Source organism: Magnetovibrio sp. (assembly GCF_036568125.1).
In the GTDB taxonomy this organism is placed as follows: domain Bacteria; phylum Pseudomonadota; class Alphaproteobacteria; order Rhodospirillales; family Magnetovibrionaceae; genus Magnetovibrio.
The window spans coordinates 55,312-112,982 of record NZ_DATCTF010000004.1 but is presented as its reverse complement, the minus strand read 5'-3'; the positions used below and the strand labels follow the sequence as shown (position 1 = coordinate 112,982).

Sequence of the window (57,671 nt, the reverse complement as noted above, 5' to 3'; positions counted from 1 at the left end):
GGATCTTTGGTCAGACCGACGATCAATGGTCGACTGGCGCGTAGCGCCTCGTCGGGAAGCGCCATACCCGGCACAATCGGCACATTCGCCGCTTTGATACCGCGATTGGCGAGATAAATACACGTCGGCGTTTTGGTGGTGCGCGACACGCCCATCAACACAACATCGGCATCGTCGATATCGTGCATGGACTGACCGTCATCGTGAGCCAAAACGAAGTGCAGAGCGGCTATCTTGGAAAAATAATCCGCATCCATGACATGCTGGCTGCCGGGACGGTGTTCACGTTCGACACCCAAGTAGTTTCCGAGTTGACCTAGCACCGGATTGAGCAAATCGATACACGGGACTTTGAATTTCTTACATCCATGCACCAGCTTTTCCGTCAAGTCGTCATCGACCAAAGTGAAGATGACAAAGCCCGGGTTGGCCTCGATTTCACTCAGGATTTCATTCACTTGAGCTTGATTGCGGACCATGGTCCAACGTTTTTCGATCACTTTGACGTCGGGAAACTGAACCAAACATGCACGCGCGACCACATCCAGCGTTTCACCGGTGCTGTCGGAAATTTTATGTAAGATCAATGACGTCATGTGAGCCCAAGGCCTTTAAGTCTATCGTGTCGAACGCAGGGCTTTTTCAGCCGGGAAAACATGTGGACAAAATCGCATCGAATGCGAGATTGGCATTTATGCTTGTATAACTTGGTTCTTTTTAGCCTCTTGGCCCTCAGTGTACAACATTCTCCACGACGGCTGGACATCTCATCGTTTGGCACCGGATGCTCAAACCGATCCCCATAATTCACAACTTTCATTTTATCCGTTTTTAGCGCTGTTTTCATGGTTAACAAAATCTTATGCAGAGGCTTTTCACCATCATCGAGATCGGTTGAAAAGGGGCTGTGCATGAAAGCCGGGAAAACTCCGGGGCAAAAAGAAATCCCCGATATCCACGTCACTACAACAACAACATCCTTTTTATTTATCTAAATATATTGTTTGTTAGGGGCACTCGAAAACGGGATAACTCTTCGAAAATCAGGATTGATCAAACGTGACCAAACGCTTCCTTCAGGCTCTTCAAGGCGAAACGCTCAACCCTCCGCCCATGTGGCTCATGCGACAGGCGGGGCGTTATCTGCCCGAATATCGCGAGATCCGCAGCCAAGCGACCAACTTCCTGCATTTTTGTTATACCCCAGATTTGGCCGTTGAAGTGACGTTGCAGCCGTTGCGGCGCTATGCCTTTGACGCAGCGATTTTGTTTTCCGACATTTTGGTGATTCCCGACGCTTTGGGCCAAAAGGTCGAATTTGTGTCCGGACAGGGCCCCCAGCTTGAGCCGATTAAAAACGAAGCTCAGTTGGAAGCGACGCTTGATCTTAGCAATTTACACCAGCATTTGGCGCCGGTTTACGAAACCGTGCGTCGCCTTTCGCAGGAAATTCCCGACACCACCGCCTTGATCGGTTTCGCTGGGGCGCCGTGGACGGTCGCGACTTACATGGTCGAAGGCAAGGGAAGTAAAAATTACGAAGACGTTCGGTCGGTTGCGTACTCCGATCCGGCGTTTTTCCAGCGCTTGATCGACATGTTGGTCGAAAGCACATCGATGTATTTAATCGAACAGGTGCACCGTGGCGCCGAATGTCTGCAGGTGTTTGACAGCTGGGCCGGTGTGTTGTCGGAACAACAGTTTTACAAATGGTCGATCGAACCGATGGCGCGCATCGTCGAGCGGGTCAAAGCCGTGCACCCGAACGTGCCGATCATTGGGTTTCCCCGTGGTGCGGGACCGCTTTACGAAGCCTACATCCGCGAAACCAAGGTCGATGGCATCGGTCTCGATCACACCGTGCCGCTGGAATGGGCGCGCGACGTGCTACAACCTTTGGCGACGGTTCAGGGCACGCTGGACAATCTGTTGTTGGTTGCGGGTGGCGAGCAGATGGAGCGCGAGGTTGCGCGCATCCTTGAAATTTTGGGTCAAGGTCCCTTTATCTTCAATCTCGGCCACGGAATCGTGCCGCAAACCCCGCCGGAACACGTCGAGCGTTTGTGTGCTTTGGTGCGCGGCGAAGCCTAATCAGATTTGGGGATATCCATGAAACGTTTGGCGATCGTTCTCTACAATCTGGGCGGCCCGGATCGGTTGGAGGCGGTGGAACCGTTTCTTTTCAATTTGTTCATGGATCCGGCGATTATCACCGTCCCGCAGCCGTTTCGCTGGATGTTGGCCAAATTGATTTCCAAGCGCCGCGCGCCCCTGGCTCAAGACATCTATAAACACATCGGCGGAAAATCACCGCTGTTGGATTTGACCAATGAACAGGCCCGCGCGTTGGAAACGGCACTTCGCCGTGATTTTTCCGATGTCGACGTTCAGGCTTTCGTGTGCATGCGCTATTGGCATCCGATGAGCGATGCCGTTGCCCAAGAGGTTAAGGCGTTCAATCCCGATCACATCGTAATGCTGCCGCTCTATCCCCAGTATTCCACCACCACCAGTGAAAGCTCGTTTTTGGATTGGGATCGGGCGGCGTCCGCAGTGGGCCTGCGCGTACCCAATCAACGAATTTGCTGTTATCCGACGGAACCTGGTTTGGTCGCGGCACAGACGGAATTGCTGAAGGTAGCGTTGGATAAAGCCCGCGCACTTGCTGGCCAAGGCCCAGTACGGATTTTATTTTCAGCTCACGGATTGCCGAAAAAAATTGTCGACCGAAAGGGCGATCCCTATCCCCAACATGTGCAACAAGGGGCGGAGGCCATTGTTGCAGAGCTGCAAACCCAAGGTGTTGAATTGGATGAGTGGTTGGTCAGTTATCAAAGCCGGGTCGGACCATTGGAATGGATCGGACCTTCGACCGATGACGAAATTCGTCGCGCTGGTCGCGATGGCGTGGCGCTGGTGGTATTGCCGATTGCATTTGTGTCCGAGCATTCCGAAACTCTTGTAGAATTAGATATAGAATACAAACACTTAGCTGATGAAGTGGGTGTGAAGACTTATGTCCGCGTTCCGGCGGTTGCAACCCATGAGGCTTTTATAAAGGGTTTGTCCAACTTAGTTCAAAGCACGCTCGATCAACAGCTGAGCTTGTGTCCCGGCGGATCGACGGCACGGATCTGCGCCAAGGATGCAAAAGCTTGTCCCATGGGCTTGCTCTAAACGCTGGAACGGGTAAACTCCTGGCCAGTGCAAAACAAAGATCAATAAACGACGGCTCAAAGGGTCCATCCATGCTTGAAAACCTGCTGCTTGAAGGTGATGCCTACAACTGGGTCAAGGCGTTGCACGTCATTTCGGTGATTGCCTGGATGGCTGGGTTGCTCTATTTGCCGCGGTTGTACGTATATCACTGCCAGTCGCAAGTGGGATCCAACCAGTCGGAAACGTTCAAAATCATGGAACGGCGCTTGTTGCGCGCAATCATGAACCCGGCAATGATCTGCACGTGGATTTTCGGATTGTGGATGATGTACAGTCTCGACGCCTGGACTGAGGCTTGGGTTCACGCCAAATTGACCTTGGTCGTGTTGATGACCGTCTTTCATATGTTTTTGGCCAAATGGCGTAAAACCTTCGAGCGTGACGACAACCAAAAGCCGGAAAGCTTTTATCGGATTTCCAACGAAGTTCCGACCGTGTTGATGATTGCAATTGTGATTATTGTCATCGTTAAACCGTTTTGAGGCTCTTCAACACCTTTATTGCTCACAACAAATCGGCTTTGACTTCAATTCCAGCTTCGGGTATTGATGTTCGTGTATTTCAAGCGGCTCGCACTTTTGATTCACTGTAAGTGGACTTAAGTTTTTATAAGTAGCCGCCACCCCGTCTGAATACACCATCCCACCTCCACCAGACGTCTTTCCAATTTTTTCCTTTTTGCCGCGTGGCTCTCCGCCAACTTTATCCGGCCTCATCTTTCCCTTTCACGATCCAAAGACAGGTTCAGACATGAATCTCAAAGAACTCAAACAGAAATCACCCGCAGACCTGCTCGCTTTCGCCGAAAAGCTGGAAATTGAAAATGCCAGTTCGTTGCGCAAGCAAGACATCATGTTCGCCATTCTCAAGCGACTGGCTGAACAAGGCACATCCATTTACGGCGAAGGTGTGTTGGAAGTCTTGCAGGACGGTTTTGGATTTCTGCGTAGCCCCGAAGCCAACTATCTGCCGGGCCCCGACGACATTTACGTTTCGCCCAGCCAGGTGCGGCGTTTCGGGTTGCGCACCGGCGACACCGTGGAAGGCGAAATTCGCAGCCCCAAGGATGGCGAGCGGTATTTTGCGCTGTTGAAAGTCAACACCATCAACTTCGAAGATCCCGGCGCGGTGCGCCATCGCATCAATTTCGACAACCTCACGCCGCTCTATCCCGACGAGCGCCTGACCATGGAAGTCGAAAACCCCGAAAGCAAAGACTACACCGGGCGTATCATGGATTTGATCACGCCGATCGGTAAGGGTCAGCGCGCCCTGGTGGTGGCCCCGCCGCGCACCGGTAAGACGGTGATGCTGCAAAACATCGCTCATGCGCTTGCGGCCAACCATCCCGAAAGCTATCTAATCGTTCTGTTGATTGACGAACGCCCCGAAGAAGTCACCGACATGGCTCGTTCGGTCAAAGGCGAAGTCATCAGCTCGACCTTCGACGAGCCCGCCGCACGTCACGTGCAGGTCGCGGAAATGGTCATTCAAAAGGCCAAGCGTCTGGTCGAACACAAACGCGACGTGATCATCTTGTTGGATTCCATCACCCGTCTGGCGCGTGCCTACAACACCGTGGTGCCAAGCTCCGGCAAAGTGTTGACCGGTGGTGTCGACGCGAACGCGCTGCAACGTCCCAAGCGTTTCTTCGGTGCGGCGCGTAACGTCGAAGAGGGCGGCTCGATGACCATCATCGCCACCGCGTTGATCGATACCGGCTCGCGCATGGACGAAGTGATTTTCGAAGAGTTCAAGGGTACGGGTAACTCGGAAATCATTTTGGACCGCAAAGTCAGCGACAAGCGCATCTTCCCAGCGATCGACATCACCAAGTCGGGCACGCGTAAGGAAGAGTTGCTGGTCGACAAGGGCACGCTGTCGAAAATGTGGGTGTTGCGTCGCATCCTCATGCCGATGGGTGTCACCGACGCGATGGAATTCCTCATGGGCAAGATGCGCGAAACCAAAAACAACAATGATTTCTTCGACACCATGAACACCTAAACTTGGTTTCATCCGAAAAAAGCCCCGGCTCTCGATGAAGAGGGCCGGGGCTTTTTCGTCGGTGATGACGTTATGGGATCAAAACCGTGGAACCTGTGGTTTTACGCGCTTCCAAATCCGTGTGCGCCTGGGCCACGTCGGCGAGCGGATATTCCTGATTGATCTCGATTTTGACGATGCCCGATGTCACAACGTCGAAAAGTTCATCGGCCATGGCGACCAGGTTTTCGCGTTCGGCAATGTAATCGAACAACGTCGGCCGGGTTACGTAGAGCGAACCCATTTTGCCGAGCAACGCCGGCTGGAACGGTTCCACCGGACCGGACGCGTTGCCATACGTCACCATGGTGCCGCGTTTTTTCAAGCAGCCCAGGCTGTCCATGAAGGTGTCTTTGCCGATGGAATCGTAAACCACGTTGACGCCGCGCCCGTCGGTGAGATCCATAAGCCGGTCTTTGAAGCTTTCTTCACGGTACAAAATGGTGTGGTCGCAACCATGCGCCTTGGCCAAATCGGCTTTGGCTGCGCTGCCGACGGTGCCGATCACGGTGGCGCCCAAATGTTTGGCCCACTGACAAACGATCAAGCCAACGCCGCCCGCCGCGGCGTGCATCAAAATGGTGTCTCCAGCCTCGACCCGATACGTCTGGCGCAACAGATACTGTGCGGTCAGGCCCTGCAACATCATCGCCGCAGCGGTTTTGTCGCCGATGGCGTCGGGTAGCTTGACCACGCGGTTGGCCGCGATGGTGCGCATCTGGGCATAAGATCCCGGCGGTTGTGCCGCATAGGCGACGCGATCACCGACTTGCAGATCCGCGACGCCGTCGCCGATGGCGTCGACCACGCCCGCGCCCTCCATGCCGATGGTGACGGGGAAATCGGCCAAGGGGTAAAGTCCGGTGCGCATATAGACGTCGATGAAGTTCAAACCGATGGCGGTATGGCGGATGCGGATTTCACCGGCTGCCGGATCGTTGACCGTGATGTCTTCGTACTTCAGCACGTCGGGTCCGCCGTAAGCGTGCAGACGAACGGCTTTGCATGTGGTGGCCGAGCTCATGTGGGAGGTCTCCTAAAGGTAGCCTTCAAGGCGCAACAGTTGGGTTTTGGTATCCAGTCCGCCGTCACCGGTGTAACCGCCGAGCGTGCTTTGCCCGACCACGCGGTGACAGGGAATGAGAATGGGTATGGGGTTGGCGCCGCAGGCATTGCCCACCGCGCGTGGCGATGAATTCAAGGATTTGGCGATCTCGCCGTAGGTTTTCACCTTGCCGGGTTTGATCTTTTGCATCTCTTTCCACACTCGGCGTTGAAATTCGGTGCCGCCGGGATCAAGCGGCAGTGTTTTGAAGTTCTCATCGCCGCTGCGAAAGTAGTCCCGCAGGGCTTCGGCCGCCTGGCTGAGCACGGGATTTTTGCTGGTGCGTGGGGTATCGAGCCCTTGACCCCAATCGAGCGCGACGATTTGCCCGCCGTCCTCGAACAAGGTGAGCTCACCGACCGGTGTCTTGATGCAAAGCGTTTCCATGGCGTGGACTTTACAGCCCCTTGAGCTGGGCGATCAAGGCATGCTCGTCGATGACCGGGGCAGAGCACGTTCCCGCCCGGCATACATAGGCGGCGGCCCTGCCGTCGACAGGTGTTTTTCCATGCGCGGGATGTCCCGGGGCATAGGTATTGTCCGGATCGGTGCGAATCAGCACGTGCAGGGTGCTGGGTGCGCCGAACGCAGCCTCGATCAACGCAGTGGCGTTGCCGTTGATTCCGGCGACGACGACTTGAGCGCCTTCGCTGAGCAGTTCGAAGGCGTTCAACAAAGTTGGCATGTTGGCGACCGCGTTGGCGTTTTCAGCCGGGAAGGCATGGATTACGTTTTCGGCGCGCACGCGATAATCGTTTTCACCTGTTATCAGATAAAGCCGCGCCAAAACATCGGCCATGGTTCCGTTGCCGCTGGGAACGGCGTTGTCGGCGCACAACCGTGTGCGGGTGATGACATCGGTGACGTCACGCGCGCTCAAACAAAAGCCGCCATCGTCAGCGCACCAGAACAGTGTGTTGGCTTGGTGAACCCAGGCCTCGCATTGCGCAAGGTATGTATCTTCGCCGGTGGCTTCATAAAGATGTAGTGCGGCGCGGCTCATGTGCGCGACGTCGTCTAGCACGGCATTGTGGCGCGCCGCGCCTTGTGCCCAACTGCGCCTCAGGCGTCCATCTTGAACCATGTGTTTGGAGACGAAGGCGAAGGCGGTCTTCGCCACGTCGATCCAATCGGCACGTTTGAACACAGAGCCGGCTTTGGTCAGCGCCTGGATCATCAAACCGTTGAGATCTGCGAGCACCTTGTCGTCACGCCCGGGCCTGGGGCGTTGATTGCGGACGTCGAACAAAAGTGTGCGAGCCGATCCCAGCATGTCTTCGATCGCCGGATCGGCGGGGTAGGGTTTTAGGCGTGCGATCACGTTTGCGCCGGGGCCGCCTTCGGACCAATTGCCGCGCTGCGTGATGGAATAGGTCTGTTTGAACAGCGGCGCCATATCGGTGAGCAGGCGGTCGATTTCGTCTTGGGTCCAGACATAAAAGCGCCCTTCTTCGTTATGCCCATCGTCGTTGAGCGTGTCGGCGTCGAGCGCGGAGGCGAAACCGAACAGACCCCCGCCGTCTTCGACTTTCATCTCGCGCAGAACCCAGTCGATGGTTTCGCGAATGCGGGTTTCGTACAGCGGTGAACGAGTTTCTTTCCACACGTCGGCCATCAGACTGATCAGCTGGGCATTGTCGTAAAGCATCTTTTCAAAATGCGGCACCAGCCATTTTTCGTCGGTGGAGTAGCGGGCGAAGCCGCCGCCGATGTGATCGAAAATGCCGCCCTGGCACATGTGGTCGAGGCTGTTGGTCACCGCGTCGCGATAGAGTTCCAGACCGGTGCGGCGCCACGCCCGCCACAGCAGATGTAACATCGGCGCCTGGGGGAACTTCGGCGCGCCGCGAAAGCCGCCCAAGGCCGGATCGATCATGCGCAAGGCGCCGTCGGCGACCTCGTCGACCGTTGCCATATCCAGCTCTTTGCCTGTGCGTGAGGTCGACAGTGCTTCGAGCGCCTCGCGGATGACGGCGACGTTGCTGATCACTTGTTTCGAATTGTCGTTCCAGGCCCCGGCGATGCCTTCTAGCACCTGCATAAATCCAGGCCGTCCATACCGTTCTTCGGGGGGGAAGTAGGTGCCGCCCCAAAACGGGTCGCCGTCGGGGGTCAAAAACATCGTCAAGGGCCACCCGCCCGGCTGGCGCATGAGATTGAGCGCGGACTGATAAATGACGTCCAGGTCGGGGCGTTCTTCCCGATCGACCTTGACGTTGATGAACAGATCGTTCATGCGCTTGGCGATTTCGGGATTTTCAAAGCTCTCGTGAGCCATGACGTGGCACCAATGGCACGACGAATACCCAATCGACAGCAAGATCGGTTTGCCGGTGGCGAGCGCTGCCTGTAATGCCTCTTCGCCCCAAGGGTACCAGTCGACGGGATTGTCCTGATGTTGCAGCAGGTAGGGGCTGGACTCGTTGGCCAGTCTATTCTTGGGCATGATTGATCGCCTTATGTATTGCGAATTTGAATATGAATTCACCATGCAATCGTGGCACCGTTGCACAACGGTACCTGCTTGCTTACTTTGTGTGAGCAAAGCCATGTTACAACCCTTAAAACGCGGGATAACTTTCCTCCGCCACCATCGAGAACCGATTTATGACCGATCCACGCCCTTACTATCGTCTGCATATTTTTTGCTGCACCAATGAGCGGCCTGCAAAACATCCGCGCGGATCGTGCGCGGCGTTGGGCTCGGTAAAGCTGCGCGATTATATGAAAGCGCGCGCCAAAGAGCTTGGTCTTGAAGGTGTGCGTGTCAATTCCGCGGGCTGCTTGGACCGGTGCGAACTGGGTCCGGCGGTCGTGGTGTACCCGGAAGGGATCTGGTATTCGATCAAGACATTCGAAGATGTCGACGAAATCCTTATCGACCACATCGAAAAGGGTGGCCGTGTGGATCGCCTGATGCTTCAGCCCGATCAATAAACATAGCAGACAATCTATTTTAACCGCTTGGGATGTCTACGATGACAGGTGACACCATTTACGCACTGGCCAGCGGTACCGGCCGTTCCGGCGTTGCGGTGATCCGCATTTCCGGTGCCGATGCCGGTGCGGCTTTGTGTGCGTTGAGCGGCCGCGACCTGCCTCAGCCGCGTCTGGCCAAACTGGTTCGGCTGCGCGATCCTGGTGATGGGGCGGTGCTGGACGATGCGTTGGTGTTGTGGTTTGCCGCACCAGGCAGCTTCACCGGCGAAGACGTGGTCGAGCTGCACGTGCATGGCGGCCCTGCGGTGGTCGACGGTGTGTTGGCGGCGCTGTCAAGGGTTCAAGGTTTGCGCCTGGCGGAGGCCGGCGAGTTTACCCGCCGCGCGTTTGAAAATGCCAAACTCGATCTCACCCAAGTCGAAGGTCTGGCTGATTTGATCGAGGCCGAAACCGAGGCTCAGAAGAAGCAGGCCCTGCGCCAGTCCGAAGGAGAACTGGGCCGCCTATACGACGGCTGGCGCAATGAATTGGTGCGTGCCTTGGCGCACTTTGAGGCCGAGCTTGATTTTAGCGACGAAGAACTACCCGAGCATTTGCACGCGGCGGTTATGGATCGCGTGCGCGAACTTCACACTCAGTTGTTGGCTCACTTACGCGATGGTCGCAAAGGGGAGCGATTGCGCGAAGGGGTGCGGTTGGCAATCATCGGCCCCCCCAACGCCGGCAAGTCGTCGCTGATGAACGCACTGGCCCGGCGTGATGCGGCGATCGTTTCTGATATTGCCGGGACCACCCGTGATGTGGTTGAGGTCCATTTGAACCTATCAGGCTATCCGCTGCTGGTCGCCGATACGGCGGGGCTCCGTGAAACGGGCGACGCGATCGAACAAGAAGGCGTGCGCCGCGCGCGTTTGTGGGCGGAGGGCGCTGATATTAAATTGGCGGTTTTCGATGCCTTGACCTTGCCGGCCCTCGATCCCACCACGCGTGATCTGTTGGAGAGCGATACGTTGGTTGCGATCAACAAGGCCGAGGTCGCCGCCGTGCCTATCCCCGATACCATCGATGGCCATCCCGTTTGGCCGCTGTCGGTTAAGACAGGGCAGGGGCTTGATGAATTATTGACGCGCCTGGCTGAACTGGTCTCGGTACGATGTCGCGTAAGCACCGATGGTCCCGCGCCGACGCGGGCGCGGCATCGTGAAGCCCTAGTACGTACGGCTGATGCGCTGGAGCGGTTTTTGGTTCGCGACAATGCCCAGCACATTGGGGCTGAATTGGAAGCAGAGGACTTGCGCCTAGCAGCACGTGAGCTGGGGCGCATTACGGGTCGGGTTGATGTGGAAGATTTGCTCGATGTTATTTTTCGCGATTTTTGCATCGGTAAGTGAGTTCCGGTCATACGCTTGAGCGCTGCTTTTATCAGTGCTGTTTCTATGCCGCAATGTTTCACGTGAAACATTCCGCACGCGTGGTTTCACTGCGGGTTTGACTTGACCACCGCGCGCACCTAAGTTCCGCCCCATGAGTGATCGAGATGACATGACCTTTGACGTCGCCGTAATCGGTGGCGGGCACGCCGGCGCGGAAGCGGCGGCGGCTTCTGCGCGCATGGGTGCAAAAACCGTTTTGATCACCCACCGCCTCGACACCATCGGTGAAATGTCGTGCAACCCGGCCATTGGCGGATTGGCGAAAGGTCAGTTGGTCAAGGAGGTCGATGCGCTGGACGGCATCATGGGTCGTGCGGCGGACCGCGGCGGCATTCAGTTTCGCATGCTCAATCGCTCCAAGGGTCCGGCGGTGCGCGGACCGCGCGCCCAGGCCGACCGCAAACTGTATCGTCAGGCCGTTCAGGACTTGTTGAACGAACAAGATAACCTCACCGTGCGTGAGGCCTCGGTCGAAGACATCCTATTGGACGCCGCACACGCGGTGCGCGGGGTCAAGCTGGCGGATGGAGAGACCCTTATCGCCGGTGCGGTGGTTTTGACCACGGGAACTTTTTTGCGCGGCTTGATCCATCTTGGTCCAGAAACTTTTCCCGCTGGCCGTGTCGGTGATCCGCGCGCGGTGGGGCTGGCATATACATTGCGGCGCCTGGGCTTCGCCATGGGCCGGTTGAAGACCGGCACGCCGCCGCGCTTGGATGGCAACACCATCGATTGGTCGAGCCTGCAACCCCAGCCCGGTGATCCGGATCCCGAACCGTTTTCGTTTATGACAAAGGCGATCACCCAGCGCCAAATTGATTGCTACATCACCAACACGACATCGCAGGGTCATGCTCTCATTCGGGCCAATCTGGACCGCAGTCCGATGTATTCGGGTCAGATTGAAAGCACGGGGCCGCGCTACTGTCCCTCGATTGAGGACAAGGTCGTTCGGTTTTCTGATCGCGACAGTCATCAGATCTTTCTTGAACCGGAAGGTTATGACGATCCGACGGTGTATCCCAATGGCATTTCAACCTCGTTGCCGCGGGACGTTCAGTTGGCACTGCTCAAAACCATACCGGGTTTGGAAAACACCCGCATGCTTCAGCCAGGCTATGCGATCGAATACGATTTTGTCGATCCGCGTGAATTGAACCCGTCGCTAGAAACACGCCGGGCACCGGGACTTTTCTTGGCCGGTCAAATCAATGGCACCACGGGTTATGAAGAAGCGGCCGCACAAGGCCTGATGGCTGGCATCAACGCGGCACTCAAAGTCGGGCAGGGGGGTGAGCACTTTGTCCTTGATCGATCAGAAGCATACATCGGCGTGATGATCGACGATCTGGTGACGCTGGGCACCCAAGAGCCTTATCGCATGTTCACGTCGCGCGCCGAGTATCGACTGCGCCTGCGTGCAGACAACGCGGATCGACGGCTGACCGAGCGCGGTATAGCAGTGGGATGTGTGGGTTCACCTCGATCTCAAGCATTTAAGGAAAAGGATCAGCAAATTCGTTCGGCGCTGGACCTGATCGAAATGCTCTCCGCAACCCCGGTCGAGCTTGCCAAGTTTGGCCTAAAGGTCAATCAAGATGGCCAGCGGCGTAGCGCCAAGCAGATGCTGTCCTATCCTGAGGTCACCTGGGATCAGCTTGAACACATTTGGCCCCAAATGGCTGAAGTTGAGGCAAAAGCCAAGGAACAAGCTGAGATCGAGGCTCAATACAGCGTTTATTTAGATCGGCAAGACGCAGATGTGTTGGCCTTTCGTAAAGATGAGGCCTTGGCGCTTCCTTCAGATCTGGATTATGACGCGATCAGCGGTCTGTCCAACGAGGTCCGTGCCAAACTCAAAATTGTTCGACCGGCAACTTTGGGTCAGGCGTCACGCATTTCCGGCGTCACACCGTCAGCGCTGACATTGTTATTATCGTTCGTCCGCCGCACCAAACAACGTAAATCCGCTTAAGTATTTATTTGGGAAAAAGCGGCACAATGTTTCACGTGAAACATTGCCCCATCGAAAGGTCTTCACATGAATGAGGTCGGCAACCCCGCGGTCAGAAGCGCAGCGGAGTTTCAGGCTGCAATAGGAGCATCGGACGATGCGCTGGCGCGGCTGAAAATTTACGCCGAGTTGTTGGTGAAGTGGCAGGCCAAAATCAATCTGGTTGGGCCTGACACGCTGCCCGATTTGTGGCAACGACACATGTTGGACAGCGCACAAATCGCTGTTTTGGTACCGCAGGGTAAAAAAGTTGTGGATTTCGGTAGTGGGGCGGGATTTCCCGGTTTGGTGCTAGCGTGTTTGGATCCGACCCTGGATGTTCATTTGGTCGAAAGTGACCAGCGCAAATGTGCGTTTCTGCGCGAGGTCAACCGGGCTGCGGGCTGCGGGGCTACGGTGCACAACGATCGCATTGAAAATCTCGCTCCCCTGAATGCCGACGTGGTGACGTCGCGCGCTTTGGCTTCGTTGGATAAACTTTTGGCGTTCGCCGAGATGCACAGTTTATCCACAGGGATATACCTGTTTCTCAAGGGTAAACGCTGGTCCGAGGAATTGACCGAGGCTGAAAAAACCTGGAAGATGCGCGTCATTCATCACCCCAGTCGGACCGATCCGGCGGGCATGATCCTTGAGATGAAAGAGTGCATCCGACGTCATGAGCATCTGGAATAAAATGCCCAAGAAAAACATGGGCGGCACCATAGGGGATATCATCAACATGCCCGAGCCGGAAAAAGGCCCACGCATCATCGCTGTCGCCAATCAGAAGGGCGGAGTGGGGAAAACCACCACGGCCATCAATTTGGCCACCGCATTGGCGGCGGTAAAGCAACGCGTGCTGATCATCGATCTCGACCCGCAAGGCAACGCCTCGACCGGTTTGGGCGTTGACCGCAAAAACCGTCGCCTGGATACGTATCGCATGTTGATCGGCGGGGTGCGTCTGAGCGATGCGGTCCAGCATTCCAGTGTGCCGGGGCTCGATATCGTGCCGGCGGGCATGGATTTGTCCGGTGCGGAGCTGGAATTGGTTGGCATGGATGACCGCGAGCACCAGCTGCAAAAGGCCATTGGCGATGGCGCGCAAGACTATGATTATGTCTTGATCGACTGCCCGCCCGCTTTGGGTCTACTGACCTTGAATGCGATGGTCGCATCACAGGCGATTTTGGTCCCGCTGCAATGCGAGTTTTTCGCGCTTGAAGGTTTGAGCCATTTGCTCAAAACCGTCGAACGGGTGAAAAACGTGTTCAATCCGGACCTGGAAATCCAGGGTATCGTACTGACCATGTTTGACAAGCGAAACAAACTATCCGATCAGGTTGCAGCGGACGTGCGCGAGTATTTCGGCGACAAGGTCTATAAAACGGTCATCCCCCGCAACGTACGCGTTTCCGAAGCGCCGTCGCACGGTCGTCCGGTGCTGATGTACGACATGAAATGCGCGGGATCTCAGGCTTACCTGCACTTGGCGGGCGAGGTTCTGCGCCGCGAAGGTCACGTCCGCGTTTAACGCAATATTTAATACAAGACGATCACATTGCGCATGCTTAAGGAAGAGAAGATGGCTGAGAAAAAATTAGGCATGGGCCTGTCCGCCTTGCTGGGACAAGATGAAGCCGATTTTTCGGAAATTCACAGCGGCGAGGGCGCCAAACATATTGCGGTGTCGCATTTGCATCCGGGCAAATATCAGCCGCGCCACAATTTCGGTGATGATCAGCTGCGCGATCTGTCGGAATCCATCCGCGAAAAGGGTGTGTTGCAACCGCTGCTGGTTCGCCCCCATCCTCAGCACGTTGGCGAGTTTGAAATCATCGCCGGCGAACGCCGTTGGCGTGCGGCGCAAATGGCCCAGGTACACGAAGTCCCGGTTATCATCCGCGATTTCGATGACAAAGAAACCCTGGAAGTCGCCTTGGTGGAAAACTTGCAACGCCAAGATCTGTCTGCGCTGGAAGAGGCCGACGGCTATCACCGTTTGATGCATGAATTCAACCACACCCAAGAACAATTGGCGCGCGCCTTGGGCAAAAGCCGCTCGCACGTAGCCAACACTTTGCGTCTGTTGACGTTACCGGGCGAGGTGAAAGATCTGCTTGAAGCTGGGGATCTTTCGGCCGGCCATGCGCGCTGTCTGGTTGGCGTTTCCGGCGCGGCGGATCTCGCCAAAGAGGTGGTGCGCAAGGGCCTCAATGTGCGTCAGACCGAACATCTGGTCAAGGCAGGCGGTGCCGTCGGCGCCAAACCGAAGGCGGCCAAGCCCAGCAAAGACAGCGACACCATTGCCCTGGAACACGACCTCGCCAACCTGCTCGGCCTTAAGGTCGATATCCAAGACAAGGGTGGCCGAGGACAGGTAGTCATCCACTACGAAAGCCTTGAACAGCTGGATGGTATTTTGGCACGCTTGACCCATGGCGGTGGTTCCGACGACGCGTAGAACTGCTAATTTCTTGCCAATCCGAAACATAAAGCACAAAAAATAATCTACATAAGCGGTTGATGGTGACTATCTCTTTGATATTACGCGATGATATCGCCTGGCATTTTTGTGCAATTCATATATCGTAGTGAGACATTGAGGCCGATTGATGTCTCATTATGAATTGTAGTTTGCACAATTAATCTATAGATAGGCTATCTTATTGTTTTTCAATTTTTTTATGAAGTCGGTGGATTCAGGAACGGCGTTGGCCGGCTTTCGCCGCCTGCGCTATCGTCAACATGGCACGTCCGCAAATCGCATCCGCCGGTAAGCCGGTCGTTTTGCAATCAATTTCCGCTTGAGTGAGAATCTCGAAGGCGCGCGATAATTTTTGTTCTGGCCATAGGCCCAATTGCGCGCGAAATGCATCGGCAAGTTTAAAAATGATCGGCGGGCGAAGGGATTTCGTCGCTTGATCGGCAGTGTGTCCCCGCGCCATATGGCCTCGGGCCATATGAAGGCGCTGAAAGTGACGTTCGGCCGCACGCACGAGCTGAACCGCATTGACGCCTTCCGACAACACGCGATTCAGGGATGATTCCAACTTTGCGGTATCGCCACTTGCGGCGCTGTAGATGACGTCGTCAATGCCGCTGGCCGCCGTGTCGCCGATGGCGGCGCGCACATCGTCTTCATGGATCTGACCGGGTCCGCCCATGTAAAGCGCCAGTTTTTCCAGCTCACCGCGCGTGACCGAGCGGTCGGAACCGAGATTTTGAACCAATAAAGACATGGCGTTGCGATCGGCAGTGAGTTCAAAACGATTGAGCGTTTCACGTATCACATCAGGCAGAGAGCGCAGGTCGTCGGCATAACAGGGAATACAGGCGGCGTTTTTTGCGCTCTCGAAGAGTTTTCGTAAAGTGGAGCGTGGATTTAAATCGCCAGCGTCAATCACCACCAGGGCCTCGACTGGGGTGTCGAGCTGCAGAAATGATTTGCATGCCGCCGTGCAGGAATCAGCCGCCTGACGAACGCGAACGATACGTGATCCGCCACCAAACGACATGGATGCGGCCTCATCGGGCAAACGTGCGGGATCGTTTTTGAGATCAGCGCCGTTCAGTTCGACCACGCGAAACGGATCGTTGAGGTCGTCGACTACGGTTTTGGCCAAACGCTGAGCGCGCTCGCGAACCAAACCTTCATCGGGACCAAAAACCAAGATCGCGCGCGCCGTAGGATCGGGAGTGCGCAGAAAACCTTCGATCTTAGCCCCGGAAATTTTCACGGACGAACGGTTCCCGACTTCAATGGCGGCTGATTTTGCCCAGGGCCTTGGAAATAAATGGCCAAACGGGTGCGCAAAGTGTCGGCGACATCCTGAATGGCGCGGTTGCGCGAATCATCCTTAGCCGCCTTGGTGGCGAAGTCGGATGCCAGAATGTTGTAACTGGCGACGGATTTGACGGAACCGGAAGTAAGCGTGGCATGATCAGCGCGGCGCGTGAGAAGATAGTTGGCGGACAAGGTCAAATTTGCGCGGGTGGCGAAGGCATTGCGCTCGACCGCTAACGTAGTGACGGATTCATCAAGTGTGATGACGACGTCATAGGCATGGCTCGACTTGGCACCACGTGGGCTGAGCCGACGCGTCAGTGCCGTGCGCATCATCTGACCTACACGATCAGGGATCGGTTTGACATTGACGCTTTCTAAATGCTGTTGCGCCGCCGGTGCCGAGGTGTTTTGGCCGTAAAGGGGGCGATAACCGCATGCGCTCAGCGCAAGTCCAGCAACAAGCAAGATTGCTGGAGTCGATGTGCGAAATATCTGAGGGTTAAACAACAATGTTCACAATCCTGTTAGGGACGACGATCACTTTTCGTGGTGATTTACCGTCCATGGCGGCGAGGGCCGTGTCTAAGGTCAGGGCAGCGGCTTCGGCATCTGCACTGGGACAATCCTTGGCCAACTCGATGGTGCCGCGCATTTTGCCGTTGACCTGAACCGCGACGGTCACGGTGTCGTCAACCAGAAGGGACTGATCGACGACCGGCCATTCTTCATTGGCGATGAGGTCGGAAAAGCCCAGTCGTTTCCATAATTCTTCGGCTAGGTGCGGCATCATTGGATTGATCAATTTGGCGATGAATTCGAACGCCTCGCGCCGTACCCAGTTCGCTGCGGGGGTATCATTATCAAAGCCTTCGAGCGTATTGGTTAATTCACGAATGCGCGCAACGGCTTTGTTAAAATGGAAATTGTTGAGATCCTGGCTTACGGCGTGGGCGGTTTTGTGCACCAGGCTACGTATCGTAAGCGCAGGACCATCAAGTTCTGCAGGACACACAGTGCCAATATCTGCGATCTTGCTGGCGCCGCCGTCAACCAAACGCCATACGCGGCCGACATATCGCCAAGCACCCTCGACTCCGGCATCGGTCCAGTCCAGGTCGCGGTCTGGCGGGCTGTCGGACAGCATGAACAGCCGCGCGGTGTCCGCGCCGTACGTGCCAATAATCAATTCCGGATCGACAACGTTTTTCTTGGACTTGGACATCTTTTCAGATCGACCCACAGTCACAGTGCTTGAGTCGAGTGCTTGCGCTTCTTCGGGTGTCAACCATTGACCGGTTTGATCTTTATAGGTTTCGTGGCAAATCATGCCTTGTGTCATCAAGCCGGCGAACGGTTCCTTGATATCAAGATATCCGCAGTCCTTGAGCGCACGGGTGAAAAAACGTGAATACAACAGATGGAGTACGGCATGCTCGACACCGCCGATGTATTGGTCCACGGGCAGCCAGTATTCGACGGCACTTTTGCTAAAAGCTTGATCCGATTTCGGGTCGGTGAAACGGGCGTAATACCAAGACGATTCAAAAAAAGTATCGAACGTATCGGTTTCACGAACCGCAGGCTTGCCGCAACTGGGGCAATCAACGTGCTTCCAGGTCGGATGGTGATCGAGCGGGTTGCCGGCATCACCCAGGGTTACGTCATCTGGCAACTCGACCGGTAACTGATCTTCGGGCACGGGAACGGTGCCGCAATCGGCGCAATGAATCACGGGGATCGGGCAACCCCAATAGCGTTGGCGTGAAATGCCCCAATCGCGTAAACGGAATTGAACCGTGCCTTTACCCCGGCCCATATCCTCGAGTTTACGAATGACTGTCGATTTGGCCGTGTTGACATCGAGACCATTGAGAAAATCGGAATTCACCGCAACGCCATCATCGGTGACGGCATCGGTAGAATTGGCGGCAAAATCGGCAAGCCAGTCGGCCTCTTGGTCCGTACCGGCAATGTCCTTGGGTGCCACCACGGGGATCACCGGCAAACCGTATTTTCGGGCAAAGTCCATATCGCGCTGATCATGAGCGGGACAGGCAAAAATCGCCCCGGTGCCATATTCCATGAGGACGAAGTTGGCCACGTAGATGGGCAGGGTATGGCCGTCGATAAATGGATGTTTGACGCTTAGGGGTGTTTTGAAACCCTTTTTCTCGGCACTTTCGATCGCCGCTTCCGAGGTGCCGAGCGCGTTGCAGTCTTTAATAAAGGCATCCAATTCGGGATCGGTTTGCGCCAATTTAAGCGCAACAGGATGATTTGCGGCGATAGCCATGAACGATGCACCGAACAGGGTGTCGGGCCGGGTGGTGTAGATTTCGAGGGTTTCGTCACAATCGGTGCGTTCGAAAAAGACCCGTGCACCCTCGGATCGGCCGATCCAATTTTCCTGCATGATGCGGACCTTTTCAGGCCAGCGATCAAGGGTTTTGAGCTCTTGCAACAGATCGTCGCCGTACTGGGTGACTTTGAGGAACCATTGCGACAGCTGTTTTTTGACCACAGGCGCGCCGGAGCGCCATCCCTTGCCGTCGATGACCTGCTCGTTGGCCAGCACGGTATTTTCAACCGGGTCCCAGTTGACCCAGGATTCCTTCTTATAAGCCAGGCCGGCCTTGAGGAAATCCAAGAACATTTTTTGTTCGTGTTTGTAATATTCCGGCGTGCACGTGGCGATCTCGCGGTCCCAATCATAGGACAAGCCCATGGTTTTGAGCTGCGCCTTCATGGTCGCGATGTTGTGATGGGTCCACTTAGCGGGGTGAGTTTTGTTTTGGATCGCGGCGTTTTCAGCTGGCAACCCAAATGCATCCCAGCCCATGGGGTGCAAGACATTAAAGCCTTGCGCGCGCTTAAACCGCGCCACAACGTCGCCCAGCGTATAGTTACGCACATGGCCCATGTGAATTCGACCCGAAGGATAAGGAAACATTTCGAGGACATAGTACTTTTCGCGGGTGGGGTCTTCGATGACCTTGAATGTACCCTGGTCTTCCCAGGCCTTTTGCCACTTGGCTTCGGTTTCTTTGAAGTTGTAGCGCGACATGGGCGTACGGAGTCCTACTTAACGTGTTGTCGAGTTGATGAGATAAACTGAGACGACAGCCGCTCGATCAGTTTTGCTGAAGGCGTGTTTCGTTGCGCAATTGCCGCGCACGCGTGAGGATGGCATCTTCCAATTTACGGTCAGCGCCTTCTTCCACGGCAGCATCCCGCCAATTGCCTGCGCCATCGTCGACCTGGCGGAAAACGGAAACACGAATGCCATCGGCGCGCAAAGCGCGGCCCAGCACATAGACATTTAGTTTAAAACGTTCCATGGGTGTTTCGACCGGGGCGTACCAATCTGTAATGATCACACCGCCAAAGGGATCGGCGCTGGTCACGGGCATAAAGGCGATGGTGTCCAAACTGGCCCGCCAGAGATAGGAGTTGACGCCGATGCCGCCGCTGCCTGCCGTGCCGGGTTTCTTGGCGTCGTTGCCGAATTGAATACCGCCTTCGCCGAACAGGGTATTGCGCGGGTTGGTTTCTTCATATTGTTTGCCGATTTCACCGACCTGTTTTTTGCGTGGGGTCAAGACTTTACCGCCCTCACATGCACTCAGCGCAATTGAAAGCAGGGCCGTTGAGATGACCGCTAAATGAAAGGTGGTCTTTTTCATATTGTCCATATTCTCCGCAGGCAAAAATATACATGGGCAGTAGCCAAGGGCAACTATACTAACAGTCGTCGCCGCTACGTATCCCATGCACTGTGCATCATCAAGAGGCGAAACAGTCGCCCAATAATACGCGGCTTAGCGTTTGGAGCAACGGGCGAAGTGCGCATCGGTATAGATTTCGCACTCAATTGCAAACATCAGCATAAGACACATGATAATATCGGGCGCGCGCAGGGTTTATATGATGTGTGGCGCAAGGTGTAGCGTGCATGTCACAGAACTGATATAGAATATGGGCCAGTCAAATGGAATTTTAGGTCAGATATTCGAGCGCACAGCTCGTTCTGTTGCATAATTGTCACGCCGACAAACATTTGAAGACATAATGGGTTAGAGTTTCTTGATTTTATGTTCGTAGCAGTACAGCATGCATCATCCATTTGGGGTAAAACGTCTATCGCGACGTGGTGTTTCATGGTTTGTGAACGACCAACACACGAAATAAACGCGATAGGGGAAAAAATCGTATAGGAGAAACCATGAAAAAGATTCTGCTCGGTACCACGGCCGTTATCGCCCTGGGCGCCATGTCCAGCGAAGCTTTCGCTGCTGATAAAATCAAACTGGAACTCGGCGGCTTCATGCGTCACTACGTTGGTCTCACCAACTCTGACGAAGTTGCTTCCACGCGTTCCGACACCTCGCGTGACAAAGACATTTCTCAGTGGTCCAACACCGAGATCTACTTCACCGGCAACACCACCCTCGACAACGGCATCAAAGTTGCCGCTCGCGTCGAAATGGAAGCCGACGGCGCCGTCAGCAAGAACGTTGACCGTTCCTGGTTGACCATCAGCTCCGACGCCATGGGTGCCCTGAGCATCGGTCACCACCCGCACTTCGGTGACGACAACATGGTTCGCGTTCCGAACGCCGGTAACTTCGACTGGGGTGACACGGATCCCTGGGCCGGTGTTGCTACCTCTGCTACCGCTCCGACCGCCGCTTTCGCAACGGTTGCTCCGGACATCTCCGACGCCGGTGGCGACTCCGCTAAGTTGAAGTACACCTCGCCGAACTTCTCCGGCATCACGGTTGGCTTCTCCTACTCGGCTGCTGAAGCTGCTGACGCCTCCAACGCACGTCGCGTTCAAGGTAACACGGCACAAGACGGTTCCACGCTGGGTATCGCTTACTCCGGCGACCTGGGCGGCGCAGCGGTTTCCGCTGACTTGACGCGCATGAACTTCGGTGCAAACGACCAGGACGTGACCCACTTTGGTTTGAACGTCGGCATGGCTGGCTTCACCGTTGGTGGTGGCTACTCCGACTTCAACGACACCCGCACGGGCTCCAACCTGGCTGACGGCGACGCTTGGGAACTCGGCGTTTCCTACGCCACCGGTCCTTACAGCGTTTCCGCTGGCTACATGTCTGCTAAAGACAAAGGCACGGCCGCTGCTGGTAGCGACAAAGACACCAAGTGGAACATCGCTGCGACCTACGACATGGGCGCTGGTGTTGCATTGGCTGCCAACTACTTCCACGCCAAGGCTGACCCGGAAGGCACCGGCACGACCATCGCCACCGGTAAGTCCACGAGCATCAGCGGCTTGATCGCTGGTATCGAAGTCGGCTTCTAATTTGAAGTGACTTGTGGATAGACTACGGAAAGGGCGGCTTCGGCCGCCCTTTCTTTTTGTCTTAACGACATCTAATACAAAGGCTTGGAAATGGGAGTTTGCTTAGTGTCGCATGCTAACGCTCAGTTCTTCCAGGCATCGATGGCGGCAAATCCATAACCTGGACCAAATCGTAGACGTCGAGCATTTAAGAGCGATACACCGCCTAAGGGCACCACGGGTATGGCACTCATTCGGGCCAAAACGGCAAAGCGCAAAATACCTAAAAATTTTGCATTGGGATGACTTCGGGTCGCAAAAACGGGCGAGAGCAAAGCGATATCAGCCCCAGCACGTGCTGCGCGCCACAACGCAAGCCGATTATGTGCGGCTGCGCTCACGATGAATGACGGTTTGCGAAAAACCAAACGCGACTGTCCGCGTCGCGCCACACGTTCGGAGTAATGAACGCCATCAGCTTTGCAGCGGAGCGCAAGCCGCAGATCGTTGGCTATGAGGACCTTAATGCCGCGGATGCGTGCGCGTGGTATGATCCGATATGCAAGGTTTGCCAAAGCATCGTTGTCGTCATGGCGTAAAATGACGCAAGCTCCACGCGGCAGGCGCGCCAGCAGTATCCCTGGATCCGGCAGGCGTTGTATATCGCTCAGCACATAACATAGGGGCAGGGATTTTATGGTTTGTCCGGGGCGCACACAATTGTACCGCGCGCCGAGCTTTGCTAATTTTGCCATAGCGATGTTTGTATCACTCGTTTGCCCGCCAGCCTAGCCGGAGGCTTCTATTAATGTCTTTACCAGCCACAACATTTGATCCCACAACACGCGTAGCTGAAGTTCGGGCGTCTATTGCTGCCGCAGAACGCGCTGCAAACCGTTCGGAAGGTTCAGTACAATTGGTTGCGGTGTCGAAAAATCACGATGAAACACGCATCCGCCCCGTCCTCGAAGCCGGTCAACGTTTGTTTGGGGAAAATCGCGTTCAGGAAGCCGAGGGCAAATGGCCGGCTTTGCGTCAGGACTTTCCGGATGTTGTGTTGCATCTAATAGGTCCGCTGCAAACCAACAAGGTCAAGCATGCCGTGGCAACCTTTGATGTGATTGAAAGCGTTGATCGTGAAAAACTGGCCCGTGCCCTCGCGACAGAATTGAGCCGCGTGGGCAAACACATGGCGGTGTTGGTGCAAATCAATACGGGAGAGGAACCGCAAAAGGCCGGTGTTTTGCCGCAGGATGCAGATGCATTCATACGGTTATGCCGTGAAGAGCTTGGTCTCGATGTGCAGGGATTGATGTGTATTCCGCCGGCGAACGAAGAACCATCTTTACATTTTGCTTTGTTGGGAAAAATCGCGATGCGCAATAACCTGTCTTTATTGAGTATGGGCATGAGTGGCGATTTTGAAACGGCGATCGCTTTCGGCGCCACCCATGTGCGTGTGGGAACGGCCATTTTTGGCGAAAGACCAAAGGCTAACGCAGCTTAGGGCGATTGCGGTGCGGGAATGGTGACGTTGTCGCCTTCATTGCACATCTGTAATAGATCTAAAAGATCTTCGAATTTCAGGGCGATGCAGCCTTCGGTCGGCGCATAGTCCGGTTTGGCAACGTGGATGAATATGGCGCTGCCGCGACCTGCTATTACGGGCTCCGTATTGTAACCAAGCTCAACGACCACATCGTAAACATGATCGTCCCGCCACAATTTTTCGTGGCGCGCCGGGTGGGGTAAGGTGATGAGTCGGTTATAGTCAGGATGGTCCGGATCATCGCACCAGCCCATATCGGGTGAGATTGGATGGCAGGGCAAACCAGATAACGGTCGTGTGGTTCGGTCGGCGCGATAAAAGATACGCCCCATCGTAAACGTGCCGACAGGGGTAGCGCCATCACCCTCACGTTTGTCGCGTTGTAATCCACCCTTTCCAAGCGCGCAGGGGGAATTGTGTCCCAAATAACGTATAAAACCAACGGGGTCGACGATGATTTGCATCTGATACATTACTTTAAGTTTGGCTATGCAATGGCCTCATTGTGACGCTTGGTTTGTTCGCCAAGGTTCTGGCTATTGTCATAGATTCCTGTGGCTTCCTTCAAAGCCTTGTCGGTCCATATGTTTTCCGCCCATCCAACAGCAGTGGCTGTAGCGCCTATGCCCAGTTGTTGCGCGTCTTTGGCGGTGGCGAATGCCTGATAATTTTCAAGGCTTAGAGATGTGCCATAAGGTTTAATGAGAGATTCCGTATCCTGAGCAGCAGCCGTTTCCAGATTTTGAATGCCTGACGGTGCGCTATCACCTTCAAAAAAGGCCATGGCATGGCCGAGTAGATCTTTACCGGTGAGCATTTCAAAAAAAGAGCTCGCCGCACCTGCAGCCAAGCCGACGGGACCGCCAAACAGAAAACCGCCCGCCATGTTTGCGAGTGCACTACTTTCATCGCCGCTCACCGCCCTATAGGCCTGAGAAACACCGGGGATGTGCTGTAACGGATTGACGGTATCAAGCAAGGTATCGAATAGGCTGGTGCCATTCTCGGCAGATAATTGGGGTCTATCGTCACCAATGGCCTTGACGGGTGAGATAGGTGCCTTGGCTAGCTCGCGCGTTGGTTCGCGTAGTGCCAACAGGCTTTCGGTACGATATTGGGATATATCCATATCTTTAGTCCACATTTGTTCACCGCGGACGCACTCTACGTACGACTACATCTAGGCGATGCAAAGTGGATGCCAAGGTAATAATGATTTTATATCAATAGGATATATATTCTTGCGTTGACGAAACTATCACATAGACCGGCAACATCTGCCGTTCGGATTGGTCGTGTGGACGTATTTGCCGGGACCGTTAGAACAGGTGGCCGCCTTTGGCTTTTTTGGTGTGTAGATATTGTTCGTTATGCTTGTTCGAGGGAAACGCATGTGCGACGCGCTCACTCACGGTGATGCCGCATCCCGACAGTGCCGCGACCTTGTCGGGATTGTTGGTCAGCAGTCGAACCTGATTAAGTCCCAGATCCTGAAGCATTTGCGCAGCCGGCAGGTAAACACGTTCGTCGGCATCATAGCCGAGCATTTCGTTAGCATCCAAAGTATCAAGACCGCGATCTTGCAGCGTATAAGCGCGCAATTTGTTGACCAGACCGATGCCGCGCCCTTCTTGAGCTAGATAAAGCAATACGCCCGATCCGCTGGCGCCAATGGCTTGAATCGCGCCGCGCAGTTGATCGCCGCAATCGCAGCGCAACGAACCCAGAAGATCGCCGGTAAAACACTCACTGTGAATACGAACCAAAGCCGGTTCGCCTGGCTGGGGCTCACCGATAACGATGGCGAGATGTTCAAGACCACCATCTTGCGGTCGATAGGCGATGATACGGGTGTGTTCGGCGTCTTCAAGCGGCACCCGTGCCTCAGAAACCCGCGTGAGCGTGCGCGCAGCCGTACGCTCGTATTGAAAAATGTCGCCGGCATCGACCAGAGCCAAATTGCGCCGCGCAGCCCATCCCGCTAGGTCCTTGCTGTCGGGATCTTCGATGGTGGCGACCAGAGCGGCGGGTAACAGGCGCGCGATCTTAGCCAGACCCACGGCCGCGGTGTGCGGGCCGTGTTTGTCAACGTCATGGACAGTTGTGCGCTCGAGCTCAGCAGTGGGCGCTTCGGTGAGCGGGTCGGCCAAGCGTAAAACCGCCTCGGCATCCAAACCGCCGGATAAGCTGAGCGCTAGAACGGTACCTGCATCGGCATCAGATTTATCAGTCAAACCGAGGACTTCCGCGCGTCGTCGCGTGATGCTTAGATCAGGAAGGCTTGCAGCGAGATTGGTTAAGTCCGTGAGACTTTGCGGGCTTGCCCCTTCGGCGGCCATGACCAGCGCACGCGCGCCGTTTGCCGCTGCGATGACGACAACGCGGCCACGGCGCAGTTCGAACACAGCGCGATCGACACTCAGCAGCGACGCGGGCTGCCGCGTGGCTGGCATGGTCAAAAGGTGTTGGCGATGGGGCATTGGAAAGTCAGGACCTCATTGGGGCGGTATTATGTTTGTGCCATACTATTGCACAGGTCTGAGCTGGACATTACCCCAAGGCGTAGAGGTAAGAAAAGAGCGAATGCGGCAAAGTGCGTTATTGTCGGGCCCCCTCAAGCACCCGATATACTATCTAAGATCATTGACATGCAGTGTAAGCGAGATACCGACATGACAGACGGCAAGCGCATCCTGATTATCGACGATGATGAAATTCTGACCGAGATGCTTTGCGAGCAACTGGTACAGATGGAGGGGTTTAAATGCGTATGCGTGCACAGCGGTAAAGATGGTTTGGAAGCAGCGAAAAACGCGTACTTCGATCTGGTGGTGCTCGATGTCGAACTCCCCGATATCAGTGGTCGTGAAACATGTCGGCAATTGCGGGCCCAAGGTATGATGGCGCCGATCATTATGCTCACCGCTTCCGCCAGTGACAGCGATACCATTCGTGGCCTCGATGCAGGGGCCACCGATTATGTTACCAAGCCGTTCAAGCTGGGCGTTTTGCTTGCGCGTATGCGTGCTCATATTCGTCAGTTCGAACAGAGCGATGATGCGGTGTTGAGCATCGGACCGTTTGCGTTTTGTCCGGGAAGCAAATTGCTTAAGGTTGACGGTGAAGGGGGTTCACAAGCCGTGGCTCACCCCATTCGTCTAACGGATAAAGAGGCTCAAATATTGAAATTTCTTTATCTTCACGGTGAGCGGGTGGTTGGCCGGGATGAGCTATTGGATGAGGTTTGGGGTTATAACGAGGGCGTAACGACCCACACGCTGGAGACGCACGTCTACCGGTTGCGTCAGAAAATGGAGGCAGACCCCTCTCACGCGGAAATTCTGGTGACAGAGCCGGGTGGGTATCGATTGATACCGTGATTAGATTAGGGCTCCTGCACTCAACTCTGAAACACCAAAGCGCACAAACACAAAAGCCCGGCCAGGGGGGCGACCGGGCTTTTGCTCTTTTAAAGAGCCGTTGTGGACTTAAGGGGGAATCACACAACGACGCGTCGATGCCTTGCGCATCGGCCTTAAGTTAAATATGGGAACGAGAAGGCGGTTTTGCCAGGGTTGCGCAGGTCAATCTTGTTTGCGCGGCAAGATGCGATTTTCGACCTTGAACAACTCTTCGTTCAGGGCTTCGCCGAAGGTCGGGCCTAACAACGAAACTGTGGTGGTGATTCCCTGGGCATCGACCACCGACCATTTTTTTAACGCCAGCGGTGCGGTGGCGAACACCAATGTCAGGCTGCCTTCCATCGGGTCTTCACTGCGCTGCAACGTAAGGCGCAGCGCACCTTTTTCATGCTCGAAATTGGTGATCAACAGATCGTCGCCAAAAAAATTCACGGTTTCGCCGATGAACATCGAGGCAGGCAAGGTCGATAAAGGCACGTAGCTGATTTGATCGAGCTCTTCATCTTTGTACATGACCAAATTGCCATCGGACACGATCAACACCGGTACCGGCGGATCATAGTCGATACGCATGCGCCCTGGGCGGGACAACATAAATTCGCCCTGTGCGAAATTTCCTTGATTTGTGACCTGCATGAATCGCGCGCGTAGCGTCGAAATAGCGTTTAGGTAAGTTTGTACCTGCTCGACCGAATCGATTTGGCTATCGTTTAAGCCGATGGCGTCCTTAGCATTGGCAGATTTTGGCAACACCAGTGCCGCCGCGGCAAATGCGACGGCTACAGCCAAAAGGGCGCCGACAACGCGCTTGAGCGGGAACGGCCGATTGGGGATTCCAGGTATTTCCGGTTTGGTATCGTGTGGTGACGCTTTAGGCTGCGCTGACATCGCCGATAAGGACCTCTCGCCGTCCGACGCGATTGGCCTTGCTAACCACGCCTTCGGCTTCCATGCGTTCAATGATGCGCGCGGCGCGATTGTATCCGATCTGCAAGTGGCGTTGGACGAAGCTGGTTGAAGCCTTGCCTTCTCTTGCGACCAGCGCGACGGCTTGATCGTACAGGGCATCATCCTGCGTGCCGCCACCGGCGATCGGCAGGTCGCCGGGGCCGCTGATTTGTTCTTCAGTCACGGATTCAATGTATTCAGGCGCGCCTTGATCTTTGAGGTGCAGCACCACGTCTTCCACTTCTTCATCGGATACGAACGGCGCATGCACGCGCGTGATGCGTCCGCCGCCCGCCATATACAGCATATCGCCTTGGCCGAGAAGCTGTTCCGCGCCTTGTTCGCCCAAAATGGTGCGGGAATCGATCTTCGACGTTACCTGGAAACTGATGCGGGTCGGGAAATTGGCCTTGATGGTGCCTGTGATGACGTCGACCGACGGACGCTGAGTGGCCATAATCAGGTGGATACCCGCGGCGCGCGCCATTTGCGCCAGACGTTGGATGGCCGCTTCGACATCTTTGCCCGCGACCAGCATCAAATCAGCCATTTCATCGACGATTACGACAATGTAAGGCAGTGGATCCATGGACAGCGGCTGATCTTCGTTCACAGGTTTGCCATCGGCGTCGAAACCGGTCTGCACGGTGCGCATGATGACTTCGCCGCGTTTGTTGGCTTCGGCCAGGCGTTGGTTGTAACCGGTGATGTTGCGCACGCCCATCTGGCTCATTAGGCGGTAGCGGTCTTCCATTTCGCGTACCGCCCATTTCAGCGCCACCACCGCTTTACCGGGTTCGGTGACCACCGGGCTGAGTAAATGGGGTATGCCGTCGTAAACGCTGAGTTCCAGCATCTTCGGATCAATCATGATGAAGCGGCATTGATCGGGCGAATATTGATACAACAACGAGCAAATCATCGCGTTGATACCCACCGATTTACCGGACCCGGTGGTGCCTGCGACCAAAAGATGGGGCATGCGCGCCAGATCAACGGTTACCGGGTGACCGCCAATGTCTTTGCCCAGCGCGAGATTGAGTGCACCCTTGGCCTTTTCGAAGTCTTGGGAGGCGATCAATTCGCGCAAGTGAACCATTTCGCGGCTTTGGTTCGGCATTTCGATGCCGATGACGTTTCGTCCTGGCACCGTTGCGACACGCACCGATACGGCGCTCATGGAACGCGCAATATCGTCGGAAAGACCAATGACCCGCGAGGTTTTAGTGCCTGGCGCGGGTTCCAATTCGTACAGCGTGACCACCGGACCGGGACGGACCTTTACGATTTCGCCTTTGACGCCAAAATCTTCCAACACGCTGGACAGCATGATGGCGTTTTGTTCCAACGCTTCCTTGCTGTGTTGGTGGCTGTTGTTGCTGGGTTCGGGCGCGTCCAAAATATCCAGTGGCGGTAGCTGGTAATCGCTGTTGAGGCCCAGATCCAAGGTTCGCTGGCGTTCAGCCTGGGCTTTACGCCCCGGTTTCACCCGTCCCGCGTTGCTTTCGACCAAGCCTTTAACGTTGGGTTTGGCTTTGGATTTTTGCGTTGTGCCAGAAGCGCGACGCGTGCGGGCTTTTGCGACACTTTGCTCACCCGCAGCGCTCAGCTCCAAGTCGTCGAGACCATCATCGTCAATGGCGTTGCGTGACCAAGGCATACGCCCAACCGTATGGCGGACCGCTTTAAGCAAAAGTGCGCCGACTTTATGATTTGCCCGCGCAAGCAAGCGGCCCATGGCTTTCCAGTCCGATGCCGGCAGCGCCAGAGACCAGATGAAAGCCGCAATCGCGGGTACCGCCGACACCGCAGCGACGAGAACGGCGTTCAAGCCCGTGCGCGGTGAACCGAGCGTGTGCAACAAATCGGCGAGACGCTCTAAAAGCACCGCGCCGCTAACGCCGCCAAGCCCGGTGGCCAGCGGCCAACTGGCGAAAGGATAAAGAATGGCGAATGATATGGCCGCCAGAACCGTAGCCGTAAGCGCACACGTAACGCGCAGCCACAACTGACTGATGCCGATTTTGCGTACCAGCAAAATACCCCAGGCCAATACGGCCAACGCTGGCGCAACGGCGGCAAGGCCAAAGGTCTGCATTGACAGGTCGGCAATCATCGCACCCGAAGCGCCCAACAAATTTTGAACAGGACCGTCTGCGGCGGCATTCAACGAGGGGTCCGTTGGTGCGTATGAAATCAATGCAGTGAAATAGCCTGCGGCCAAGACAACAAGAAACACGCCGGCGAGCTCACTCACCCGGCGGGCAAAAAAGGCCGAACTTCCTTCCGGCAGAAGGGGTCCGGACCCCATTTTGTCGGTCAACCAAGCCATAGCTTTTTGTACACCGTGAGGCTTTATAAGACCTTAACAACGAACCCTCATGGTGGGGGTTAAATGCGTCGAGCATAAGGCAGAAAAAAGGGCCGACAACCATGGTCATCGGCCCTTTGGTCTATTTGTTGAGGAATATTGGGGTGTTAGGCATGCGTGTCCTCTTCGGGATAAGCGCTGATATGGTGCAGGCTCAAATCCGCGCCGCGGAATTCATCTTCGGGATCCAAGCGTATGCCGATAGCGGCTTTGAGCGCACCGTAGACCAGAAATCCGCCCGCCAATGCGAAGGCAACACCACTCAACGAGCCGATCAACTGGCCCAGGAACGTCACGCCGCCAAGGCCACCCAAGGCTTCGAGACCGAAAATTCCGGTCGCAAGGCCACCCCACAAACCGCACATGCCATGTAATGGCCACACACCGAGCACGTCGTCGATCTTCCATTTTTCTTGGCATTGGTTGAAGCCCCATACGAATAGGGCGCCAGCCGCAGAGCCGACCACCAATGCGCCCAGCGGGTGCATAATGTCGGAGCCTGCGCACACCGCGACCAAACCGGCCAGAGCACCGTTGTGAATGAAACCAGGATCGTTTTTGCCCGCAATCACTGCGGCCAGGGTACCGCCAACCATCGCCATCAGTGAATTGATGGCCACCAGACCGGTAACACCCTCGACCGATTGGGCGCTCATGACGTTGAAACCGAACCAACCGACCACCAAAATCCAAGAGCCCAAGGCCAGAAACGGAATATTCGACGGCGGGATGCCGACCAAACGTCCATCTTTTTTATAACGACCCTGACGGGCGCCGAGCATCACCACAGCGCCCAGGGCAAGCCAGCCGCCGACCGCATGAACGACAATGGAGCCGGCGAAGTCATGGAACGGCGCACCGGCGATACTTTCCACCAAGTCTTGAAAGCCGAGGCGCGAGCCCCACACCATGCCTTCGAATGCAGGATAAACGAACGCCACCAGCATCGCGGTGGCGATCAGTTGCGGCCAAAAGCGCGCGCGCTCGGCGATCCCGCCGGAAATGATCGCCGGGATGGCAGCGGCGAAGGTCAACAGAAAGAAGAACTTAACCAAATCGTAGCCGTTGGCGGCGAAGCTGACACCGTCACCGGGAACGCTGCCGGTCAATACGGCCGCGGAAGAGAAAAAATTCACCCCGTATGCAACCGAATACCCAATAAAAAAATATGCGATGGTCGACATCGCGAAATCGGTGATGATTTTGACCAGCGCATTGACTTGGTTTTTGCGCCGCACGGTTCCCACTTCAAGAAAAGCAAAACCGGCGTGCATGGCCAGCACCATGGCCGCGCCCATAAGCACGAAAAAGACGTCCATACCCACTTGCATGGCGATAAATCCCCAACAATTGTTGTCACAGCATCGAAAAGGCCCCCCAATCGGGCCTGCCCGCGTCTCTCAAGTTTCGTGCCAATTTGTCGTAAACGTGACAACGCCTTGATATGTCGACACGAAGAACCGGTCTGCCACAATATTGTGCAGATCGGTTTCACACGATTTCTGTGCACGAAAGGTGCACTTGCCTAATTTTCACGCAAAAGAAAGGGCCGGAGACTTGCGTCTCCGGCCCTGCTTGGACGGGGTGGTTGGGGAATCAGATGCTGTGGGCGCCCCGTCCAAACTCCGGATAGGCTTCGAGGCCGAGTTCGACTTTGTCGAGACCCATAACTTCTGCTTCCTCGTCAGCCCGAATGCCGATGGTGAATTTCAAAGCCAGCCACACGATGGTGGAGGTGACGATAACGAAGGCGCCGATACCGACCACACCGATCAACTGGGTGACAAAGCTGGCGTCGCCGTTGGTCAGCGGAACCGCCATGGTGCCCCAGATGCCGCACATCAAGTGAGCGGGGATGGCGCCGACCACGTCGTCGATTTTCAGTTTATCGAGCAGCGGTACCGCGAACACCACGATCGCACCGCCGACCGCACCGATCAGGATGGCGGAGCCGAGCGTGGGCGTGTCCGGACCGGCGGTGATCGAAACCAGGCCACCGATGGCACCGTTGAGCGCCATGGACAGATCGACTTTCTTGTAGACCAACTGCGTGAGGATCACTGCGGCGACCACGCCACCGGCAGCTGCCATGTTGGTGTTGGCGAAGACGTTGGACATCGCGATGGCGTCGCCAGCCGAACCCAGAGCCAGAACCGAACCGCCGTTGAAGCCGAACCAGCCGAGCCACAGGATAAAGGTACCGACCGTGGCGAGCGGCAGGTTTGCGCCCGGGATCGGGTGCACGGAACCATCCGTGCCGTATTTGCCTTTGCGTGCGCCGAGGATGATGGCACCGGTGAGTGCCGCCCAGCCGCCGACGGAGTGAACGATCGAAGAACCGGCGAAATCGGCAAAGCCCATTTCGGTCAGCCAGCCGCCGCCCCACGTCCAGGAACCCTGGATCGGGTAGATGATGGCGGTCAAAACGACCGTGAAGATCAGGAACGGCCACAGCTTGATGCGCTCGGCAACGGTGCCGGACACGATCGAAGCGGCAGTGGCGACGAACACCATCTGGAAGAACCAGTCGGAAGAGGCCGAATAGCCGGCTTCGAAGTTCGCACCGGTTTCCGCCATGGCGGCGGCGTCATCGGCAGCCCACGGCATGAAAGAGCCGATGTAGCCGGTAACGTCCATGTACATCAAGTTATAGCCGACGGCGTAGAACATGATGCCGGCGATGGCGTACAGGGTGATGTTCTTCAGGCAGATGGTGGCGGTGTTTTTGGACCGCACCAAACCCGATTCCAGCATGGCGAAACCCGCGGCCATGAACATGACCAGCGCGCCGTTCACCAAGAATGAAAAGCTGTTGAGAATATACGCGGTTTCCGCGTCCACAGCGTAGGCCGGAGCTGCCATCAAAGAGACGGCGGCAGCAAGGCCCGGAATGATCAGACGATTTTTCATGGAATTAATCTCCTTACAGGGCCTGGTCATCGGTCTCGCCGGTGCGGATGCGCACGGCTTTTTCGAGATCGAGAACAAAGATTTTTCCGTCGCCAATCTTGCCGGTACCGGCGGCGCCGCTGATTGCTTCAACGGTGCGTTCGGCTTGATCGTTCGCAACAGCGACTTCGACCTTGACCTTGGGAAGGAAGTGAATTTCGTATTCGGCGCCACGGTAGATTTCCGTTTGACCTTTTTGGCGGCCGTAGCCTTTAACTTCGGTGACGGTCATACCCTCGACACCAAGTCCGGTGAGGGCTTCGCGCACGTCATCGAGCTTGAAGGGCTTGATGATGGCCATGATAAGTTTCATCGCTCTAATTCCCCGTGTTATGACGCACACAGCGCCTCGGATGGATTTCGTACCTGAACCCTGGCCTGAACCAGTGGTCCGGTGATCCCTCTATTTCAAGGGCCGTGCCAGACTCGGGCAGAGCGAATTTTTTATTACTATATTCAATTAGTTATGGAATTTGCGGCCAATATGTTGGGTCGCCACGCACACACATTTTTGCCTTTTATATGAGCAATTTGCATGGTGTGCACATTTTTTATGCACATTTGGTCATATCGATCAGCGCACTGGACAAAAGCAATCATGCGGTGGATTCTAAGTCACAAAGTGAAACCGCCGCAGGCCAAGCGGCTCGACCAGGACAGGCCCCATGAGCACTTCCGCACACACGCGACAAAAAACATCAAAAACGGTTAATGCAGACATCTTGGTGATTGGCGGCGGACTTGCGGGTGGAACGTTGTCGTTGGCGCTGGCGCAACACGGTTTTGCGGTGGCGACGGTGGATAAAGAGGATATGGCGGGCTGGACCGATCAGGGCTTCGATGGTCGCGCCTCGGCGATCGCCTTGTCGTCGCAACGCGTGCTTGAGGGTGTGGGGCTTTGGGACGTGATCAAAGATGAAACCGCGCCGATCCACGACATCCGTGTTGCCGACGGTGCTTCACCGTTGTTTTTGCATTACGATCATGAAGAGCTCGGCGACGAGCCGTTCGGCTATATGGTCGAAAACCGGTCGATCCGCAAAGGTCTCAACGTCTTGGTGCCGAAAACCGAGGGTTTGACCTATTTTGCACCCAATGAAGTGGTGGGTTTGCAGCGTGGCAAGGACGGCGTACACGCAACTTTAAAAGACGGCACGGTCATTCACGCCGATCTGGTGGTGGCGTGCGAAGGCCGCGGTTCGCCGACGCGCGACGCGGCGGGTATCAAGTTGACCAAGTGGGACTACAAACAAGCAGGTATCGTGTGCACGGTCGAACACGAGCGTCCGCATGATTTTTGCGCTCAAGAACATTTTCTGCCGTCCGGCCCGTTCGCCATCTTGCCGTTACCGGGCACCAAGGATAAGCCCGCGTGCCGCTCGTCGATCGTATGGACCGAACGCGCCGATTTATGGCCGATCATGATGGAATTGGACGACGACGACTTCAAAGAAGAACTTGAACTGCGTTTTGGTGATTTTCTGGGCGAAATCGAGGTGGTGGGGCCGCGTTTCGCGTACCCCCTGTCGTTGCAATACGCCGAAACGTATATCGCCGAGCGCTTGGCGCTGGTGGCCGACAGCGCCCACGGCATGCATCCGATCGCGGGCCAGGGCTTGAACATGGGTCTGCGCGATGTGGCTGCGTTGGCCGAAGTTTTGGTCGAGGCGCGCCGTCTGGGTCAAGACATCGGTTCGCTGGCGGTGTTGGAAAAGTACGAACGCTGGCGCCGGTTCGACAATGATCTCATGCTCGGGGTTACCGACGCGCTGGTGAGACTGTTCTCAAATGACATCGAACCGATCAAGCTCGCCCGCGATCTCGGCATGGCCGCGGTCAATCAACTTCCGGACATGAAACGATTTTTCATGCGCCACGCCATGGGTACAGTGGGCGAACTACCGCGCCTGATGCGGGGTGAGGCTCTCTAATGGCAAGGTACGACAGTAAGACAAAAAATCATTATTTTATAATGGCATAATGCATATGCATTAATTGTGCATTTCATATGCCTTTATAGAACACATTGAATTTGTGACGTTGTATTTAGAAATAATATTTGCACTAATATGACATCTTGAATATTTATATGTATTTTCAATAAGTTATAATGCGATCTCCACGCCTTACATACAGCGCACTTTACATTTCTATATCGTAATGTTTTATAGGTGCTTGCTGCTCTCATTCATGCAGCGGCACAAAAAAACCGCCAGGTTTTCACCGGGCGGTTTTCTGTTCGAAACGAATAGGGTTTAGGAGGGATCGCGGCTCATGCCTGCGGCTTCCAGTTCCTTGAGGTAGTTTTCCCAAATGGCGTCTTGGTTCTGACCCATGTTGTAAAAATAATCCCATGTGTAGATGCCGCTGTCGTGCAAATCATCAAATTTCAACGCCACGGCGTAATTGCCGACCGGGGTGATTTCCATGATGTTGACGTGACGGCGTCCACCCACGAGCTTTTTTTGATCGGGGCTGTGACCTTGAACTTCGGCGGAGGGGCTTTCAACGCGCAGCAGTTCGGCGGGGATGGAAAAGCTCTGACCGTCGTCGAACTGGATTTCGAGGCGCTTTTCTTCGCGGTTGAGACGAATTTCAGTCGGGGTATGGGTCTGGCCAAATTGACGGGTGGCAGCGATCATCGGTTTATCCTTTGCGCAGTGAGCGCCTGAGCAAGGAATACATACCGCAGGGTTCGCGGTGACTTGCCGTCAGGCGGCTGGACGGGGCCAGCGTATATTAGCGTTCGCTCAGATTTAGAGTTCCCGGGCTTCACTTTCAAGCATGATCGGGATTCCATCACGAATTGGATAGGCAAGGCCGGCCTGTTTGCTGATCAGTTCCTGGGCTTCGGCGTCATATTCCAGAGTACTTTTGGTCAGCGGACAAACCAAAATTTCCAGCAATTTGCGATCAACGTCGTGTGGGGTGTCGTTCATGACAAAGGGATCCTCAGTGTTTGAGCTTGCCTGAATTGTGGCCGTCATCGCCACTCATTTCAAACAGAGCGATCAACATGTGCGCACGGTCTTTGTGGCTGTCGCATTGCAACAGCGCTTGCTTTTCCTCGGGCGCGAACGGGCAACTCATCGCCAGCGAGGCGACCAGAGCTTCATAAGGCGCGTTTTTGACGGCATCCCAGTCTGCATCGATGCTTTGCTCGGCAAAATAAATTTTCATGAGTTCGACGATACGATCACGGCTGGGTTTGTCGTCGTGTTTGCCGGAATCGAGATCGCCGAGAAAGGGACTGTAATCTGCCTCAAGTGTACGATAACCACGCTCGGACGTAACAACGCTCGCCGGTACGGTGCGAAAACGCATCAGACCTTCCAAAGTGATCAAATACCGCCCATCGCCCGGATCGCTAAATTGAATGATACGCCCTACAGTGCCGACGTCGTAAAGTTCGGCATCGTTCGCAACCAGACCGCTCTCCGGTATGCGCGGTTGAATCATGGCGATCAAGCGCGACGCGCCCAACGCATCGTCGACCATATGGATATAGCGCGGCTCAAAAATGTTCAGCGGCAGATGTCCGAACGGCAACAGCACAGCGCCCGTCAACGGGAACACCGGAAGACGGGTGGGCAGTGCGAGTGGGGGGCGTTCGCCAAGCATATGAGCCTTTGGTTTGATTGGTAGGGCGCGATTGTCTAAGAGAACAAAATCGCCGACAAACGCTTGCGCGCATCGACCGTAAGCGGGTCCGTCGGGCCGAGAGTGTCAAAAATCTTGATAAGCTGTTTGCGACCTGCTTGGTCGTTCCAATTGCGGTCGATGCGCACCAGTTCAAGCAAGTTGTTGATGGCGTCGTCATGTTGACCATGCGTGAACAAGGCTTGGGCAAGAGCGAAACGCGCCTCAAGATCCTTGGGTTTGCGATCGACCGCCGCCTGAAGTTCGCCAACTTGGGATTGGTCGGCATGCGCGCCTTCCTCGGCAAGCTCAAGCGCGGAAATAGCCTGTTGCACGTCGGAACTGGACAGGGTCTTGGCGTCCAAGCTGTTCAACATTTCGCGGGCGCGTTCGAACGAGCCTTGCGCGGCGATCGCGCGGATAATTCCAGCAAAAGCCGGCACGAACGTCGGATCTTGGGCTAGGACGGATGTGTAAAGCTGTTCGGCAGCCACGGCATCACCAGTCTTAAGCGCCGCCAGGGCTTGTTCCATGGCAGCTTCGATGGGGGGCTTGGCGTCACCGATGAGCTTATCGATGAAGGACTGGATTTGACTTTCCGGCAACGCCCCGGCGAACGCGTCGACAGGACGACCATCCTTGAAAGCGAACACGGTGGGCACGGATTGAACACGCAGTTGACCGGCAAGCCCTTGATTGTCGTCAACGTTGATCTTGACCATCTTGACCAAGCCACCTGCACGTTTGACCAGCTTTTCCAGCATCGGCCCCAAGGTCTTGCACGGACCGCACCACGGTGCCCAAAAATCGACAATCACCGGAGTTTGCATGGAGACATCGATAACGTCTTGAACGAAATGCTTGGTATCTGAATCCTTAATCGGGCTTTCCATCGAGGAAGGTGCGCCAGTTTGATGCGCAGGCGCAGGTCCCAAGTCGAGTTTGGGCTTGTCCTGAGAAGTTCTGGGGCTGTGATTGGGATCGAGGATGATATCGTTCATCGTGCGGTCTCGCCTTCAGTGTTCGGCTTGTAAACGGGCTGACCAATAAATGGCGGGAAAACAACCATGCTGCAAGGGCTGAGTGGGCAGTATTATTCGATTTACGGCGTTGTCGAGAAATCGATCACGATGGGCGCATGATTGGTGGCGTGCAGGAATGTTCCCAGATCGTGTCCCGAAATGGTCGTGGTTTGCGTGTTGACGAGTGGGTGAAAGCTGACGCGATCGGCCTCCAAAAGGGCCTGATCAACAACCACGGTCACGTGTCCAGCAACATCATTGATCACCGCAAACGGCGTGACAGAACCAGGCGTGACGCCCAGCGTTTCGAACAACAATTCAGGTTTGCCGAACGATAAATTTGCCACCCCAAGGCGCTTGCGCATTTGCTTGAGGTCAATGGTTTGATGTTCGTCGGTGACCACCAACCACAACGCACCTTTCTTGTCCTTGAGAAACAAGTTTTTGCAATGTCGTCCGGGAATGTCGCCACGAAACGCGCGGCTGTCTTCAACCGTTTTGGCTGCTGCGTGACTGACGGTAACACATGGAATGGCTAACTTTTTGAGCGCCTCGAACAGTTGGTGTGGCGTTTTGGGCGAGCATGTGGTCATGGGAATCCTTGGTCGAACGCACATCAAAGCGGGCGGCATGAAAATAAATGACGAATTCGGTAAAAAAAGTGCAAAAGAGGGCTTGCATTGCTTGGGCGGGTGGGTATTATCCGCCTCGCCTTTTGGAAGGCGGTTTGCGGGCGTAGCTCAGGGGTAGAGCGCAACCTTGCCAAGGTTGAAGTCGTGAGTTCGAATCTCATCGCCCGCTCCATCTTCCAAGTTCAGGCAAAAAAACACCGGGCTTAGGCCCGGCTTTTTTTTGCCGAATCTGCGGCCATTTCTATACGTCATGCGATCTCGGTTCAGTATTCGATGATGGCACTGCGTGCGATCAAAATCGCCAGCCCCACCATTGTAAACAAAGTGGTCACACCTAAGACGAAGAATGCGTTTCCGACCGTTAAGATCGGAAAGTCCTTACGCTCCGCTTTGCGACGATGGGCCGGACGGCGTTCGCGCCCGGCAACGATGGTGAAATAAAATCTCGTGTGCAAAAACGGCACCGAAATGCGGATATCGATAGGATGACTGACCCAACTGGTCGGATCGTCTTTTCCTGTCAGCAACCGATCATGTGTTTCGGTGGTGATGTCACCGTTCATTTGCGCCGATCTCCTGTGTGGTACGGAACACGCTAATAGGGGGGGTGCAATACGTACCATCAGTCATAAGCGTCTCATAGCGATCACGTGCGGTCAAGAATCCACGCCTTAAGACATTGGATAAATAAGACGTTAGCTGCGAATTCTTTTGTGTTTTGCAATGGATGTACTAGCTTTTAGTGGGGAGCTAATGAATTCAGCTGCGGGAGATTATTCAGATGCCGCTCGATGCAGATCATGGTCGTCGGACGAAGATCGTCAAATCCATTCTCGATGTGGCGCTCAAGCGCGTCAAAAAGAGTGAGCGTTCTCTCCTTCCGCAATTTATTGGACAGTACTTCAGCCAAGTCGCCATTGACGATCTTGCCGCCTTAGAGCCCGCAGTTCTCGCCGGTCTCGCGCTTCATCATTTGGAGGCGGCTAGCAAACACAAATCGGGCGCGCCGATTGTCACCATCTACAATCCCAGCGTCAAAAAAGTCGGCTGGGATCTCGATCACACGGTTGTGGAAATCGTCACCACAGATAAGCCCTTTTTGATCGACAGCGTTACAGCCGAAATGAATCGTCACGGTTTTGGCGTGCACCTGTCGATTCATCCGGTGATGCGCGTGCGCCGGACCGGGGCCGGTAAGTTGACAGAGGTGATGGACACCGCCGTGCTCGGCGTCGATAAGGGCGTCGGCGCCGAAAGCCTCATCCACATTCAAATCGATGAACAACCGGAAATCGTTCACGACGAAATCCGTACCGGCTTGCTTGAAGTGCTGAGCGATGTGGAACTGGCGGTGCGCGATTGGCGCACCATGCGCGCCACCCTTGCCGATTTGGTCGATGAATTGGAAACCTTGACAGCGAACGTGCCGTTGGAAGAAGTCAGCGAGGTTCGCGATTTTCTACGCTGGCTGCACGACGACAATTTTACCTTTTTGGGTTACCGCGAATATGAATTCGCCGGCACGGGCACCAGCGCGCGGGTAACCATCTCCAAGAACAGTAGCTTAGGTGTGTTGAGCGATCCGTCGCGGGTGGTGTTTCAGGAATTGCGGGATTTGGCCAAGATGCCGCCCGAAGTGCGCAGTTTCGTCAATCGCCCTGACCTGCTGCAGGTGACCAAAACAGATATGCGTTCACGGGTTCACCGCCCGGTACAAATGGATTCGATCGGCATCAAGCGGCTCGACGCCAAGGGGCGCGTGATCGGACAGCGTATATACGTCGGTCTGTTCACGGCCGGAGCCTATAACAGAAGCGCCCGCGACATTCCGCTGTTGCGGCGCAAGATCCAACGCACATTCGACTATGCCGGCTTGCCGTCGAACAGTCACAACGGCAAAACGTTGCTGAATATCTTGGAAACCTTTCCTCGCGATGAGTTGTTTCAGATCTCGACCGAGCAATTGCTGGAAACCAGTCTGGGGATACTGCGTTTGCAAGACCGCCAAAAGGTTTCCTTGTTTTTGCGCCGCGATGATTTCGAACGGTTCATAAGCTGTCTGGTATATGTGCCGCGTGATCGCTACAGCACCGATCTTCGCAAAAAAATTCAGACTCACTTGGAAGATGCCTTCGCCGGTTTGGTCAGCGCCCATTACGCGCACTTGGGCGACGAGGCATTGACGCGTCTGCATGTGGTGATCAAAACCACGCCGGGCGAGATACCCAAGTATGACCCCAAAGTCATCGAAGCGGGAATTGCGGAATTGACGCGCTCCTGGGGTGATCGTTTGGGCGGTGCGTTGATTGAACAGCACGGTGAAATGGAAGGCATGCGTCTTTTGGATGCGTACCAAAACGCGTTCAATCGCAACTACGAAGAAAACTTCTCCACCGAAGAGACGCTCGACGACATCAAGCGCATCGAACTGACATATATATTTGGTCGCTTAGGTTTGTATCTCTACCAACTCGCCGCACCTTCGGGACCGCCTTTGCGTTTCAAAATTTACAATCCCAAGGGACCGGTGGCGTTGTCGGATATTTTGCCGATGCTGGAAAATATGGGCCTTAGGGTGATGGAGGAAATTCCCTATCGCGCACGGCCCAAGGAAGCGCCTTACAAAATCGTCATCCATGATTTTGGCCTGGAACCGCGTGAAACACTGATGGGCAGTGGCGACGATGTGCGCTCGCGCTTTCATGCCGCCTTTGATCAAATCTGGTCCGGAGCGATGGAAAGCGATGCGCTCAACGCGCTGATCTTGTCAGCAGGGTTGGACTGGCGGGAAGTCACGGTGCTGCGCGCGTACACCAAATATTTGCGCCAAACCGGGATCACCTTCTCGGAAACCTACATGGCCCGCACCTTGGTGGAAAACGCCGCCATTACGCGTGGCATCGTCGATATGTTCATGGCGCGCTTTCAGCCACACAGCGTCAAAGAAGACGCCCTCAAAGCATCGCGAAAAGCCACCCGTTTGCGCAAAAAAGTGTTTACGCAACTCGATGATGTCAGCAGTGCCGATGAAGACCGTATCTTGCGCCGTTACATCAATCTGGTGGATGCGACGTTACGGACCAATTTTTTTCAGATCACCGAAGATGGTGAACTCAAGACGTGGCTGTCGTTCAAGCTGTCGAGTCACGACATTGAAGAACTGCCGCTACCGCGTCCAAAGTTTGAAATCTTCGTCTATTCGCCGCGTGTCGAAGGCGTGCACCTGCGTTTTGGTAACGTCGCGCGTGGTGGGTTGCGTTGGTCGGATCGGCGCGAGGATTTCCGCACCGAAGTCCTTGGCCTGGTCAAGGCCCAGCAGGTCAAAAACGCCGTCATCGTGCCGGTCGGTTCAAAGGGCGGTTTCGTGGTGAAAAATCCGCCCAGCGAAGGGGGTCGTGAGGCGGTCACGGCCGAAGGCATCGCGTGTTACAAGATTTTCATCCGCGGTCTGTTGGACCTGACCGACAATTTGGACAGCAAAGGTCAAGTGTTGCCGCCGCCACGTGTGGTGCGTCACGATCCCGACGACCCCTATTTGGTGGTCGCCGCGGACAAAGGCACGGCGACGTTTTCGGACATTGCCAATGGCGTTTCAGTTGAATACGGTTTTTGGCTGGGCGATGCGTTCGCGTCGGGCGGAAGCGTCGGGTACGATCACAAGAAAATGGCCATCACCGCGCGCGGTGCGTGGGAATCGGTCAAACGCCATTTCCGCGAAATGGGCGTCGATACCCAAAACGAAGACTTCACCGTCATTGGCGTCGGCGACATGTCAGGGGATGTGTTCGGCAACGGCATGTTGCTCAGCCCACACATTCGTTTGATCGCGGCCTTCAACCATATGCACATCTTCATCGATCCCAATCCCAATCCGCAAACCTCGCTTGCCGAGCGTCGTCGTTTGTTCGATATGCCGCGTTCGATGTGGTCGGACTACAGCGCCAAACGGATCTCCAAAGGCGGCGGCGTGTTCGAACGGCGTGCCAAGTGGGTCCCGTTATCCAAAGAGATGAAAGATCTGTTTGACGTCACCGTGGACAAAATGGCGCCCAACGATCTGATCAAGCTGATCTTGAAGTTGGAGGCCGACTTGCTGTGGTTCGGCGGCATCGGTACCTATCTCAAAGCCAGCAGCGAAAGCCATGCAGATGTCGGCGACCGCACCAACGATGCGGTGCGCGTCAATGCCCGCGAGGTTCGCGCCAAGGTCATCGCCGAGGGCGCCAATCTGGGTGTTACTCAACGCGCGCGCATCGAGTATGCGTTGGCGGGTGGACGTCTGAACACGGATTCCATCGACAACTCCGCCGGTGTGGATTGCTCCGACCACGAGGTCAACATCAAGATCCTGCTTGATGTCATGGTGGCGCAGAAAAAACTCGGCCAACGCGCACGCAACGCATTACTGGAACGCATGACCGATGAGGTCGGTGCATTGGTGTTGTGGGATAATTACGAACAAACCCAGGCCATTTCCACCATTCAGGCGCGTGGCACCGATCTGGTCGATCATCAGATCCGTTTGATGCGGATGTTGGAAAAATCCGATCGCCTGGATCGCGACGTGGAGTTTCTGCCCGATGACGAAACCCTGAGCGAGCGCGCTGTCGGTGGGCAAGGTCTAACCCGCCCTGAAGTATCGGTGCTGATGTCGTATTCGAAGATCTGGCTGTTCGATGAGTTGCTCGCCAGTGATTTGCCTGACGATCCGTTTTTGGTTCGTGATTTATTGCGCTATTTTCCAACACCGTTGCAAAAGAAATATCAAGCCGACATCGGCCAACATCGTCTGCGCCGCGAAATCGTCGCCACGCGCGTCACCAATTCCATGATCAATCGAGTAGGTGGCACTTTCGTCACCCAATTGATGGAAAAGACCGGCATGGCGCCGGGCGACATTGCGCGTGCCTTTATCCTCGCGCGCGAAGTCTTTTCGGTGCGCGACATGTGGCATCCCATCGAGGCCCTGGATAATAGAGTGCACGCGCGGACTCAGACCGCCATGCTGCTCGACATCAACAAGTTGTTGGAACGCGCGACCATGTGGTTCTTGCGCAATGGAGTCGCAGGACAATCGTTGGAGGCCAGTGTCGAACGCTTTCAGGCAGGCAACAATGAACTGTATGCGGGTCTGCACGATGTTTTGCCGGCGCACTACCTTGCAGATTTGGATCGCCGGGCAGAGGCATATATCAGTGACGGCGTGCCCAAGGATTTGGCTTTGCGCATTGCGGGCTTGGTCAACATGGCGTCGGGTATCGACATCGTGCTGCTTGCCGAACAACGTGGCCTGAAGGTTTGCGACGTCGCGGCACTGTATTTCGCGGTGGGCTCCAAGTTCCGTCTGGGCCGTATGCGCGCGGCATGCGAAGCGCTAACCAGCGATAGCCATTGGCAGAAGCTGGCAATCTCGGCCTTGGTGGAAGAACTGTTTGGCCATCAGTACAATCTGGCGGCTCATGTTCTCGACGTTTCGCGGAACGTTACCGATCCGCTCAAGGCGCTGGCGCTGTGGGCAGACACCTACCAAGACGCCATCAATCGCACCGAGCAATTGTTGACGGAATTGTGGGCCGGGGACATCAACGACATTTCCATGATCGCGGTGGCCAGTCGGGCGTTCAAGTCACTGGTTGATGAGCGGGCAAGCTGAGGTCATCGCAAATTGCGAGGCAAAATGCGAATCATGGATAAAAAGTGCGGGGGTCAGGATGTGATCCTGAGCCCCGCAAGGTGTGCGTCAAGGGCAAACCCCGGACGAGTGTAAGCGCGAAGTACGCGCTCAACTTCTGTTTAGCCTCGGCTCGTTTTCAGGCTATTTGCCACGGCCAAGTCTAATGCGTTCAATTCGAACGGCTTACCGAGAAAGTCCGCACATCCGGCGCGGTGGAGGCGCTCTCGGGTTAGCTCGTCGTCGCGTGACGTCAGAACCACGACCGGGATGGCCGACATTTTCGGATCGTTCTTCATCACATGCAAAGTCGAATGACCATTCAAAACAGGCATATCGACATCCAAAATCACCACATCGGGGCGACGTTGAGCCGCCACACCGATTCCGTGCGCGCCATCTTCGGCGACAAAAACCTGATGGCCGATACCTTGAAAATAGGTTGTGAGCAATCCACGAATGTCCGGATCGTCATCGATCACCAAGATACGCGCCATATCACATTCCCCCTCATACCGGCCCCCCGATGTGCAGAATGCGACAGCCGCCGCACCCAGCCCTTAAAAAGCAAGCGTCGTGCCAATAACACGGTTGATCTGCAAACACTGAATGCTAGGCTCTTGCCATGATCGAGATGGAAAACCTCTGCAAACGCTTCGGTTCGGTTCAGGCTCTCGGTGGTCTCAGCCTCACGGCGCAAGATGGCCGGGTAACCGGCTTGATTGGACCAAACGGCGCGGGCAAGACCACGGCATTTCGTATTGTCTATGGTTTGCTGACACCGGACCGGGGCCTCGCGCGCGTGGATGGTGTCGACGTCGCTCAAGATCGCATGTCGGCACAGCGCCAACTGGGTGTGTTGCCGGATGTACGCGGCCTCTATCCGCGGCTCACCGCGCGCGAACACATCCGTTATTTCGGCCAACTGCACGGCGCCCAAGGTGCTGATCTGGACAGCGATATTGATCGCTTGGTGATACGTTTGGGCATGACCGATTTCGCCGACCGTTTGGCCAAGGGCTTTTCGCGCGGCCAAGAACTCAAAGTCGCGCTGGGCCGCGCCTTGGTTCACCGACCGCGCAATTTGATTTTGGACGAGCCGACCAACGGCCTGGATGTGATGAGTTCGCGTGCCGTGCGCGAGCTGATCGGCGAGATGAAGGCCGAGGGTCATTGTATCTTGATTTCCAGCCACATCATGAGCGAGGTCTCGCTGCTGTGCGACGATCTGGTGATCGTTTCCGAGGGACGCACGGTGGCCAGCGGCACCCCCGACGAACTCCGCGAAGCGGTCGGGGCAGAAGATTTGGAAGAAGTGTTCGTGCGCATTTTGGCGCGCGCATCCACTCAAGCGGAGGCCGCGCAATGAGCGAGCAGACCGCAAACGGGTGGCTGCGCCGGGTGCTCATCGTGGTGACGAAAGAGCTGCGCGATCACAGCCGAGACCGGCGTTCACTGATGTTGGCGTTGATTTATCCGATGTTGGGCCCGTTATTGGTGGCGGGCGGCCTGTTTCTAGCCGGTAAGACCCTGCAAGGCGATTTTCGCGAACATTTCGTCACTGTCCCGGCGGTGGGTATCGAGCACGCGCCGGAGCTGAAAGCTTATCTTGAAGACAACAACGTGCGCTTCAGTGCAGCGCCTCTCAGCCGCCAAGAACAAGAAGCGGCGGTACGTGATGGCCGTTTGCCGGTGGTGATGATCGTACCCGATGCGGCGGCTGATCGCGATACATTCACCGTCGAGCTGATCACCAATACCGGACGGGTGGACAACTTGCGCGTGACCTCGCGTCTCAGCTGGATCGTACGCGGCTTCAATGATCGCGTCGCCGATGAAAAAGCCCTGGCAGCGGGACTGCCGGAAGGGTATGCGACACCAGTGAAGATTGAGCGCGTCAACGTCGCGCGCGACGCCAACATTGCAGTGTTCTTCTATAACATGGTCCCACCGTTGGTGATCTTTATGATTTTCCTCGGCGGGGTGCATCTGGCCATTGACACCACGGTGGGTGAACGCGAACGCGGCTCGTTGGAGCCGTTGCTGCTGGCGCCGGTGGAGCGATGGGTGTTGCTATTGGCGAAAGCGCTGGCGGCGTTGGCGTTCACCGCCGTGACCACGGTCGTGAACTTAGGTGCGTTTCGGCTGTTCATGGGCCTGGCGGCGTCTTCGTCCGAGCGCTTGGTCGCGCCACCGGGTTGGGATGTGTTCGTCTTGATCTTTGCGGTGACCGTCCCGCTGATGGCCATCGCGGTGGCATTGCAGATGTCGGTGGCGGTGATCACGCGTTCGATGAAAGAGGCACAAATCTATCTGGGGCTGCTGCCGCTGGTGCCCGCGTTGCCGGGCATGGTGATGGTGTTTTCACCGATGAACCCGACGGACGCGACGGTGGCGGTGCCGGTGTTGGGGCAGATGCTGCTGATCAATCAACTGGTGGCGGAACAATCGCTGGACCCGCAGCATGTCATGATCGCGACGTTGACCACGACTGTATCGGCGGCGCTGATTTTCCTGCTCGCCGCGAAATGGTTCCGCCGCGAAAAGATGTTCGTGCTGGGTTGAACAACGCACAAAAAAACGCCGACCCCGGATTTTCAGGGTCGGCGTTCTGTTTTCTGTAAACCTTAGTGGCGGAAGTGGCGCATACCGGTGAAGACCATGGCGATGCCGGCCTTGTTGGCGGCCTCGATGACCTCTTCGTCGCGCATCGAACCACCCGGTTGGATCACAGCCACGGCTCCGGCCTCGACGGCCTCCAACAGGCCATCGGCGAACGGGAAGAACGCGTCAGACGCAACTACCGAGCCGATTGCCCAGCTTTGATCTTCGCCTTGGGCTTTTGCAGCCTGCTCGGCGCGGAAAGCGGCAATGCGGCACGAATTGACACGGCTCATCTGGCCGGCGCCGACGCCGACGGTGCGGCCATCCTTGCAATAGACGATGGCGTTGGACTTGATGTGCTTGCCGACCGTGTAAGCGAATTTCATGTCGGCCAGCTGTGCATCGGTGGGGGCTTTTTCGGTGACCACTTTGAGATCTTCGAAGATCGCGTTGTCGCGGCCCTGGACCAGCAAGCCGCCGGCCAGCATCTTGACGGTGCGCCCACCCGCTTTCGGGTCAGGCATTGCGCCGGTGGTCAGAACACGCAGGTTCTTTTTGCCGCTAAGTATCTTCAATGCGTCTTCGTCGACAGCCGGGGCGATGATCACTTCGGTGAAGATTTTGGTGATTTCTTCCGCCGTTTCGCCGTCAAGGGTACGGTTCAGCGCAACGATGCCGCCGAACGCGCTTTCAGTGTCACATACATACGCGGCGCGGTACGCATCGGCCAACGTGTTGCCCACGGCGACGCCGCAGGGGTTGGCGTGCTTGATGATGGCGCAGGCGGTGTCCTCGAACTCACTGACCAGTTCGAACGCAGCATCGGTGTCATTCAGGTTGTTGTAGCTGAGCTCTTTGCCTTGCAACTGGGTGGCCGACGCCACACCGGGACGCGGATCGCCGTTGACATAGAAAGCCGCCGCTTGGTGGGGGTTTTCGCCGTAGCGCATGGTTTGTTTGAGTTCACCGGCGAAGCTCAAGCGCTTGGGCCAGATCTGATCGGTTTCATCGGCCAGCCAGGTTGAGATCGCGGCGTCATAGGCAGCAGTGCGGGCATAAGCGCGCTGAGCGAGAAATTTGCGCGTTTCTAGCGTGGTCGCGCCGGAATGGCTGGCGATTTCATCCATAACGCGCTGGTAATCTTCGGGTTCGACCACCACCGTGACGTCGCCGTGGTTCTTCGCCGCAGCACGGATCATCGCCGGACCGCCGATGTCGATATTTTCGACGCAATCGTCATAACTTGCCCCGGCGGCGAGGGTTGCCTCGAACGGGTATAAGTTGACGCACAGCAGATCGATGGGCGCGATGTTATGTTCTTCCATCGCCTTAACGTGCTCGGCATTGTCGCGCACCGCCAGCAGACCACCGTGGATCGCGGGCTGAAGTGTCTTGACCCGTCCGTCCATGATTTCGGGAAAGCCGGTGTGTTCGGAAACCTCGGTCACAGGCACGCCCGCCTCGGCCAGCATCTTGGCGGTACCGCCGGTAGACAGAATTTCGGCGCCTTGATCGGCGAGAAAACGGCCAAATTCAACAATGCCGGTTTTATCGGAAACGGAAAGCAGTGCGCGGCGGATGGGTTCGGACATGTGAGCGGGTCCCCTGTTGGCGATGGAGCGGCGATGACTTTAAGTGCATATGACAGTTTTGTCATAAACCGCTTGCGATATACCAGCCCCAGGCGGCCAAGACCAGCCCTACGGTGGGGTTATCGAGCCAAATTGTTTTGATCCGTAGGCGGTGGGGCGTATTCGGGCACCAGTTTGGCGATCCCAGCGAGCAAGCCGTCACGGTCTTCCGCGTGCGCGGCAGCGTCCAACTGGTCTAAAGTGCTGCGTACGTCTTCAACATCGTGGGTACGCGGCGATGCAAGCAACACCCCCGGTGCGGTGGTCGGCACCGGGGGTTCCGCACCGTGAAAAATTTCTTCGAACAGCTTTTCTCCGGGACGTGTGCCGGTGAATTGAATTTCAATGTCTTCGCCAGGCTGCAGTCCGGCCAAGCGGATCATCTGGCGCGCCAGCTCAACGATTTTGACCGGTTCGCCCATGTCGAGAACGAACAGCTTGCCCGTGGTTGCGTGGCTGGTGACACCTAATGCGGAAGCCTGCAAGACCAACTCGACAGCCTCACGGATGGTCATGAAATAGCGAGTCATATCCGGATGCGTAACGGTCAGCGGACCGCCAGCCTCCAATTGTTTTTGGAACAGCGGCACCACCGACCCGGTGGAACCTAAAACATTGCCAAATCGTACCGTTACGAACCGGGTGCCTGCATCGGTTCCCCGACGCAAGTCCAGCGCCTGTACATAGGTTTCCGCAATGCGCTTGGTCGCGCCCATGATGTTGGTGGGGTTGACGGCCTTGTCGGTGGAAATCATCACCATCACGTCGACCTCCGCGGTTTCGCAGGCGTCGGCGACATTGCGGGTACCGATGGCGTTCGTTAGCATACCTTCGAAAGGGTTGTCTTCAACCAAAGGCACGTGCTTGAGAGCAGCAGCGTGAAAAACCAATTCGGGTCTGTAACGGTTAAAAATCTGATTGATCCGGGCAGGGTCCCGCACATCGGCGATCACCGCATGGCGCACCATGTCAGGGCATTGCGCGGCCATTTCGCGATCGATCAAATAGAGCGCGAATTCTGAATTTTCCAACAGCACCAATTCTTGGGGTCCGATTGCGGCAACTTGGCGCGCCAGTTCTGAGCCGATCGAGCCACCTGCACCGGTAATGAGTACCCGCTTGTTCGCCACTAACTTGGTCATCGAGTCGCGATCCAATGGCTGCTGAGGTCGGCCCAATAGATCTTCAATGGCGATCGGGCGGATGCGCACGTCTTGATCATCACCGGATTTGAGATCGTCGACGCGTGGCATGCGCGCCACGGTCATGCCTAGGCTTTGGGCCATGCTCAGAAGTTCACGTACTCCCGCGCCTTTGATTTCGTGCTTGGTCAGTACCAAACGCTGGGGGCGGTCCTCGCCTTGTAATTGCGACACGATAGTGTCGATGTCGGACACCGTGCCCAAGACGTTGACGTCGTGAATTTGCCGACCTACGCGTCCGGGGCTTTCAGAGACGATGCCCACGGGCCGATAGGGTGATGTGTCGGACCGGGCGGCGGTGCGAATAAACAACTCCGCCTCGTCGCCGGCACCGACCAAAAGCACAGGAATTTTGGGGGTCGCGTTGAGGTCCAGGTGCCAATCGAAGCGGCGGTCTTTCACTAAACGATAGAGAAACCGGGGCCCGCCCAGCATGGCCAACAAAACGAACCAATTGATTACGGGCAGCGAGCGCGGCACACCCTCGAGGCGGAAGAAAAAGAACATCTCCAGCGAAAATACCAGCATCAAAATGGTGACGGCTTTGGCCAAGGTCACCAGATCGTTCATCGATGCGTAACGCCAAATACCGCGATACATGCGGAGGCTTAAAAACACCACGGCGGCAGTGGCGGTGAAAGTCGCCGTGCCGGTGAGCAGAACCTTGCCATGGAACGGGTCGAAAACATCGCCAATGCGCAATATCATCGACACACCGAACGACAAAGCCGCCATAATCACGTCATGAATGAACGCGATCAAATTGCGCGGCTTCATAATCAAAGCTTTGGGCAGGTAAGCCATGGTCGATAATACCCGGATCGGATGTCGCTGGTCTGGTAGTTCTGGGCGGGAACGTTAGCACAGCAACGCTTTGTGGCGGCAGTCTTTTCTGTGGGGCTGGATCAGCGCAGAAGATTGAACTTCAAAATGCAGCGAATGGCGCTGACACCATCTTTCCAGCCAATTTTTTTGCCTTCGGCATAAGACCGATTGATATAGGAAACAGGTACTTCAACCAGACGCGGTTTAGGTTTCATATGCGCAAGTTTAGCGGTGATTTCGGGCTCGATGCCAAAGCGATTTTCGGTGATGGTAATTTGATCCAGCAGTCGCTTGGGCACCAGCTTGTAGCAGGTCTCCATGTCCGTGAGCTTGAGACCCGTCAGTAAATTGGACAGACCTGTCAAAAAGCGGTTGGCAAGACCGTGCAGCAGGTAATGCGCCTCGGTGGCGCCGCGATCCAAAAACCGCGAACCATAAACCACATCCGCTTCGCCGTTGAGGATCGGGGCCAGCAGCTTGACGTAATCGGCGGGGTCATACTCCAGGTCGGCATCCTGAACGATCACCAAATCTCCACTGGCTGCCGTAAATCCGGTGCGTAACGCTGCGCCTTTGCCCTGATTGATGGGGTGACGAATGAGGCGGACGCGATGGTCGGAATTTGCCAGTGTTTCGGCGATGGCGGCCGAGTTGTCGGCGGAGCAGTCGTCGACGATGACGATCTCTAAATCCAAACCGGCGCAGTCAGCGCTTCCGACTTTTGCCACAACATCGGCCAAAGTTTGCTCTTCGTTGTAACAGGGGATCACGACGCTGAGTTTGTTCATGACAGAAGTCCAACTGCTTAGGGGGTTACGCACCGTCGCGTGACAGGGCCCATTTGATCAATGCTCCATTACCTGAGAGCGGACCGGAAATAACGATTTGTTCACTACGACGCTGATCCCCGCCATGGCCCAGATAGACACTGCTTTCGAGCTTCACGTCATGGGCCGAGGTGCGCAATCGCCAAACCTCCTTGCCCGGCAGGTGTAGCAATACACCATGGCCGTCGCCCAATACGGAAGCTTTGACGCTGGGGTGGAGATGAAACCGCAATGTAAAAGACTCGCCACCCGAACCGACCAAGCGATCTTCGCCACGCACATCGGTACCGTGAGACGCCACGAACAGTGCGCGGTGATGGGTGAGGCCGAAGCCGTCCATATAGCCATCGTGACTGGCTTCGGCCAACACACCCTGGTCTACGTCCTGACGATTGCAGGTGACGTGCTCGGGACAGCGACGCAATTTGCCGTCCAAGGCGAACGCACTTGAGGAGGTGTCGTTGACGGTGAGCGTGGTGTGCGCCGCCGTTGCCGCCAGTGCCGTGCGCCATGGGTCTTGCTCACCGTCGCGCGCGCCGCAGTTGACGAACAGGCGATGCTTTCCGATGCTGAGCTCGAAACTCAACGTCCCGGCGTGCTGGGTGCGTCCCACCGACGAAGGTTGACCGCAATCCATGATGATGTTGACCGCACCGGCGTTGAGGCGCTGAAAACCTGCATGTGGGGCGTGGCGTGGCGGCTTGGCATTCGAATCAGTATGAGCGAGGAGCAGATCCAACCAAGCCCGATCGCCTTCCAGACCGCCGTTGAACACCGCCAAGCCACCGTCCGGGTGGCGCAACGCGCGCAACATTGGTGCAACACGATCAATGGCATTTTGTAAAAACCCCGGCACATCGCCGGTGGCGGTGCTGAGCAAGGCCCTAAGTTCAAGCAAATTTTTAAGCACATCGCCAAGACGTTGGGGATTGCGCTCAACGTGTCCGCCGTCGGGTAGCACTTGCGCTGTTATTTCACGCTCCAACTGGTTGAGCGTGCGTGTCATGCGATTTTCGCCACCCAAAAGCGCAAACACACCAAACACCTGGCCCTTGAGGGCGTGCAAGCGGTTAAAACCCGCGTCCTGCGGCGGCATGGTCCATAATAAATGACGCGCATCGCGCCCAGCTCTGCGACGCAGCAATTTTTCGAACGGGCCGCTGCCGTCATCGCGCACCAAAAAGCTCCAATGCTGGCACCAATTGATCAAACGTTCCGCTGTGACCTCAGGTGTCCAGGCGATTGCCTGCCAACTCCGGTTTGCCTCGATCCACGTTGAAAGCCATTCCCGCGCAAAATAGGGGGCCTCTCCGCCGCCAAGGGCGCATAGATCCCTCAGCCAGCTATGACCATGAAACCACGCCACCCACGCCGCCGATGCGTTGACGGGCAAGGCATTGGCAGAAGACAGTTCATGGGTTTCATCGCGGTATCGGAATATTCCCGCCAGGATGTCGCGCCCAACGTCGGGATTGCCCGGCCACAGCTCCGGTACGCTGAAGCGCACGCCCTTAGGCGCAGAGCCTAATAGCAAAAGCCTATACAACGCGGACGCTGTGAAAAGCGTTGCGTTTGGTTGCGCGGCCCAAAGCGGCAGTTTGGAATGCGGGTCTTTGAGGTGCGCTGCGGTGTGGCGTGTGCCGGTGCTCATGCTTGATGGGTATCAGGTTCGATTTGGATGGGCAAGAACGGCGATCACACCCCAACAACACCCTTTAACTGTTCAGGAAAATTCAATCATTTACATATCGCAACGCAATGTTTGACGAAGAGAGCAAAGCGCCGGACTGGATTCGCTCTGCGGCTGTGTCGTGGACGCTGTCGTCATCAATACATAAAAGCTTATAAACGCCGTAGGCGGGCGGCGAAGAAGCCATCCATACCGCCTTGCTCGGCGAAATGGCAAGGCAGGGTGCGTAAAAATCCGTCTGCGGTGACAAAGTCGGTGAAGGTTCCGACCTCTTTGGGCTGCAAGGGGTCAAGCTGAACGGGCGCGCCACTTTGCAGCAGGGTTTGGATTTGTGCCTCGCCTTCTTCGCGTTGCAGCGAGCAGGTACAATAGACGATCAAGCCACCCGGGCGGACCATGTCGACTGCGGATTTGAGAAGACGACCCTGCAAGTGAGCCAATTTGGTGACATCGGCGGGCTGTTTCAACTGTAAGACATCAGGATGGCGCCGCGCGGTGCCGGTCGCCGAGCACGGTGCGTCCAGTAGCACCGCATCCGCCAGCATATCGGGACGCCACTGGGTGGCGTCGGCGGTGATGAGCTTGGCCGATAATTTTGTGCGTTTGAGGTTATCCGCAACGCGCTCAAGACGCTTGTCGGAACGGTCGACGGCGATCACCCGCGCACCAGCCGCAGCCAACTCCATGGTTTTTCCGCCAGGCGCTGCGCACAGATCGATGACATCGAGCTCGCATACATTGCCCAGCAGGCGAGCGGGTAGGCTTGCAGCCATGTCTTGAATCCACCACGCGCCCTCCTCGAATCCAGGCAACGAGGTGATGACGCCTTTATGGCCGCTCAACCGCAATGTTCCCGTGGGCATCAGGTGGGCTTCCAATTTTTCCGCCCAACCGGCCGGGTCGTCCTTGACGGTGATGTCGAGCGGCGCTTCGACCAGATGCTGCGCGGCGATGGCGTGCGCCGTGTCTTCGCCATAGGACGCGACCCAGCTTTGCCAAAGCCACGCCGGCGTGTTCAGTTGTGCAACATCCTGATCTGCAAGCAGTGCGGCTCCTTCACGCTGGGCGCGGCGTAAGATGGCGTTGACGAGTTTGCGATAAGGGGCCAAGTCGCCGCCCCGGCACAGTTCGACGGCAGTGTCGATTGCGGCGTGATCGGCTGTATCGAGGAAAAACAGTTGCGCCAACCCAAGGCGCATGACGTTTTGCGCAGCTAGGCCCTTTTTGCCCAATGGCTTGTCTAAAAAAGATGAAATAAGTAAGTCTATTTCGCCAAGGTGACGCAAAACGGTGCGGGTGATTTGCTGGGCGAGCGCGCGATCACGCTCCGGTAGCCTGTTGAAGCCCTGTGCCTGATTAAGCGCATCATCAAGCTGATGCTTGTGATTGAGGACGGCATCGAGAAGATTGAGGGCGGCGGTACGGGGCATACGGATGAAAGCTCGACTGATCGGTTCAGATTGGAAATGGTGTGCCTTTCCTATACCATGAGCGAGCACACAGTTACACTGAAAGCTGAAAATATCCGCGCTGCGGGTGAGGATCGTGAATATTATGGTCGAAGACGAAATGAAAATAGCTACCTGCGCCAAAACACGGGTATCAAACGATCCACCCACCCAGGAGGCGGGTGCTAAACCTAGACAAAATAACGATTCAGAAACGATTCATTATCCAGCTGATAATAAACAAATAATTGACAACAAACAAAGACTGGAGCCAACCCGGTACGGGGATTGGGAAAGCAAAGGACGGTGTATCGATTTTTAATCTATCGCGACCTGCCCCTGGGCTCATTCAAAAGCCGTACAAGGCAAGCAAGTGGTGCATTATGCTAATATTGCTCAATAGCAACAAGAAATTTTGTTGATGTCGATGTCGAGACGTAACGCAAAACCGGATGCGGATCAAAATCGATTCAAGCGTGCATGATTCGATGCCAAAGGTTCCTCAGGACGCCGCAAGCAAGCGCATTTGCGGGTCCCTCTAGGGCGGTCCATTTCGACCTGGGGACGAATACATGCGATTCAGAATGCTGTCGTCTACATGTGTAGGTGCGAAAGTTGAGCGCTAATGAGGCGACCTATAGGCATAATAAAAAAATTCTATATCTTATCCGTTTGGTGCGGTGCATAGCAGAACGGAGACAGGGCTATTCAAGCCGTGTGACCGAGGTTTTAAGGTATTGCCGATGAGGCACTGAAAATTGGATCGTCGGAATGAGTTCAGCTCGTGCATCGCTTGGCATTATAGGATAATGCTTTACCAAACCTAGGGCATCCCTCCGCAAGTATAGATGCTTTTAAATAGAGTTAAATAATTACCGCAAATTAATCTTTTAATTTCAATATATAAGATAATGGCGGAGCCTTATGGCTCCGCCATTAAATCGTTGGTACGCAAAACGACTTAGCGGTTTTGACGATTGTCGATCAAGTCGTCGACCACATGGGGATCGGCCAAAGTCGAGGTGTCACCTAGGCTGCCAAAGTCATTTTCAGCGATCTTGCGCAAGATTCGACGCATGATTTTACCGGACCGCGTTTTCGGCAGGCCGGGCGCCCATTGCAGCCAGTCGGGCGTTGCGATCGGGCCGATTTCCTTGCGGACCCAGGTGACGAGCTCTTTCTTCAATTCGTCAGAAGGTTCGATCCCAGCGTTCAAGGTCACGTAAGCATAGATGCCTTGACCCTTAATGTCGTGGGGTGCGCCGACCACGGCGGCTTCGGCGACTTTTTCGTGAGCAACCAAAGCGCTTTCGACCTCGGCGGTACCCATGCGGTGGCCGGACACGTTGATCACATCATCGACGCGGCCGGTGATCCAATAATAGCCATCTTCGTCGCGGCGGCAGCCGTCGCCGGTAAAATATTTGCCGGGATAGGTGGAGAAATAGGTCTGTTCAAAGCGCTCGTGATCACCGTAAACAGTGCGCATTTGACCGGGCCAACTGTCGATCATGCACAGGTTACCCTCAGTCGCGCCTTCTAGCGGATTGCCTTCACTGTCGACGATTTGCGGCTGGACACCGAAGAACGGACGGGTGGCGGAGCCGGGTTTCAGTGCCGTGGCACCCGGCAGCGGCGTGATCAAGATTCCGCCGGTTTCGGTTTGCCACCACGTGTCAACGATCGGGCAGCGCCCATCGCCAACCACGTTGTAGTACCACATCCAGGCTTCAGGATTGATGGGTTCGCCCACGGAACCCAGCAAACGCAAGGATTTTCGGGAAGTCTTTTTGACCGGGCCGTCACCATCGCGCATCAACGCGCGGATCGCGGTCGGCGCGGTGTAGAAGATGTTGACGTTGTGCTTATCGCATACCTGCCAGAAACGTGAAGTATCTGGGTAGTTCGGCACACCTTCGAACATCAAAGTGGTCGCGCCATTGGCCAACGGACCATAAACAATATAGCTGTGGCCGGTAACCCAGCCCACATCTGCCGTGCACCAGTAGATATCACCGTCGTGATAATCGAACACGTACTGATGGGTCATCGAGGCGTATACCATATAGCCGCCAGTGGTATGCAAAACGCCCTTTGGCGCGCCGGTGGAGCCGGACGTGTAAAGAATGAACATCGGATCTTCGGCGTTCATTTCTTCGACATCGCAGGTGGCGGCTTCATTAGCCACGGCGGCCTCATACCAAACATCGCGGCTGTCGTCCCAAGCGATGTCGCCACCGGTTCGTTTGACGACAAATACGGTCTCCACCGAAGGGCAATCCTTGAGTGCCTCGTCGACGTTGGATTTAAGGGGAATGGACTTTTTGCCGCGTAGGCCTTCGTCTGCGGTGATCACGCAATTGGACGCGCACCCTTTGATGCGACCGGCCAAAGCGTCAGGCGAAAACCCGCCGAACACGATCGAGTGAATCGCGCCGATGCGTGTGCATGCCAACATGGCGTATGCGGCTTCGGGAATCATCGGCATATATAAGGTGACGACATCGCCCTTCTTAATGCCGCGCGCCTTCATTGCGTTGGCGAGCTTGCAAACTTCGTCGTGAAGTTCTTGGTAGGTGATGTTTTTGGAATCGGTCGGGTCGTCGCCTTCCCAGATGATCGCGGTTTGGTTGGCGCGCGCAGGGAGGTGACGGTCAATGCAGTTGGCCGACGCGTTCAAGGTACCGTCGGCGAACCACTCGATCGAAACACCGGGAATGTTGTAATTGACGTTTTTGACCTGGGTGTAGGGCTTGATCCAGTCGATGCGCTTGCCGTGCTCGCCCCAAAATCCTTCAGAATCCTCAACGGATTGTTTGTACATTTCAAGGTATTTGGCGTTATCGACCCACGCGGCCTTGGCTAACGCGTCCGAAACTGGAAAAACGTTGGAATCACTCATGTTTATGCCCCTCCCTGGGTGTGAGGTCTGTTTTATGTCGTCCTGCTTCTCGCGGTTCCGCCGGGCTTGCCTAAGCGACAGCGTGCGCATGAGCGCCGCATACCGGGACCAGGTGCGTTCTTTTGCTGCAGGACACTGTATTGTGCAGTGCAGCGTAAAGGATTATTGAGGAATTCAAACGCAGGCGCAAGCGAAGAAAACAGGAATGCGTGGCTTTTCAATCGAGCCAAACGGCACCGTCACGAACGGTGCAGGATATAGGTTGCAAGTGTTTGCCCACGCACGGACCATGGACGCAGGCACCGTCCTCAATGCGAAACAACGCACCATGCGTCGAACACAAAATAAGATCTTTTTTTGGGGTGAGAAAGCGACCCGGTGTGAAATCGAGCGGCGCGTGAACGTGTGGGCAGGAATTTATATAAAGATAAACATTTAAACCTTTTCGAACTGCAAGGATGCGGCTCATCTCACCTTTAACGTGAGCCACGAACCCTGCGGACTC

Annotated in this window: 49 protein-coding genes and 1 tRNA gene (2 of these 50 only partly in view); 19 read left to right on the top strand and 31 right to left on the bottom strand. The window is 55.7% G+C overall.

Annotation, left to right across the window (positions count from 1 at the left end):
- On the bottom strand, nt 1-596 hold the 5' portion of the coding sequence (locus VIN96_RS00960) for a pyruvate, water dikinase regulatory protein (protein ID WP_331893541.1). It extends 223 nt beyond the left edge of the window; 596 of the gene's 819 nt are visible here — the first part of the coding sequence; the start codon lies at nt 594-596; its stop codon lies beyond the left edge, outside the window.
- Nucleotides 597-1,059: 463 nt separating this feature from the next.
- On the opposite strand from VIN96_RS00960, the gene hemE reads away from it, so the two are divergent.
- The 4 genes from hemE (at nt 1,060) to rho (ending at nt 5,226) form a co-directional block, all read left to right on the top strand.
- Complete coding sequence (hemE, locus tag VIN96_RS00955) at nt 1,060-2,091, top strand: uroporphyrinogen decarboxylase (RefSeq protein WP_331893540.1); 1,032 nt, start codon at nt 1,060-1,062, stop codon at nt 2,089-2,091.
- Nucleotides 2,092-2,109: 18 nt separating this feature from the next.
- On the top strand, nt 2,110-3,177 hold the full coding sequence (gene hemH, locus VIN96_RS00950) for a ferrochelatase (RefSeq protein ID WP_331893539.1): 1,068 nt from the start codon (nt 2,110-2,112) through the stop codon (nt 3,175-3,177).
- A gap of 71 nt (nt 3,178-3,248) precedes the next feature.
- On the top strand, nt 3,249-3,701 hold the full coding sequence (hemJ, locus tag VIN96_RS00945) for a protoporphyrinogen oxidase HemJ (RefSeq protein WP_331893538.1): 453 nt from the start codon (nt 3,249-3,251) through the stop codon (nt 3,699-3,701).
- 268 nt (nt 3,702-3,969) lie between these two features.
- On the top strand, nt 3,970-5,226 hold the full coding sequence (rho, locus tag VIN96_RS00940; RefSeq protein WP_331893537.1) for a transcription termination factor Rho: 1,257 nt from the start codon (nt 3,970-3,972) through the stop codon (nt 5,224-5,226).
- 70 nt (nt 5,227-5,296) lie between these two features.
- Here rho and VIN96_RS00935 read toward each other — a convergent pair whose 3' ends face one another.
- The 3 genes from VIN96_RS00935 to VIN96_RS00925 are packed head-to-tail and all read right to left on the bottom strand — an operon-like array spanning nt 5,297 to nt 8,816.
- The gene (locus VIN96_RS00935; RefSeq protein WP_331893536.1) at nt 5,297-6,289 is read right to left on the bottom strand and encodes a quinone oxidoreductase; all 993 of its coding nucleotides are present in this window, start codon (nt 6,287-6,289) and stop codon (nt 5,297-5,299) included.
- 12 nt (nt 6,290-6,301) lie between these two features.
- On the bottom strand, nt 6,302-6,757 hold the full coding sequence (locus VIN96_RS00930; protein WP_331893535.1) for a methylated-DNA--[protein]-cysteine S-methyltransferase: 456 nt from the start codon (nt 6,755-6,757) through the stop codon (nt 6,302-6,304).
- Nucleotides 6,758-6,767: 10 nt separating this feature from the next.
- A complete protein-coding gene (locus VIN96_RS00925) occupies nt 6,768-8,816 on the bottom strand; it encodes a thioredoxin domain-containing protein (protein WP_331893534.1) in 2,049 nt (682 codons plus the stop codon).
- A 161-nt stretch (nt 8,817-8,977) separates the two neighbouring features.
- On the opposite strand from VIN96_RS00925, the gene VIN96_RS00920 reads away from it, so the two are divergent.
- The 6 genes from VIN96_RS00920 to VIN96_RS00895 all read left to right on the top strand — a co-directional run bounded on the left by VIN96_RS00920 (nt 8,978) and on the right by VIN96_RS00895 (nt 15,203).
- Nucleotides 8,978-9,307 (top strand): (2Fe-2S) ferredoxin domain-containing protein, encoded by a 330-nt coding sequence (locus VIN96_RS00920; protein ID WP_331893533.1) that lies wholly within the window; start codon nt 8,978-8,980, stop codon nt 9,305-9,307.
- Nucleotides 9,308-9,348: 41 nt separating this feature from the next.
- A complete protein-coding gene (mnmE, locus tag VIN96_RS00915) occupies nt 9,349-10,701 on the top strand; it encodes a tRNA uridine-5-carboxymethylaminomethyl(34) synthesis GTPase MnmE (RefSeq protein ID WP_331893532.1) in 1,353 nt (450 codons plus the stop codon).
- A 133-nt stretch (nt 10,702-10,834) separates the two neighbouring features.
- Complete coding sequence (mnmG, locus tag VIN96_RS00910; RefSeq protein ID WP_331893531.1) at nt 10,835-12,718, top strand: tRNA uridine-5-carboxymethylaminomethyl(34) synthesis enzyme MnmG; 1,884 nt, start codon at nt 10,835-10,837, stop codon at nt 12,716-12,718.
- Nucleotides 12,719-12,784: 66 nt separating this feature from the next.
- Nucleotides 12,785-13,432 carry a 16S rRNA (guanine(527)-N(7))-methyltransferase RsmG gene (gene rsmG / locus VIN96_RS00905; protein WP_331893530.1) on the top strand — a complete coding sequence of 216 codons (648 nt, stop codon included), beginning with the start codon at nt 12,785-12,787 and terminating at the stop codon, nt 13,430-13,432.
- Between the two features lie 46 nt (nt 13,433-13,478).
- A complete protein-coding gene (locus VIN96_RS00900; protein ID WP_331893719.1) occupies nt 13,479-14,273 on the top strand; it encodes a ParA family protein in 795 nt (264 codons plus the stop codon).
- Between the two features lie 51 nt (nt 14,274-14,324).
- Nucleotides 14,325-15,203: a ParB/RepB/Spo0J family partition protein gene (locus tag VIN96_RS00895; RefSeq protein ID WP_331893529.1), complete on the top strand. Its 879-nt coding sequence runs from the start codon at nt 14,325-14,327 to the stop codon at nt 15,201-15,203.
- A gap of 238 nt (nt 15,204-15,441) precedes the next feature.
- Here the strand turns inward: VIN96_RS00895 and holA are convergent, their stop codons facing one another.
- The 4 genes from holA to VIN96_RS00875 form a co-directional block, all read right to left on the bottom strand.
- Nucleotides 15,442-16,479 carry a DNA polymerase III subunit delta gene (gene holA, locus VIN96_RS00890; RefSeq protein WP_331893528.1) on the bottom strand — a complete coding sequence of 346 codons (1,038 nt, stop codon included), beginning with the start codon at nt 16,477-16,479 and terminating at the stop codon, nt 15,442-15,444.
- Entirely contained in the window at nt 16,476-16,994 is a 519-nt protein-coding gene (gene lptE, locus VIN96_RS00885; protein WP_331893527.1) for an LPS assembly lipoprotein LptE, read from the bottom strand. The genes holA and lptE overlap by 4 nt, the downstream gene beginning before the upstream one ends.
- A 34-nt stretch (nt 16,995-17,028) precedes the next feature.
- Complete coding sequence (leuS, locus tag VIN96_RS00880) at nt 17,029-19,593, bottom strand: leucine--tRNA ligase (RefSeq protein WP_331893526.1); 2,565 nt, start codon at nt 19,591-19,593, stop codon at nt 17,029-17,031.
- Nucleotides 19,594-19,660: 67 nt separating this feature from the next.
- Nucleotides 19,661-20,128: a DUF3576 domain-containing protein gene (locus VIN96_RS00875; protein WP_331893525.1), complete on the bottom strand. Its 468-nt coding sequence runs from the start codon at nt 20,126-20,128 to the stop codon at nt 19,661-19,663.
- A gap of 623 nt (nt 20,129-20,751) precedes the next feature.
- On the opposite strand from VIN96_RS00875, the gene VIN96_RS00870 reads away from it, so the two are divergent.
- Nucleotides 20,752-21,855 carry a porin gene (locus VIN96_RS00870; RefSeq protein WP_331893524.1) on the top strand — a complete coding sequence of 368 codons (1,104 nt, stop codon included), beginning with the start codon at nt 20,752-20,754 and terminating at the stop codon, nt 21,853-21,855.
- 122 nt (nt 21,856-21,977) lie between these two features.
- Here VIN96_RS00870 and VIN96_RS00865 read toward each other — a convergent pair whose 3' ends face one another.
- A complete protein-coding gene (locus tag VIN96_RS00865) occupies nt 21,978-22,589 on the bottom strand; it encodes a thiamine phosphate synthase (protein WP_331893523.1) in 612 nt (203 codons plus the stop codon).
- Between the two features lie 53 nt (nt 22,590-22,642).
- Here VIN96_RS00865 and VIN96_RS00860 point away from each other — a divergent pair, with 53 nt between their 5' ends.
- Complete coding sequence (locus tag VIN96_RS00860) at nt 22,643-23,341, top strand: YggS family pyridoxal phosphate-dependent enzyme (RefSeq protein ID WP_331893522.1); 699 nt, start codon at nt 22,643-22,645, stop codon at nt 23,339-23,341.
- Here VIN96_RS00860 and VIN96_RS00855 read toward each other — a convergent pair.
- From VIN96_RS00855 to ribA, 3 genes are all read right to left on the bottom strand, one after another.
- On the bottom strand, nt 23,338-23,847 hold the full coding sequence (locus VIN96_RS00855) for a L,D-transpeptidase family protein (protein ID WP_331893521.1): 510 nt from the start codon (nt 23,845-23,847) through the stop codon (nt 23,338-23,340). The two genes, VIN96_RS00860 and VIN96_RS00855, sit on opposite strands and share 4 nt — an antisense overlap.
- 23 nt (nt 23,848-23,870) lie before the next feature.
- The gene (locus VIN96_RS00850) at nt 23,871-24,512 is read right to left on the bottom strand and encodes a hypothetical protein (protein ID WP_331893520.1); all 642 of its coding nucleotides are present in this window, start codon (nt 24,510-24,512) and stop codon (nt 23,871-23,873) included.
- Between the two features lie 190 nt (nt 24,513-24,702).
- Nucleotides 24,703-25,863 (bottom strand): GTP cyclohydrolase II, encoded by a 1,161-nt coding sequence (gene ribA, locus VIN96_RS00845; RefSeq protein ID WP_331893519.1) that lies wholly within the window; start codon nt 25,861-25,863, stop codon nt 24,703-24,705.
- A 192-nt stretch (nt 25,864-26,055) separates the two neighbouring features.
- Here ribA and VIN96_RS00840 point away from each other — a divergent pair, with 192 nt between their 5' ends.
- On the top strand, nt 26,056-26,763 hold the full coding sequence (locus VIN96_RS00840) for a response regulator transcription factor (RefSeq protein WP_331893518.1): 708 nt from the start codon (nt 26,056-26,058) through the stop codon (nt 26,761-26,763).
- 204 nt (nt 26,764-26,967) lie between these two features.
- Here the strand turns inward: VIN96_RS00840 and VIN96_RS00835 are convergent, their stop codons facing one another.
- The 5 genes from VIN96_RS00835 to VIN96_RS00815 all read right to left on the bottom strand — a co-directional run bounded on the left by VIN96_RS00835 (nt 26,968) and on the right by VIN96_RS00815 (nt 33,386).
- Nucleotides 26,968-27,693 carry an outer membrane lipoprotein carrier protein LolA gene (locus VIN96_RS00835; RefSeq protein WP_331893517.1) on the bottom strand — a complete coding sequence of 242 codons (726 nt, stop codon included), beginning with the start codon at nt 27,691-27,693 and terminating at the stop codon, nt 26,968-26,970.
- A complete protein-coding gene (locus tag VIN96_RS00830; protein WP_331893516.1) occupies nt 27,677-30,085 on the bottom strand; it encodes a DNA translocase FtsK in 2,409 nt (802 codons plus the stop codon). The genes VIN96_RS00835 and VIN96_RS00830 overlap by 17 nt, the downstream gene beginning before the upstream one ends.
- 146 nt (nt 30,086-30,231) lie before the next feature.
- Nucleotides 30,232-31,455 carry an ammonium transporter gene (locus tag VIN96_RS00825; RefSeq protein WP_331893515.1) on the bottom strand — a complete coding sequence of 408 codons (1,224 nt, stop codon included), beginning with the start codon at nt 31,453-31,455 and terminating at the stop codon, nt 30,232-30,234.
- A 265-nt stretch (nt 31,456-31,720) separates the two neighbouring features.
- The gene (locus VIN96_RS00820) at nt 31,721-33,034 is read right to left on the bottom strand and encodes an ammonium transporter (RefSeq protein ID WP_331893514.1); all 1,314 of its coding nucleotides are present in this window, start codon (nt 33,032-33,034) and stop codon (nt 31,721-31,723) included.
- Nucleotides 33,035-33,047: 13 nt separating this feature from the next.
- Nucleotides 33,048-33,386, bottom strand: coding sequence for a P-II family nitrogen regulator (locus tag VIN96_RS00815; RefSeq protein WP_331893513.1), 339 nt, complete (start codon nt 33,384-33,386; stop codon nt 33,048-33,050).
- Nucleotides 33,387-33,738: 352 nt separating this feature from the next.
- Here VIN96_RS00815 and VIN96_RS00810 point away from each other — a divergent pair, with 352 nt between their 5' ends.
- A complete protein-coding gene (locus VIN96_RS00810; protein WP_331893512.1) occupies nt 33,739-35,004 on the top strand; it encodes a UbiH/UbiF/VisC/COQ6 family ubiquinone biosynthesis hydroxylase in 1,266 nt (421 codons plus the stop codon).
- Nucleotides 35,005-35,328: 324 nt separating this feature from the next.
- Here VIN96_RS00810 and VIN96_RS00805 read toward each other — a convergent pair whose 3' ends face one another.
- The 5 genes from VIN96_RS00805 to VIN96_RS00785 form a co-directional block, all read right to left on the bottom strand.
- Complete coding sequence (locus tag VIN96_RS00805) at nt 35,329-35,715, bottom strand: DUF971 domain-containing protein (RefSeq protein WP_331893511.1); 387 nt, start codon at nt 35,713-35,715, stop codon at nt 35,329-35,331.
- A gap of 114 nt (nt 35,716-35,829) precedes the next feature.
- Nucleotides 35,830-36,012: a Trm112 family protein gene (locus VIN96_RS00800; protein WP_331893510.1), complete on the bottom strand. Its 183-nt coding sequence runs from the start codon at nt 36,010-36,012 to the stop codon at nt 35,830-35,832.
- 13 nt (nt 36,013-36,025) lie between these two features.
- On the bottom strand, nt 36,026-36,694 hold the full coding sequence (locus VIN96_RS00795; RefSeq protein ID WP_331893509.1) for an LON peptidase substrate-binding domain-containing protein: 669 nt from the start codon (nt 36,692-36,694) through the stop codon (nt 36,026-36,028).
- Nucleotides 36,695-36,729: 35 nt separating this feature from the next.
- Nucleotides 36,730-37,713 carry a thioredoxin gene (trxA, locus tag VIN96_RS00790; RefSeq protein ID WP_331893508.1) on the bottom strand — a complete coding sequence of 328 codons (984 nt, stop codon included), beginning with the start codon at nt 37,711-37,713 and terminating at the stop codon, nt 36,730-36,732.
- 101 nt (nt 37,714-37,814) lie between these two features.
- On the bottom strand, nt 37,815-38,327 hold the full coding sequence (locus VIN96_RS00785; protein ID WP_331893507.1) for a prolyl-tRNA synthetase associated domain-containing protein: 513 nt from the start codon (nt 38,325-38,327) through the stop codon (nt 37,815-37,817).
- 136 nt (nt 38,328-38,463) lie between these two features.
- Here VIN96_RS00785 and VIN96_RS00780 point away from each other — a divergent pair.
- Nucleotides 38,464-38,538 (top strand) — tRNA-Gly (locus VIN96_RS00780).
- A gap of 91 nt (nt 38,539-38,629) precedes the next feature.
- Here the strand turns inward: VIN96_RS00780 and VIN96_RS00775 are convergent.
- Entirely contained in the window at nt 38,630-38,929 is a 300-nt protein-coding gene (locus VIN96_RS00775) for a hypothetical protein (protein ID WP_331893506.1), read from the bottom strand.
- 218 nt (nt 38,930-39,147) lie between these two features.
- Between VIN96_RS00775 and VIN96_RS00770 the strand changes: the two genes are divergently transcribed.
- On the top strand, nt 39,148-44,019 hold the full coding sequence (locus tag VIN96_RS00770; protein ID WP_331893505.1) for an NAD-glutamate dehydrogenase: 4,872 nt from the start codon (nt 39,148-39,150) through the stop codon (nt 44,017-44,019).
- A 140-nt stretch (nt 44,020-44,159) separates the two neighbouring features.
- On the opposite strand, the gene VIN96_RS00765 is transcribed toward VIN96_RS00770, so the two are convergent.
- Entirely contained in the window at nt 44,160-44,534 is a 375-nt protein-coding gene (locus VIN96_RS00765; protein WP_331893504.1) for a response regulator, read from the bottom strand.
- A 128-nt stretch (nt 44,535-44,662) separates the two neighbouring features.
- Between VIN96_RS00765 and VIN96_RS00760 the strand changes: the two genes are divergently transcribed.
- Entirely contained in the window at nt 44,663-45,406 is a 744-nt protein-coding gene (locus VIN96_RS00760; RefSeq protein WP_331893503.1) for an ATP-binding cassette domain-containing protein, read from the top strand.
- Nucleotides 45,403-46,602 carry an ABC transporter permease gene (locus VIN96_RS00755; RefSeq protein ID WP_331893502.1) on the top strand — a complete coding sequence of 400 codons (1,200 nt, stop codon included), beginning with the start codon at nt 45,403-45,405 and terminating at the stop codon, nt 46,600-46,602. The genes VIN96_RS00760 and VIN96_RS00755 overlap by 4 nt, the downstream gene beginning before the upstream one ends.
- A gap of 62 nt (nt 46,603-46,664) precedes the next feature.
- Here VIN96_RS00755 and purH read toward each other — a convergent pair whose 3' ends face one another.
- From purH to VIN96_RS00730, 5 genes are all read right to left on the bottom strand, one after another.
- Nucleotides 46,665-48,233: a bifunctional phosphoribosylaminoimidazolecarboxamide formyltransferase/IMP cyclohydrolase gene (gene purH, locus VIN96_RS00750; protein ID WP_331893501.1), complete on the bottom strand. Its 1,569-nt coding sequence runs from the start codon at nt 48,231-48,233 to the stop codon at nt 46,665-46,667.
- A 119-nt stretch (nt 48,234-48,352) separates the two neighbouring features.
- Complete coding sequence (locus VIN96_RS00745; RefSeq protein ID WP_331893500.1) at nt 48,353-50,278, bottom strand: nucleoside-diphosphate sugar epimerase/dehydratase; 1,926 nt, start codon at nt 50,276-50,278, stop codon at nt 48,353-48,355.
- Nucleotides 50,279-50,379: 101 nt separating this feature from the next.
- Nucleotides 50,380-51,087: a glycosyltransferase family 2 protein gene (locus VIN96_RS00740; protein ID WP_331893499.1), complete on the bottom strand. Its 708-nt coding sequence runs from the start codon at nt 51,085-51,087 to the stop codon at nt 50,380-50,382.
- Between the two features lie 25 nt (nt 51,088-51,112).
- A complete protein-coding gene (locus VIN96_RS00735) occupies nt 51,113-52,777 on the bottom strand; it encodes a heparinase II/III family protein (RefSeq protein WP_331893498.1) in 1,665 nt (554 codons plus the stop codon).
- A 191-nt stretch (nt 52,778-52,968) separates the two neighbouring features.
- Nucleotides 52,969-54,246 (bottom strand): RsmB/NOP family class I SAM-dependent RNA methyltransferase, encoded by a 1,278-nt coding sequence (locus VIN96_RS00730; protein ID WP_331893497.1) that lies wholly within the window; start codon nt 54,244-54,246, stop codon nt 52,969-52,971.
- Between the two features lie 124 nt (nt 54,247-54,370).
- Between VIN96_RS00730 and VIN96_RS00725 the strand changes: the two genes are divergently transcribed.
- A complete protein-coding gene (locus tag VIN96_RS00725; protein ID WP_331893496.1) occupies nt 54,371-54,586 on the top strand; it encodes a DUF1674 domain-containing protein in 216 nt (71 codons plus the stop codon).
- Nucleotides 54,587-55,225: 639 nt separating this feature from the next.
- On the opposite strand, the gene acs is transcribed toward VIN96_RS00725, so the two are convergent.
- Nucleotides 55,226-57,166, bottom strand: a complete 1,941-nt coding sequence (gene acs, locus VIN96_RS00720) for an acetate--CoA ligase (RefSeq protein ID WP_331893495.1) — start codon at nt 57,164-57,166, stop codon at nt 55,226-55,228.
- 217 nt (nt 57,167-57,383) lie between these two features.
- Nucleotides 57,384-57,671, bottom strand: partial view of a Rieske (2Fe-2S) protein gene (locus VIN96_RS00715; protein ID WP_331893494.1) — the 3' portion only. Its footprint extends 45 nt past the window's final position; 288 of the gene's 333 nt are visible here — the last part of the coding sequence; its start codon lies beyond the right edge, outside the window — the gene reads right to left on this strand; it ends in the stop codon at nt 57,384-57,386.

Coding starts and splice junctions, on each gene's coding strand:
- VIN96_RS00900 (WP_331893719.1), top strand. CDS start 13,479: ATGCCCGAGCCGGAAAAAGGCCCACGCATCATCGCTGTCGCCAATCAG.
- VIN96_RS00795 (WP_331893509.1), bottom strand. CDS start 36,694: ATGCTTGGCGAACGCCCCCCACTCGCACTGCCCACCCGTCTTCCGGTG.
- VIN96_RS00895 (WP_331893529.1), top strand. CDS start 14,325: ATGGCTGAGAAAAAATTAGGCATGGGCCTGTCCGCCTTGCTGGGACAA.
- mnmE (WP_331893532.1), top strand. CDS start 9,349: ATGACAGGTGACACCATTTACGCACTGGCCAGCGGTACCGGCCGTTCC.
- VIN96_RS00925 (WP_331893534.1), bottom strand. CDS start 8,816: ATGCCCAAGAATAGACTGGCCAACGAGTCCAGCCCCTACCTGCTGCAA.
- VIN96_RS00825 (WP_331893515.1), bottom strand. CDS start 31,455: ATGCAAGTGGGTATGGACGTCTTTTTCGTGCTTATGGGCGCGGCCATG.
- acs (WP_331893495.1), bottom strand. CDS start 57,166: ATGAGTGATTCCAACGTTTTTCCAGTTTCGGACGCGTTAGCCAAGGCC.
- leuS (WP_331893526.1), bottom strand. CDS start 19,593: ATGTCGCGCTACAACTTCAAAGAAACCGAAGCCAAGTGGCAAAAGGCC.
- VIN96_RS00865 (WP_331893523.1), bottom strand. CDS start 22,589: ATGGCAAAATTAGCAAAGCTCGGCGCGCGGTACAATTGTGTGCGCCCC.
- VIN96_RS00855 (WP_331893521.1), bottom strand. CDS start 23,847: ATGCAAATCATCGTCGACCCCGTTGGTTTTATACGTTATTTGGGACAC.
- VIN96_RS00760 (WP_331893503.1), top strand. CDS start 44,663: ATGATCGAGATGGAAAACCTCTGCAAACGCTTCGGTTCGGTTCAGGCT.
- hemH (WP_331893539.1), top strand. CDS start 2,110: ATGAAACGTTTGGCGATCGTTCTCTACAATCTGGGCGGCCCGGATCGG.
- VIN96_RS00870 (WP_331893524.1), top strand. CDS start 20,752: ATGAAAAAGATTCTGCTCGGTACCACGGCCGTTATCGCCCTGGGCGCC.
- VIN96_RS00800 (WP_331893510.1), bottom strand. CDS start 36,012: ATGAACGACACCCCACACGACGTTGATCGCAAATTGCTGGAAATTTTG.
- VIN96_RS00840 (WP_331893518.1), top strand. CDS start 26,056: ATGACAGACGGCAAGCGCATCCTGATTATCGACGATGATGAAATTCTG.
- VIN96_RS00850 (WP_331893520.1), bottom strand. CDS start 24,512: ATGGATATATCCCAATATCGTACCGAAAGCCTGTTGGCACTACGCGAA.
- VIN96_RS00725 (WP_331893496.1), top strand. CDS start 54,371: ATGGTCGAAGACGAAATGAAAATAGCTACCTGCGCCAAAACACGGGTA.
- VIN96_RS00745 (WP_331893500.1), bottom strand. CDS start 50,278: ATGGCTTACCTGCCCAAAGCTTTGATTATGAAGCCGCGCAATTTGATC.
- ribA (WP_331893519.1), bottom strand. CDS start 25,863: ATGCCCCATCGCCAACACCTTTTGACCATGCCAGCCACGCGGCAGCCC.
- VIN96_RS00755 (WP_331893502.1), top strand. CDS start 45,403: ATGAGCGAGCAGACCGCAAACGGGTGGCTGCGCCGGGTGCTCATCGTG.
- VIN96_RS00805 (WP_331893511.1), bottom strand. CDS start 35,715: ATGATCGCTGCCACCCGTCAATTTGGCCAGACCCATACCCCGACTGAA.
- VIN96_RS00740 (WP_331893499.1), bottom strand. CDS start 51,087: ATGAACAAACTCAGCGTCGTGATCCCCTGTTACAACGAAGAGCAAACT.
- VIN96_RS00770 (WP_331893505.1), top strand. CDS start 39,148: ATGCCGCTCGATGCAGATCATGGTCGTCGGACGAAGATCGTCAAATCC.
- VIN96_RS00860 (WP_331893522.1), top strand. CDS start 22,643: ATGTCTTTACCAGCCACAACATTTGATCCCACAACACGCGTAGCTGAA.
- VIN96_RS00920 (WP_331893533.1), top strand. CDS start 8,978: ATGACCGATCCACGCCCTTACTATCGTCTGCATATTTTTTGCTGCACC.
- VIN96_RS00785 (WP_331893507.1), bottom strand. CDS start 38,327: ATGACCACATGCTCGCCCAAAACGCCACACCAACTGTTCGAGGCGCTC.
- VIN96_RS00775 (WP_331893506.1), bottom strand. CDS start 38,929: ATGAACGGTGACATCACCACCGAAACACATGATCGGTTGCTGACAGGA.
- VIN96_RS00830 (WP_331893516.1), bottom strand. CDS start 30,085: ATGGCTTGGTTGACCGACAAAATGGGGTCCGGACCCCTTCTGCCGGAA.
- VIN96_RS00765 (WP_331893504.1), bottom strand. CDS start 44,534: ATGGCGCGTATCTTGGTGATCGATGACGATCCGGACATTCGTGGATTG.
- rho (WP_331893537.1), top strand. CDS start 3,970: ATGAATCTCAAAGAACTCAAACAGAAATCACCCGCAGACCTGCTCGCT.
- trxA (WP_331893508.1), bottom strand. CDS start 37,713: ATGAACGATATCATCCTCGATCCCAATCACAGCCCCAGAACTTCTCAG.
- hemJ (WP_331893538.1), top strand. CDS start 3,249: ATGCTTGAAAACCTGCTGCTTGAAGGTGATGCCTACAACTGGGTCAAG.
- VIN96_RS00935 (WP_331893536.1), bottom strand. CDS start 6,289: ATGAGCTCGGCCACCACATGCAAAGCCGTTCGTCTGCACGCTTACGGC.
- VIN96_RS00820 (WP_331893514.1), bottom strand. CDS start 33,034: ATGAAAAATCGTCTGATCATTCCGGGCCTTGCTGCCGCCGTCTCTTTG.
- mnmG (WP_331893531.1), top strand. CDS start 10,835: ATGAGTGATCGAGATGACATGACCTTTGACGTCGCCGTAATCGGTGGC.
- VIN96_RS00815 (WP_331893513.1), bottom strand. CDS start 33,386: ATGAAACTTATCATGGCCATCATCAAGCCCTTCAAGCTCGATGACGTG.
- VIN96_RS00835 (WP_331893517.1), bottom strand. CDS start 27,693: ATGTCAGCGCAGCCTAAAGCGTCACCACACGATACCAAACCGGAAATA.
- rsmG (WP_331893530.1), top strand. CDS start 12,785: ATGAATGAGGTCGGCAACCCCGCGGTCAGAAGCGCAGCGGAGTTTCAG.
- VIN96_RS00810 (WP_331893512.1), top strand. CDS start 33,739: ATGAGCACTTCCGCACACACGCGACAAAAAACATCAAAAACGGTTAAT.
- VIN96_RS00730 (WP_331893497.1), bottom strand. CDS start 54,246: ATGCCCCGTACCGCCGCCCTCAATCTTCTCGATGCCGTCCTCAATCAC.
- VIN96_RS00735 (WP_331893498.1), bottom strand. CDS start 52,777: ATGAGCACCGGCACACGCCACACCGCAGCGCACCTCAAAGACCCGCAT.
- purH (WP_331893501.1), bottom strand. CDS start 48,233: ATGTCCGAACCCATCCGCCGCGCACTGCTTTCCGTTTCCGATAAAACC.
- VIN96_RS00930 (WP_331893535.1), bottom strand. CDS start 6,757: ATGGAAACGCTTTGCATCAAGACACCGGTCGGTGAGCTCACCTTGTTC.